Origin of the sequence: Bradyrhizobium sp. 6(2017) (assembly GCF_011058295.2) — a bacterium.
GTDB classification, from domain to species: Bacteria; Pseudomonadota; Alphaproteobacteria; order Rhizobiales; family Xanthobacteraceae; genus Bradyrhizobium; species Bradyrhizobium septentrionale.
On the sequence record NZ_CP049289.2, the window covers coordinates 6,312,867 to 6,368,376 of the forward strand.

Consider the following 55,510-nt stretch of genomic DNA (forward strand, 5'->3'; position numbering starts at 1 on the left):
TTTTTGCCCGGACCTTCCTTTGTGAACAGTTCCGACGAGAGCGGCATGATGCTGTCCTCCGGCGTCGCGAGCGGATGCAAGGTCGCCGATCGTCGCCTGTAACACACCTCTGGCTTCCTGTCCTTGCGGTATGGTTGCGCACGGCGCCGCCATCGAGTTCGGCTGGCAGGGAAACGACGAAATGGAGCCCGCCGAAGGTGACGGTTGGGCCGAACTAAAGGATGACGGCTCACTCGAACGGGAGATCTGCCTCCTCAACGGCGACGACATCGCACTCATCGCACGTCGAGCAAAGACTTCTTCACCAGCCTGCCAAGCGCGCAACAGCATTGCGCTGCGCGAGGCCCCTGCCATAATCCCGCGCGGGTTCCTGGGGGCATGATGCTGCAGTTGCAATCGGCGTTCGGCGTGGTGGCGTTGCTGGCGGTCGCCTGGGCGTTGAGCGAGAATCGGAGCGTCGTGTCGCTGCGGCAGGCAGCGATCGGGCTCGTCGTCACGGTCGCAACCGCGCTGGTGCTGATCAAGGTGCCGCTGGTGACGCAGGCCTTCGGCGCGATCAACGATGCCGTCGGCATCATCGCGGCGGCGACGCGCGCCGGCACCGCCTTCGTGTTCGGCTATGTCGGCGGCGGCCCGGCGCCGTTCGATCCCAAGGCACCGGGTTCGGATTTCATCCTCGCGTTCCAGGCGCTGCCGATCGTGCTCGTCATGAGCGTGTTGACGACGCTGCTGTTCTATTGGCGCGTGCTGCCGCCGGTGGTGCGCGGCATGGCCTGGCTGCTCGAGCGTACGCTCGGCGTCGGCGGCGCGGTCGGGCTCTCGACCGCCGCCAATATCTTCCTCGGCATGGTGGAAGCGCCGCTCTTCATCCGCCCCTATCTGGCGCAGCTCAGCCGCAGCGAATTGTTTCTGGTGATGACCGGCGGCATGGCCGGGATCGCCGGCACGGTGCTGGTGCTGTATGCGACGCTGCTCGCACCGCTGATCCCTGACGCCGCCGCGCATTTCGTCATCGCTTCGGTGCTGGGCGCGCCGGCCGCAATTTTAGTCAGCCTGATCATGGTGCCGGAAACGTCTGACAGACACACCGGCGGATCGCTCGATGATCCCGATGTTCAGGTGTCGTCGACGATGGACGCCATCGTGAAGGGCACCGCCGCCGGCCTCGAGCTCCTGATGAACATCATCGCGATGCTGCTGGTGCTGATCGCGCTGGTCTATCTCGCGAACGCGATCATCGGCCTGCTGCCCGAGATCGGCGGCGCGAAGATTTCGCTGCAACGCTTGCTCGGTTACGTCATGGCGCCGGTGTGCTGGCTGATGGGCCTGCCGTGGCCGCAGGCGATCACGGCAGGAAGCCTGATGGGCACCAAGACCGTGCTGAACGAACTGATCGCCTATGTCGACCTGTCGAAGCTCGGTCCCGACGCGCTCGACCCGCGCTCGCGGCTGATCATGCTCTACGCGATGTGCGGTTTTGCGAACTTCGCGAGCCTCGGCATCATGATCGGCGGCCTCGGCATCATGGCACCCGAGCGGCGCGACGAGATCAATGCGCTCGGGCTGAAGTCGATCGTATCGGGCACGCTGACGACATGCCTGATGGGGGCGATCGTCGGGATGATGACACAGCCGTAGTCCGGATGGAGCGAAGCGAAATCCGGGGCCATGCTGATCGTGTGCGCGATTTCCGGATTTCGCTTCGCTCCATCCGGGCTACGAAACCGATGGCCGCCACTTACAAAATCGTCATGCCCGGGCACAGCCGTCCGAAGGACGGCGTCGCTTCCGCTCGCCTATGACCCGGGCATCCATCAACCTGGAAAGAGTCTTGCGAAGCAGGATGGATGGCCGGGTCAAGCCCGGCCATGACAGTGCGAGGCTTACGCCTTCAACTCCACCGTCTTGAACTCGGCCGGCAGGATCACCTCCAGCAGTTCGACGTCGTCGGAGTAGTCCAAAATCATGTGCCGGATGCGCGGCGGCTGGGTCCAGGCGCTACCCTGCTGCATCAGCGTCTCGCCCTCGCCTTCCATGTAGGTCTTCACCCAGCCCTTCAGCACATAGACCATCTGGAAGTCGACGTCGTGGAAGTGCAGCTTCGACACTTCATCGGGATTGCACGGCCCCTGCAGCCGGATGACGTGCGCCTGAGCGAGGCCATGCGAGGCCGCGGCGATGCCGAGGTCGCGGTATTTGGCGTAGGTGCGCAGCCCGTCGGCCTTGAAATCCTCTTCGCGGTGATGGCTGATGGCGACGCGCTGCTTCGGCCGTGCCTTGCTCGCCGCCTTTGTTGCAGTCTTTGTCGCGGTCTTGGGCGCGTTCTTCTTCGCCGCCGGCACGCGGCCCTTGGACTTGATGGTCTTGCGCGCGGACGACTTGGCGCCGGCTCCTAGCCCCGTCCATTTCTTCTTTACCGCGGTCTTGGCTGCGGATCGTGATGCCGTCTTCTTGGCCATTGTTCGCCTCCCGTCTTTTTTCTGACGGTGAGAGGCTAACACAAGTCGCGCAGCGCTGGTGAGCAAAGGCGCAAGCTGCGCCCTGCCCGCAAGGTCCAAGTCCAAGGCCTATGTCAATGCAGCCGGAACACGCCGTCGACGGCGCGCAGTTCAGCCGGCTTGACCAGCTTGGAATGCGCCACCGTCACCGAAAACAGCGGGCCCTCGAGCTTCTCCTGCCAGAAGGCGAGGAAATCCTGCAGCACCGGAAATTTCGGAAACAGATCGTAGTTCTGCCAGACATAGGTTTGCAGCAACGAGCGATGATCCGGCATCCGATAGAGGATTTGCGCCGTCGTCAGCCCGTACCCCAGCAACTGCTTCCGGAAATCGTCGGAAGCAACCCCACCAACTCGCGAGACCATGCCAACCTCCTGTGACGGAGCGCATTCACCTGGCGGCCGGACCCAGCCGGACCACCGGCAATGGATGCGCTCACATGAGAGAAATGTGACGCACGCGACTAACCAATCTCAAGCCCAAATGTTTAATAGGTTGTTGAAATTTCTTGCGTTGGCAGCAGCTTACCGCATCTGCTAATAGCCTCGGCGACCCCGCGGGCCGGCATTAAGGATGCCGAAATGATCGTGGCAGCCGTCATTCGCGAGTGCCAATTTTTCTGCTAGAGGCACTTGCCCGCCGCCCAGGCTTGGCCTATCTCCTGCGCAGCTGGCTTGGCACTCGCCGGGCTGGACTGCTAACACTCCAAAAATCTACAGCATCCACAAAAGTTTAGGAGGACTGCATGAAATTCCGTCCGCTTCACGACCGCGTCGTGGTCAAGCGTATCGACGCCGAAGAGAAGACTGCTGGCGGCATCATCATTCCGGACAGTGCCAAGGAAAAGCCCTCCCAGGGCGAAATCATCGCCGTTGGCCCGGGTGGCCGCGACGAGGCTGGCAAGCTGATCCCGATCGACATCAAGGTCGGCGACCGCGTCCTGTTCGGCAAGTGGTCCGGCACCGAGGTCAAGATCGACGGTGAAGACCTGCTGATCATGAAGGAAAGCGACATCATGGGCGTCCTCGACGTCCCCGCTTCCAAGAAGAAGGCGGCCTAAGCGCCTCCTCTCTCCCCAAGATTCCTCCAGGGTAAAACCATTCCAAGGAAAAATTCAGATGGCAGCTAAAGAAGTCAAATTCGGCGTCGATGCGCGTGACAAGATGCTGCGCGGCGTCGACATCCTCGCCAACGCCGTCAAGGTGACGCTCGGCCCCAAGGGCCGCAACGTCGTGCTCGAGAAGTCGTTCGGCGCTCCCCGCATCACCAAGGACGGCGTCACCGTCGCCAAGGAGATCGAGCTCGAGGACAAGTTCGAGAACATGGGCGCCCAGATGGTGCGCGAAGTCGCCTCCAAGTCCGCTGACGCGGCCGGCGACGGCACCACCACCGCAACCGTGCTCGCGGCTGCGATCGTTCGTGAAGGCGCCAAGTCGGTTGCCGCCGGCATGAACCCGATGGACCTGAAGCGCGGCATCGACCTGGCTGTGGAAGCCGTTGTCGCCGACCTCGTCAAGAACTCCAAGAAGGTCACCTCCAACGAGGAGATCGCTCAGGTCGGCACCATCTCGGCCAACGGCGATGCCGAGATCGGCAAGTTCCTCTCCGACGCCATGAAGAAGGTCGGCAACGAGGGCGTGATCACGGTCGAGGAAGCCAAGTCGCTCGAGACCGAGCTCGACGTCGTCGAGGGCATGCAGTTCGACCGCGGTTACATCTCGCCCTACTTCGTCACCAACGCAGACAAGATGCGCGTTGAGATGGACGATGCCTACATCCTCATCAACGAGAAGAAGCTCTCCTCGCTGAACGAGCTGCTGCCGCTGCTCGAGGCCGTGGTGCAGACCGGCAAGCCGCTGATCATCGTCGCTGAAGACGTCGAAGGCGAAGCGCTCGCCACGCTCGTCGTCAACCGCCTGCGCGGCGGCCTGAAGGTCGCGGCCGTCAAGGCTCCGGGCTTCGGCGATCGCCGCAAGGCCATGCTGCAGGACATCGCGATCCTGACCGGCGGCCAGGCCATCTCGGAAGACCTCGGCATCAAGCTCGAGAACGTCACGCTCGCCATGCTCGGTCGCGCCAAGAAGGTGATGATCGACAAGGAGAACACCACGATCGTCAACGGCGCCGGCAAGAAGGCCGACATCGACGCCCGCGTTGCCCAGATCAAGGCGCAGATCGAGGAGACCACCTCGGACTACGACCGTGAGAAGCTGCAGGAGCGTCTCGCCAAGCTCGCAGGCGGCGTCGCGGTGATCCGCGTCGGCGGCGCGACCGAGGTCGAGGTGAAGGAGCGCAAGGATCGCGTTGATGACGCGATGCATGCGACCCGCGCGGCTGTCGAGGAAGGCATCGTCCCGGGCGGCGGCGTCGCCCTGCTCCGTGCTTCCGAGCAGCTCAAGGGCCTGCGCACCAAGAACGACGACCAGAAGACCGGCGTCGAGATCGTGCGCAAGGCGCTGTCGGCTCCGGCTCGCCAGATCGCGATCAACGCGGGTGAAGACGGTTCGGTCATCGTCGGCAAGATCCTGGAGAACAAGGCCTACAATTACGGCTTCGACTCCCAGACCGGCGACTATGCCGACCTGGTCAAGAAGGGCATCATCGACCCGACCAAGGTCGTCCGTACCGCGATCCAGAACGCTGCCTCGGTTGCGGCGCTGCTGATCACCACGGAAGCAATGGTTGCCGAGCTGCCGAAGAAGAACGCCGGCGGCCCCGCGATGCCTCCGGGCGGCGGCATGGGCGGCATGGACTTCTAAGTCCAGCCTCTCAGGGCACTGCAAGACATGCGAAACCCCGGCAGCGATGCCGGGGTTTTGTTTTATCTCCACCGACGTCCGTCAGGATGCACGAGGACGACGGACCAGCCAATCCGTCTGGTTGAGCACTTCGTCGGCATCCTTGATCTCGGCGAGATCCTGCCCCGCATCGAAGCGGGCGCGCACCGGCGCAAGCACCTCCGGCCCCGCATCCACCCGGCCATTGCCGGCGTACAGGCGTGCAAGTCCCAGCGCGCTGCGCAGCTCGAAGGTCTTGGTCTGCTGCCTTCGGGCAATCTGGAGGGCGCGGTGGTAGGCATCCTCGGCGCCGGAAATGTCAGGGGTTTCGCGACGCGACAGCAGCTCACCCTGCACGCGGTATAGCTCGGCATCCAGCCAGTGCTGCCCGGACTGCTCCGTCGCGTCGATCAGCTCATTGATGATGTCGAGCCCCGCCTTGACATGCCCGGCCTCTGCACTCGCCACCGCAATTTGCAATCCCCAGAACGGCTCACAGAGGTAGCAGTCGTTCTCGTGAAGCAACGTCCAGCCACGCTGCATCTCCGCGAGACCTGCCGCCCGGTCGCCGGCGCGCCACTTGGCCAGACCATTGAGGTAGGTGCCGGCGGCAACATACAGCGGCATCGTGTGGTCTTGCGCCAGGCCCAGGGCAAGGATCGTCTCGGTCTGCCGCAACCTGCTGCCGCACAGCCCGTCGAAAACGGCCTTGTGAACCAGAGCATTGGCACGCGCGAGCGCGCGTTGCTCCCCGGCGACGCTCACCGCTGCGCCCGCGAGCTCTCGGGCTCGATCGATCTCGCCAAGCGGCCAAAGCACCAAGGCCAGAAATCTCATGATGACGAACGGCAGGTCGAGCGTCGATGCCTTGAAGGTTGCCGGATCCGGCTCGGTCGTATAGGCCGCGAACGCCTGCTCGAGGTGGATGCGCGCGGTGAGGTAATCGCCCGCGAACCAGGCGGTCACCCCGCTGCTCCAGCGTGCGACGATCGTCGCCACCGGCGATTCCGGATGCCGTTCCGCCGCGCCCATGATCGCCTCCTCCAACTCCCGCATCGGCGCGAGCTCGCCGTGGGTCAAGCAGGCGTTGAAAAGGCCCGACTGGATCGGCGCCAGTTCGATTGGATCGTCGATATCAGAGGCGAAATGCCGGGCTCGTGTCCAGGCGGCCACCGTCTCGGGGGCGCTGTGCCCAAGACTGCCTCGCAGCGCGCGGCCGTACGCGATTTGCAGATGGAGCCGGCCGATCATCCGACCCGGCTCGTCGGGCAGTTCATCGGCGATTGCGACCGCCTTGCCGAGATGTGCAATCGCCTCGCAATAGGCCGAGCGCTTCAGCGCCTGCTGACCGGCCTTGCGCCACCACGCCAGCGCGGTGTCGCCGAGCCCTGCCTCGGTGAAATGGTACGCAACGACTTCCGGCTCGATCTCGGCGATCTCGGCAAACTTGTCGCGCAGCACGTCGCCAATGTGCTTGTGGAGCAATTGCCGCCGGCTCTTGAGCAAGCTCTCGTAAGCCGCTTCCTGAACCAACGCATGCTTGAAGCTGTAGCTTGCATCCGGCGGCGTGCCCCGGCGCAACAGCAACTCGGCCTCTTCGAGCTGGGCAAGCGCCGCGCCAAGGGTCAGATCATCGCGCCCGGCCACGCTGCGCAGCAGCGCATATGAGAACTCGCGGCCGATCGCTGCACCGATCTGCGCCACCTCCTTGACCGGCGCCAGCCGGTCGAGCCGGGCCATCAGCGAGTCCTGCAGCGTCGCCGGGATCGCAAGCGGCGGCAGTGGATAGCGCCCGGCATTCTCGACGAGCAGCCCCGACTCCATGATCATCTTGGTCAGTTCCTCGACGAACAGCGGGACGCCATCCGTCCGCTCGATGATCTGCGTCATCATTTCGCCGGGTAGCAACCGACCGACGGTCACCTGCTCGATCAGCGCGCGCGTGTCCTGCCGGTCGAGGCGATCGAGCCGCAGCAGGCTGACATTTGCGAGCCCAGCCCACGGCGGCTCGAACTCGGGCCTGAACGTCATGAGCATGAGGATCGGCAGCCCCCTGATCCGGTCGACCGCGAGGTCGAGCAGTTCGAGCGATGTGGCGTCGGCCCAATGCATGTCTTCGCAGACCACAAGCACCGGCTGCTGCCTGGCGAGGCCCTCGAGCTGGTCGAGCAGTGCTGCGAATGTCTGCCGCCGCTGCTGCGCCGGGCTCATGCCGAGCGGCGGATAGCGGTCGCCGGTTGGGATCGACAGCAGCGCCGCGATCAGCGGCGTCACGCTGGCCACCTGCTGCGTCCCGAGCGCCAGCATGGCTTCGAGCTTGTCCAGCTTCTGCTCCGGCAGATCTTCCGACCTGATGGCGGCGGCGCGCTCGAGCTGGGCGGCGAAGGGATGCAGCGCGCTGTTGGTGTGATAGGGCGAGCATTGATACCGCACACGGCGATGCGTCCCGGGCGGGAGACTGTCGGAGAGCATCGCCACGATGCGCGACTTGCCGATACCCGCTTCACCCGATATCAGCACGGCCTGCCCTTGGCCCTGCCACGCCAGTTGCTGGCGCGACAGCGCAAATTCGATCTCCGCCTTGCGGCCGACGAAGCCGATCGAGCGCGCGGTGCGCACCGCCTCGAAGCGGCTTTCCGATGCCAGTTCGCCTTCGACAGCCCACACCGCGATCGGCTCGGCGATGCCCTTGACCTCGCGGCGACCGAGGTTGCGAAGCGTGAACAGATTGCCGAGCAGCCGGCGTGTCGAGGCGGCCACGACGACCACACCAGGCTCCGCCAAGCCCTGCAGCCGTGCGGCGATGTTCGGCGCATCGCCGACCAACGCCTGCTCCTCCGACGCGCCGCCGGAGACGAGGTCGCCGACCACGACGAGCCCGCTCGCGATCGCGACCCGTACCGCTACTCCCTCGTTCGCGCGGATCTCGAGCCCGCCGATTGCGGTGATGACGTCGAGGCCGGCGCGCACCGCGCGCTCCGCGTCATCCTCGTGGGCACGGGGATAGCCGAAATAAGCGAGGATCCCATCGCCGATAAATCTGGCAACGACGCCATCGTATGTCGCGATCACCCGCGCACAGGCCGCGCGGTAGGCGCGGATCACCTCCCACATGTCCTCGGGATCGAGACGCGCCGACAAGGCCGTCGAGCCGACCAGGTCGCAGAACATCACGGTAAGGTGGCGGCGCTCGGCATCGTGCGGTGAAACCGGCGCGGCGATCAGTTCGGCTTGAGTGAAATCGGCGATCGCACGCAGCATCTTGCGGCGATGGCCGAGCAAGACGCCGAGCCTGTCAAAGTCTTCATCCGTCAACTCGGGAAAAACATCAACGTCGATCCCGTTCTCGGCAAAACGCAGCGCGTATTGCCCAAGCCCCAGCTTCTCGAGCCATTCCGCAATCTGTTGCATTGGCACCACCGACGGGTTGACGGCTGGCCGAATTCCGGACCACGGAGAGCGTACGTTATCGCAATCTGTCTGGGGTGGCACCTTCTGTTTGCGGAAGTTCGCACGGAGCAGGACATGCGAATTGTGCCATGTTGTGCCTTGGCGGTGCTCCGTTACAGCGGTCCTGCACGCTAACACACATTCTAATGATCCCGGCGGTCCGTGCCGGCGGAAAACAAAGGGCCGCCCGTGGGCGGCCCTTCTTCCTATGCGCTCTCGGGCGCCTTGAGGCGGACCAGCTTGGTCAGCAGCGCATCGAGGCCCTGGCCCTCGCCGGCATGCAGGTCGATGCGGCCGACCTTCTCGACCAGACGCTCGAGCGACTCCAGCTCCTTGAGCCGCAGCAGCAGAGGGTTCTCCTCCATCAGCTTGGCGGTGTTCAGGAGCGAACGCGTCGCCGCGGTCTCCTCCTGGCGGCGGATCAGGTTGGCCTTCGCCACCCGCTCCGCCTCCACCACCTTGTTGACGAGCTCGCGGATCTCGCCGGGCAGGATCACGTCCTTCACGCCGAGCTCGGTGACCTCGACGCCGGACTCCGCGACACGGCCGCGGACATAGTCGCGAAGCTCATCGTCGAGCGCCGCCTTCGCAGACAGCACCTCGTCCAGCGTGCGGCCGGCCACCGCCTCGCGGATCGCGAACTGCACCAAACGATACAGCCACGCATCCACGTCGGGCACCGCTGCCACGACCCGCTCGGGATCGACGATCCGGCGGAACGCGGTCAGCGTCACGCGCAGCGCGATGCGATCCTTGGTCAGCATCTCCTGCGCCGTGATCTCGACCGCCTGGGGACGCAGGTCGAGGCGCTTGACCTCGATCTTGCGGCCCGCGATCCAGAACGCGTGCCGGCCGGGTGCGAGCCGCTCGACCAGCTTGCCCTCGACGTTGAGCAGGCCGGCCTCGTGGTTCTCGACCACGGCCTCGGTGATGACGCCGGCCCGGTTGGGCTGGATCATCGCCAGATGCCGCGTGGTCACCCGGGGATCGTCGGCCACGTCGATGCGCTCGACGTCGACTGTGGTTGCGACCTTCCAGTAGACGCGCGTCTGCCAGGGCGTCATCAGCTGCACAGGACGGCCGTCGAGGCTGACGATCGCGACCTCGTTCGCCTTGGTCTCGACCGCCTCGAACAGCGCTTCGGCGAGATCAGGGCGCGCGGCCTTGATCACCGCGAAGCGATCCGCGGGGAATTCGCTCCGCACGACACTGAACAGCTCAGCCTTGAGCTGATGCAGGGGATCGAACAGGCGGTGACGTCCGGGCGCGAGCACCTGCTCGAGCCGGCCGTCGCGCGTCAGCAACGCACGCTCGCCATCCTTCACCGTCAACTTGGTCGTCAGGAAATGCCAGGTCATGACACGCCTCCATTGTTGCCATCGGGCCCATGGGCCGGAGAGCGGGTTTCGTTTCGCAAAGGACGTGAGGACGCGAACGCGGCTTCCTGTCAGCCAGGCGGGCCGTGGCTTGAGCTCGCGCGATGACGGGCGCACGCGCGCGTTCGCGCGACATTTGTCGCGCGGCCGAGCGGAGCCACCCGGCATCAGCGCAAGCGGTATCCACCGCGGCGCAAAGCCGGTCTCACAGTGTCTAGGTTCGGACGAAGAGCCTTGCGGCAAGACGGCCGGATTGCGACTGAAGCGCGCGTCCGGTCCCCCTTCAGAGGCATCAGCTTTTCAGGCTGAAACGGTGCGCTTGGAGCGGGAATCGAACCCGCGACCCGATGAGTCTCATTCACCTGCTCTAACCAACTGAGCTATCCTTTGTGAGAAGATCGGATTCGAACCGATACCTTCGGGATTTCATCCCCGATGCTCGCCCATGAGCTTCATCTCGTGGCCTTCATTTCAGCGGAACACGACACCGCAGAGCGGCACGCGCCAGTCGGGATCTCAGAGAGCCCGAACCCATGGCCGAAGCGAAGGAGCGGGCTAATAGACGAAGCACGCCCGGGTTGCAAGAGGGCTGGACGAGATTTTTTCAAGACGAAACGACGCGGCAACACGCGTACCGCAACACATCGTATCGTTCCGAGGCCGCCTCAGCCGCTGTGCGCGACATCCTGAAAGCAGGCACGCAGCCAGTCGATGGTGACGCGCGTCGCCGCATCGCGCTTGAGATGGCTCTGCACCAGCAGCCAGACATCGCGCCGCTTCGGCAGCAGCGTGGCGCGCAGCCGGCGGTCGGTCAGCAAGTCCACGCAACTATGTTCCGGCAGCACGCCGACCGCCTGATGCGACTGGATCAGCGAATGGATGATCCGAACATTGTCGGTGACGCAGCGCGCACGAAGCCGCTTCGCGCGCAGGAACTGCATTTCCGGAATTGCTCCGAGCTCATCGGGATAGGCGCACGTCACCGCTTCCCCCGCTGTCGTCGCGACCGGCTCGAAGAAATACAGCCTGACCTCCGCGAGCTTCGAGATCGAAAAATCGCCCTTGTCCGGCTTGCGCAGCCGGATCGCGAGATCGGCCTCCCAGCGCGAGAATTTTACGTTGTCGCTCGAGGTCAGGAATTGCAGGGTGAGGCCGGGATTGGCGCGCAGCAATTTGCTGGTGCGCGGCGCCAGCACCTCCTCCGCGATCGCATTGGTGGAGGCGATGCGCAGCCGGCCGGCCGGGCCAGGCAGGCTTTCGCCGATCCGGCCGATCTCCTCGGCATGCGCCGCCATCGCCTGGACGTGCGCGAGCACCATTTCGCACTGCCGGGTCGGCCTGCGGACGCCGTCGGCGGCCTCGAACAGACGAACGCCGAGCGCCCGCTCGATCCGCGCCAGCCTGCGGCCGACCGTGGTCTCGTCGATGCGCAGCCGCGCGCTGGCGCCGGCATAGGTGCCCTCGTCCCTGACGGCTGCGATGATGCGAAGGTCGTCCCAGTTCATCGCATCAGGCTACAGCGTGAGCCGGCCGCCTGCAATAACGCAGCCACCGGCTGCAATATCCCTGCACTACGGCAGGCAGCTCCACCGCTATATTTTCGGGGAACACATCTCGTGGAGATCTCAGGATCATGACAGCAGCCAAAACCCTGATGCAGCTTGCCGGCATCGACCTCACCCCGCCCCGCCTCGCGGACAGCTGCCTGGTGCTGATCGATATCCAGAACGAATATCTCGCCGGTCCGCTGGCCCTGCCCGGCGCCAACCCGGCGATCGCACGTGCCGCCGCATTGCTCGCGCACGCGCGAGAAAGCGGCGCCGCGATCTTCCACATCGCGCACCGGGGAAAGCCGGGAAGCCTGTTCGACCGCAGCGCGGAGCGTGGCGCCATCGTCGCGCCGCTGGCGCCGCGGCCGGGCGAGGCCGTGATCGAGAAGGAATTGCCGAACGCGTTCGCGGGCACCGACCTCAACGCGCAGCTTGCCGCGACCGGCCGCAAGGAGCTCGTGCTGGCCGGCTTCATGACGCATATGTGCGTGAGCTCGACCGCCCGCGCCGCGCTCGATCTGGGCTTCCGCACCACCATCGATGCCGACAGCTGCGCCACCCGCGACCTGCCCGACGGCGTCGGCGGCACGATTGCGGCAAAGCTCATTCACGACATCGCGCTCGCCGAACTGTCCGACCGCTTCGCCATCATCGCCCGCGGCAACGCCCTCGCCTGAGACATCAGCCATGCTGCAGCTCTATTTCTGGCCGATGGCCTGCTCGCTCGCCAGCCGGATCGCGCTGATGGAGGCCGGCATCGAGGCGCGCTATCACCTGGTCCATCTCTGGACCAAGAAGGTGTTGGAGGATGACGGCGACTTCCGCGCCGTCTCGCCGAAAGGCGCGGTGCCCGTGCTGGTGCTGGAGAACGGCGAGCGGCTCACCGAAAGCGCGGCGGTGCTGCAATATATTGCGGACCTCAGGCCCGAACTCGGCCTCGCGCCGCCGCCGGGCGACCCGGACCGCTATCGCCTGCAGGAATGGCTGAGCTTCATCGGGACCGAGCTCCACAAGGGATTCCTGTTCCCGACCTTCTGGTACAAGGACGATGCGGCCTTGGCCAAACCGCGCGAACGGATCGGACAGAATGTCGCAATCGTAGCCGCGCATCTCGCCGGCCGGGAATACCTCGTCGGCGAACGCTTCACGGTCGCGGACGCGCATCTGGCGTGGGCATTGACGCTGCTCCGCCCTGCCGGCGTCGATGTCGCGCAATGGCCCGATCTCGCCGGCTATCTCGCGCGGATGCAGGCGCGGCCGCAGGTCAAGGCCGCGATCGGCATCGAGACGCAATTGTGGAAGACAGTGACGGCGTGATCGCAGCGGGCAAGAGCCTCCAGACCCTTCGCTGGAGGGGGTGCCGCGAGAACGCGAAAGCCGCAACGCCCGGCGATGCCGGCGTTTTTGTTTTGGGCAAACCACCTGGGACCCTTCCACAGCGCGCTTACGGGGATGCTTTGCGCAACCTCACGCTGAAGCAGGTGTCTTCTGCTGCTCACAATATCCACATTATGCACAGCACCCCGTAAACATACGTTGGTGTGAGTTGACAATCTAAAAAAAATTCTTCGCGAGAGTCGCAAACCGAACCGACAGTCGCGCTTTCGTTCCGCACAGTAGCGTCGGGACACGATCGAAGCTCAACCAAAATCTGAATCGAACACGGAGCGTCAGCTCTCGTGACGCGAGCGAGCGTTGCGAGCAACGCTTTCGCTTGAGAAGGGGACTGGATCTTGAGTGAAGGTGAAATGAAAGTCAAAGTGAACGATACGAATGTCTTCGGAATGCCGTTGTCGAGCTTTCCGAAGATCGGCTTGCCCGGCGTGATCGGCGATCTTGCCGAGCAGGGTTTTGCCCACGCGCGGGCCGCCTCCGGACGGATGACCGAGGTTTTGGGCGAAACGTATTCGTGCAATGCGCGAGGCGCGACCGACTACGCGCTTAAGGTGATCGAAATCTCCCACGCCAATGCCGTCTCCGCGCTTGATTTCTTCGCCCATCTCCTTGGCAGCAAGTCAGCGGCCGATGTCCTGACCTTGTCCACTGAGCAGGCCCGCAAGGCCTTCGACATGGCATCGGACCAGAACAGGGAATTGTGGGCGCTTGGCCAGAAGCTTGCCACGGAGACAAGTGAGCCGGTCACGAAGCATTTCGCCAAGGTTATCCACCAAGCCGGCTAAAAGAGCGGCACTCAATTCACGTCGAGGATTCGTTTGAGGAGGGATCCGGCCGGTTGGAATAAGCCCAGCGACGAGCATGCAGCCCCCACTGCCCGATGCTCTGTCAAACGCCGCAGGTGCGCGATGCCCCCCAAAGTAGTCGCACCGGCAAATGGGCGCAGTCCAACCGGCCGGTGCTTTCCTGCAAAGAGCAAGAAGCAACATCGAGGAGGCTCACATGGGCATGCTCATGGTCAAATGTCCGCAAACCGGAGACGCAATTTCCACCGGCATCCGGACTGATCGCGAGAGCTTTAGGCGCAGCGCGGTGTTCTTCTCGCGCACCAATTGCCCGTTCTGCCGTACCGATCACGCCTGGTTCGCGCGGGACGCCTGGGTCGATGAGCCGAGCATCCGCGTGCGGCGCCGCGGCGCCGGCTCACCGGCCTGAACGACGACACAGACCATTGATGATCGCGATGGAGGGACGCCATGGCGCGCATGCAGATCGCAACGGAAACATCCACCTGGCTGGTGCAGGCCAAGGACTTTCTCAACGAAGCTCGACGGCTGAAGCCGGGACCGGAGCGCAATGAATTGCGCCAGACGGCGAAGGTGCTGCGCGAGATTGCGAAGCTCGAGACGGCATCCGCCCCCGCACAGAAGCTTGATCGGCGGCGGAGAAGCTGATCGCGCCGCACCGCGCTCACAGCGCGTCGTCCGTTTCGATTTCGGAGATCCGCGGATTGTCGGTTAGGGCTGCCGCGCGAGATCGGGCCTTATTGTCCGAGAAGATCTCCTCGGCTTCGAGACGCATGACGCGATGGCACTCGCACGCCGCCGCCGAGAGCCGCGACCTGTCGATCTCGATCCGGCCTCGTTGATCAGACCTGATCGCGCCGCGCGTGCGCAGATTGCGCATCAAGAGGGTCACGGTCGTTCGTCGCACGCCGAGGATTTGCGACAGCGCCTGCTGGGTCAGCGGCAGGACGTCGCTGTCGACGCGATCGCGGAGCTGGAGCAGCCAGCGCGCCATCCGGGCCTCGACCGGGTGCAGCGCATTGCAGGCGGAGCCGAGCTGGAACTGGATCAGCATCGACCTGATGTGCTTTTGCATCGCCTGCCGGATCGCGGCACTGCGTCCGAAAGCGGCATGAAAGCGCGGCGCGGAAATCCGCGAGGCGGTGCCCACCGCACGAACGACTGCGGTAATACCCGACGGGGACGATCCGAGCACCGAAAGACTGCCCACCGCCCCTTCGCGCCCGACCACGCCGGTCGCAACCGTGCTCCCGTCCGCCATGTCGATCATTAGCGTGATCGCCCCGCTATGAGGGAAGAAGACGTAGTCGATCTCGTCACCGGCTCGCGCCAGGACTGCATCCTGATCGAGCGCGACCGTCTCGAGCTCGGGACCCAGCAGATCCAGGTCCGCTGCCGGCAGTGTTGCGAGAAGGCGATTACCATTTCCGCCAAAAGCACTCACTGGCGGGGACCCAAAGTGAAGCGACACCCAACCAACTCACTCAGACAGGCTCTCAAAAATAAACTCCAAACGCTTGACCGCAAGGCGGAATTTTCTGCAGACAGTACACCGAGAAGTTAGATGCAAATGCGCCGCCGGACGCAACAGCAAAATGCGCACGGCCGAACCGTAGAACTGCGGAACCCAAAAGTTCCAATTTCCGGGCGCGGAAAATGCTACCTTCGATTCCGCGGCGTCAGGCAGCCAGCTGGCGAAATAGGTGCAGGAGTCGTTCAACGATCTGGGCCGAGATCGAGCGTAGTCTGGGGCTTGGCGAACGGAACTATTGAAATGCGACCTCGGCAAAGCTGCGCAGCTTGCGCGAATGCAGCCGCTCGGACTCCTGGTCCTTCAACCTTTCGAGCGCCTTGAGGCCGATCTGAAGATGCTGGCCGACACGCTGGCGATAGAACTCGCTGGCCATGCCGGCGAGCTTGATCTCGCCATGCAGCGGCTTGTCCGAGACGCACAGCAGCGTGCCGTAGGGCACGCGGAAACGATAGCCATTGGCGGCGATCGTCGCCGATTCCATATCAAGCGCGATGGAGCGCGATTGCGACATCCGCCGGATCACCTGCGGTCCGCTGATCTCCCAATTGCGATTGTCGACGCTCGCGACCGTGCCGGTGCGCATCAGCCGCTTGAGCTCGAAGCCGGAAAGTCCCGTCACCTCGCCGACCGCCTCCTCGAGCGCTACCTGCATCTCCGCAAGCGCGGGGATCGGGACCCAGAGCGGCAGCTCGTGATCGAGCACGTGATCCTCGCGGACATAGCCGTGGGCCAGCACGTAGTCGCCGAGCCGCTGCGTGTTGCGCAGCCCCGCGCAATGCCCGATCATCAGCCAGGCATGCGGCCGCAGCACCGCGACGTGATCGGTGATGTTGCGCGCATTGGACGGCCCGATCCCGATATTGATCAGGGTGATGCCGCGATACCCGGGCTCGACCAGATGAAACGCCGGCATCTGCGGCACGCGCTCCGAGGCCGTCCCGCTCACTCCGCCGCCTGCCAGCGCGTTGCGCGTGATCACATTACCGGGCGCGACGAAGGCCTCGAGGCCTGCCTCACCCGAGGCGAGACGCTGCAGGCTCGATTGCGCGAAGGCGTCGACATAGAACTGGTAGTTCGTGAAGATCACGAAGTTCTGGAAATGCTCGGGGTCGGTGCCGGTGTAGTGATAGAGCCGGCGCAGCGAGTAATCGACCCGTGCCGCGCGAAACAGCGCCAGCGGCTCCGGCGTGCCCGGCGTCAGTTCGAACGTCCCGTCGGCGATCGCATCGTCCATCGCGGCGAGATCGGGCGTATCGAACACGTCGCGCAGCGACCTTGTGAACGCCGAGCTGTCGGCGATGCTCAGCGCCGCCTCGATATTGATGTCGCGCCGGTAGGCGAAATGGATCGGTATAGGCTCGTTGGACTCGCCGATCTCGACCGCCACGCCGTGGTTCTTGATCAGGAGCCCGATCTGCTCGGTGAGATAGGTCCGGAAAATATCCGGCCGCGTGATGCTGGTCTCGTGAACGCCGGGCCCCGCGACAAAACCGTAGGCGAGCCGGGAATCCAGCCGCGCATGCGACGAGGTCGTGATGCGCACGAAGGGGTAATGCGCGCGCACCCGCGTCGTGAACGGCACGCCGTTGACATAGGCCTCGAAGCGGCTGCGCAGGAACGCAGTGTTCCGCTCGTAGATCTCTTCGAGGCGGGCAACCGCCGCGCCGGCCTCGACGAACGCTTCGGTCGTGATGGACGGCGGGGTTTCGATGGGAGGTGTGGGAGACATGTCGCCTTGCGCCAGATCCGTGGCCGAGCGTGGACTCACTCCGGATCAGCGCAGTATAGCGACTATGGCATCGAGTTCCAGATCGGCGGCGAGCGCGCCTCGGCGCCGGCCCCCTACTCCGGCCCGCGCGGCGGCAGCGCGCAGATCTCGGACCGGGTCAGGAACCTGCGTTCGCGACCGTTGTCGAGCGAGAACATGCCGCCGCGGCCGGGTACGACGTCGATGATCAGGTCGGTGTGCTTCCAGACGTCATATTGCGAGCCGCTGATATAGAACGGCGCGCCGCCGATCTCGCCGAGCTTGACGTCATAATCGCCGATCAGGAAGTCGCCTTGCGGAAAGCACATCGGCGACGAACCGTCGCAGCAGCCGCCGGACTGGTGAAACAGCACCGGCCCATGATCGGCGACGATCTCGGCAATCAGCTCCAGCGCAGCCGGCGTCGCGGTCACCTTGTCTGCCATCTCGACCTCCGTGATGGGAGCTCCGGCGGGAACACCCCGCCGGAGCCAGTCGCTTGGCCCGCCCCCCCAAAACGAAAGGGAGCAGCATTCCGAGTTCTAGAAGAAGCCGAGCTTCTTCGGGCTGTAGCTCACCAGCATGTTCTTGGTCTGCTGGTAGTGGTCGAGCATCATCTTGTGGTTCTCGCGGCCGACGCCGGACTGCTTGTAGCCGCCGAACGCCGCATGCGCGGGATAGGCGTGGTAGCAATTGGTCCAGACCCGTCCAGCCTGGATGGCGCGGCCGAACCGGTAGCAGCGATTGACATCGCGGCTCCAGATGCCCGCACCGAGGCCATAGAGGGTGTCGTTGGCGATCGAGAGCGCGTCCTCGTCGTTCTTGAAGGTGGTCACGGAAACCACTGGCCCGAAGATCTCCTCCTGGAAGACGCGCATCTTGTTGTGGCCCTTGAACACGGTCGGCTTGACATAGTAGCCGCCCGAGAGCCCGCCGCCGAGATTGTTGCGCTCGCCGCCGGTCAGAACCTGCGCACCTTCCTTCTTGCCGATGTCGATATAGGAGAGAATCTTCTCGAGTTGCTCGGAAGACGCCTGTGCGCCGATCATCGTGGACGGATCGAGCGGGCTGCCTTGCGTGATCGCCTCCACGCGCTTGAGCGCGCGTTCCATGAATTTGTCGTAGATCGATTCCTGGATCAGCGCACGGCTCGGACAGGTGCAGACCTCGCCCTGATTAAGCGCGAACATCACGAAGCCTTCGACCGCCTTGTCGAAGAAATCATCATCTTCCTCTAAAACGTCCTTGAAGAAGATGTTGGGCGATTTGCCGCCGAGTTCGAGCGTCACCGGGATCAGGTTCTGCGAGGCATATTGCATGATCAGCCGGCCTGTCGTGGTCTCGCCGGTGAAGGCGATCTTGGCGATCCGGTTCGATGACGCCAGCGGCTTGCCCGCCTCCAGGCCGAAGCCGTTGACGACGTTCAACACGCCCTTGGGCAGCAGATCGGCGATCAGCTCGAGCAACACCAGGATCGATGCCGGCGTCTGCTCGGCCGGCTTGAGGACGACGCAGTTTCCGGCGGCGAGCGCCGGCGCGAGCTTCCAGACCGCCATCAGGATCGGAAAATTCCAGGGAATGATCTGGCCGACGACGCCGAGCGGCTCGTGGAAGTGATAGGCGACCGTGTCATGGTCGATTTCCGAGATCGAGCCTTCCTGCCCACGGATCGCGCTGGCGAAGTAACGGAAGTGATCGATCGCGAGCGGCATGTCGGCGGCCATCGTCTCACGGATCGGCTTGCCATTGTCCCAGGTCTCGGCGGTGGCGAGCTTTTCGAGATTGGCTTCCATCCGGTCGGCAATCCTGTTGAGGATCAGCGACCGCTCGGCAACGCTGGTCCGGCCCCAGGCCTCCTTGGCCGCATGCGCCGCATCGAGCGCGGCTTCGATGTCGGACGCGTCCGAGCGCGCGATCTCGCAGACCGGAAGTCCGGTCATCGGCGAGATGTTTTCAAAATACTTTCCGGACCGGGGCTCGCGCCATTCGCCGCCAATAAAATTGCCGTAGCGCTTGGCAAATGGCGCCTTGAGCACGGACTGCATGTCAACCTTGTTCATGTGTTCCTCCGTTGGCACGCCGATGCACACGGCGTTGGCCGAAACGCTCGGTCAAATCAGGCAGACAGAACAGGGGCCCGCCCCAACGGCCGCAGGGGAACTGTCGCAAATCTGAGACAGGGTGCGCCGCAAACTGTCCCGGCGCGCGACAAAGTCCGGATGGCTGTTTCGGCCTTTCCCGGCCCAGAGCATGATCCGGAAAAGTGTGTAGCGGTTTTCCGAAAAGATCATGCTGAAAATAGAGCTAAGTGGGATGACGATTCGAAGAAGAGTCATCCCTTTCTAGCGGTGCAGGCCGAGCTGCTTCAGCTTGCGGTGCAATGTCGCGCGGGACATGTCGAGGTCCTTGGCCGCCCTGGACACATTGCCGCCGGCTCGCGCCAGCGCGCGCTGTAAGGCGGCGCGCTCGGCGGCGATCAGGCCGCCGTCGCTGTGCGCCTCACCGATCAGATCGGCCGCCGGCAATGGCCGCGCCAGCGACGCCGCGTTGAGGCCGAGCGCACGGCGCGCGGCCCGCGTTGCGCCGATCACCAGGTCGTCGCGATCGACTGCGAGCAGCGAATTGACGGCGCGCTCGCTCCGCGGCGTCAGCAGAATGCGCGCATCGGGAAACGCCCGACGGAAATTCTCGGCCTCGATCGCGCGCGCAGCATCCGTGACGGTGGTCGCGATTAGCCGGGAAAATCCGTCGGTCAGGTCGGCCCGGCAGGACGACACGTCGAGCGCGGCTGCAAGCTCGCCATGCTCGTCGAAGATCGGCGCGGTGGTGCAGAACAGACCGGAGTTGCGCGTGAAGAAGTGCTGTTCGCGGTCGATCGACAGCGGCCGCTTTTCGACGATGCAGGTGCCGATGCCGTTGGTCCCCTCGTATTTCTCGCTCCAGACCGCCCCGGTCCAGAGCCCCCATGCGTTGAACGTGGCGTCATCGGCGCAGGCGCCGCGCCGGTCGACGACGACGCCGTCACGGTCCGCCAGCAGCACCGAACAGCCAACCCCGCCCACGGCAAGGAACAGCCGGTCCAGCGTGTTCTGGGCCACTTTCAGGAATTCGCCGAGCCGCTGCTGCGCGGCGGCGATGTCAGCCTGGTCGAGACGATAGGACGGCAGGCGGCTCGCCGGATCGAGCGCATGCAGATGGCCGGAACGCCGCCACGACGCCGACAGGTCCGAGGGCGCTCCGCCACCGGCCAGCACGCCGAGAACCTTGTCCGTATGCACGACACCTGGCGACCGGCTCATGCCTCCCTCCCTGCTCCCCCGGGTTCTGCGACCCTCGGGAGCGCGGCGCTGTTGGCCCTGGCACCCTTGTATCCCGCAGGATATAGCGCTGCTAGCAGCCTTTCAAGGGACGGTCATTGCGACGTTCGGACAGGAACCGGCGATGCGCCGGTGGCCCCGTTCCAGGCAGCCGACTGCCGGTTCGGCGCGGGCACCGCGGCATCCCTAGTGGACAACCGTGCCCATCCGCTCCGTCCGGATCTCCCCATCGGGCGATCGGGAGAAATAGATCAGCCCGGCCCGGCCGATGATGTTCTCGAGCGGAATTGTGCCCATCGACCGCATGCGGCTATCCGTGGAATTGTCGCGGTTGTCGCCCAGCATGAAGAACTGACCGGCGGGCACGGTGAAGACGTTCGTGTTGTCGAGAAACGAGTTGTCGATGCAATCGAGCGTTTCGTAGCTCGCGCCGTTCGGCAGGGTCTCGCGCCAGCGCCGCGCACCGGCCTCGCCGCTCGATCCGCAGGGGTCGTCGCCGACGAAATCCGGCATCCGCTCGCGCGCCACGGCCGTCTCATTGATGATAAGCTGCCCGTTGCGCATCTGGATACGATCGCCGGGCAGCCCGACGACGCGCTTGATGTAATCGACGCGATCGTCCTTCGGCAGCCGGAACACCACCACGTCGCCGCGCGCCGGGGATGATCCGAAGATGCGCCCCTCGAACAGTTTTGGCGAGAACGGAAAGGAATAGTGGGTGTAGCCATAAGCGAATTTCGAGACGAAGACATAATCGCCGACCAGCACCGTCGGCATCATCGATCTGGCCGGGATATTGAAGGGCTGAAACAGCAAGGTGCGGAACAGCGGCAGCGACACGAACGGAAGCGCGACGATCACGACCAGCGCGATCAGCAGGATCTTGCCCCAGGGTCGCCGCCGGCCGGTTTCCTGCACGAGTGTCATGCGCCTGCCCTGCGCGAGGATTCACGTCGCCCAGGATAGCCGACGACGGCGGGACAGGCCAAGGGGGCAGCGCCCCGCAGTGAACCGCGCCTACTGAACCCTCGCGAGCACCGCGAGGCGGCGGATGCCCTTGTTGCGATAGGCGTCGAGGAACGCGTAATAGTCCTTGAACGAGACGCAGCCGTTGGAGTCACCGTTCGGGCCGAGCATGAAGGTGTGCGCGAGCAGGCCGTCGCGGTTGAAGATCTTGCCCTCGCCGCCGATCGGATTGAGCCGCAGCGCCGGCACGCCGTGGAAGAGCGCCTCGCGCGGCTTGAGCTCGTAAATGTGCGGCGGCGTCACGCCGACCATCTTCAGATGCGAGGATCTGGGATCGTCGAGCCTGGAGCCGAGGCCCGAATGCGCCTCGAGGCGCGTGCCGTCCGGCAGATACACGGTCCTGGCCGAGATGTCGTAGACCGCAGTCTGGCGGTCATAGGGCGGCGAGCCGCCGAGCATCGGATTCTGGTCCAGCGTCGAGGGGATGCTGCCGGTCACATTGGCATCGGCGGATGCGAAGGAGAGCAGACCGCCGCTCGCCTCGCGCTTGCCCCACAGCTTCTCGACCATGGTCTGCCGCTCGCTCGATGCGATCGACAGCACCGCGGCCTTGGCCCGCGCGGCCATGTCGCGGACGCCGCCGGATTTCGCAGCCTGCCTGGCTTCGGCGGGCTTCGCTTCCTTGGGCTGAACCGTTGCGGAGGGATCGTTGAGCGCCACCTGCAGATTGGCGGCGGCTTCCTTCTTGGCGGTCTCGACCGACTTCGGCGCCGGCAGTGGCTTCGATGTCTCGGCGAGCTTGGCCGAGGCAACGGCCCTCGCCCCTTCGGCGACCTTGGGCGCAGCCGCCTGCTTGATCGGGTCGATCTGCGGCGCGGCGTCGGCCAAGGCGCTGGACGGCACGCTGGAGGCCACGCCCTCGGGCGAGGCGGCCGCAAACCGATCGTTAAACATAAGCGAAGGTGCCGGGGCTTCCGACTTCGCGACCTCGCTCTTGGCGGGAGCCGCCGGTGCCGGCGTCAGGGACGCGAACACCTCGTTGAACGCCGGCGCCGGCCGTGCGGCGACCGCCGCGGGCCGCTTGACCACCGGCGCATCGAACGCCGCATTGTCCACTGATGGGTAGACGCCCGCCGCGAAGATGTTGGCGTAGACGGTCCAGGCGCAGCCAAGCACCAGCCCCGCCACCGCGGCGCTGCCGAGGAAATGCTGTGGGAGGATTTTTCGGGAAGCTTTCTTGCGGCTTGGCGCCCCAAGAACATACGCACTCGCACTCGCACTCGCACTCGTACCCATACGCCCGACGCTCAAAACAGGTCCACCTTTGTCCCTCACTCGACGACAGGTCGAACGGATGTTCGGCTCAACGTCGCGCGGGGGCACAGACGGCCATTAAGGCGACTTTTAGTTAAATGCGACTTAACCGGATGCGATCCCCTGCAACGCGGGAAGTGCCTGTGGCATCGGGCTTTTTTAAGATGGCAATGGACCGCCAAAGCGGCTTTTCTGTCCCATCATGGGACATTCCGGCACGCAGTTCCACCTGCTGCATGCCGCAATCAATGAGGGGAGAATTTCCTTGCCGATCACCCCGGATTCGCGCGGGGATTGAGCAAGAATCTCCTCAGTAGCTGAGCTTCGGATACCAGTCCTTGCCGCGTCCTTCGGGCGTGGTGTCGAGCACGGCCCAGAGCGGATCCAGGTCCGGCGCGCCGCGCGGATCCTGGCCGGGGTCGACGGTGCCGGCCCCCATTTCGCCGGCCCAGAAATGACGGATCGTGCCGTTGTGGCGCGTGAAGACATTGTAGCCGGGCACGTCGCCGTCATCCCTGCTGACATAGTCGCGCGTGTAGTCACCCGACGCATCGGAATAGACCTTGTGGCGCGTCCAGCCACGCGCCCGCTTCGCCTCGATCAGCCGCGCGATCGGCGAGCGCGCCACGAACACGAACGCCACGCGCTGCTCGATATCGAGCAGCTTCTCTTCCCACGTGGCCATGAACGACGTGCACATCGGACACGGCTTCTCGCGCTGCGGGCCGAACATGTAGCTGTAGATGATCAGCGTCTGCTTGCTGCCGAACAGATCGCCGAGCGACGCCACGCCGGCCTCGCCGGTGAACTCGTAGGCCCTTGTCACCTCGCCGCCCGGCGGCAATGCGCGGCGCAGCTCGGCCACGCGCTCGATATGCCGGCGCAGCTCGATCTCTTCGACGAGCAGCTCCTGGCGCGCGCGACGATATTCGGCGCTCTCATTGGGAAAACGCCTGGCATTGGTCTTGGCGAGTTCGGCAGCGGGCTTCAGGACGGAACTGGTCATGTCGGGACCTCGTGTGGTTGACGGGTACCCTGGAAGACGAACCGGAACCGGCCGGTCCGACATTCGACTTCAATGATTTCTACTGCAGTTCCGGCGGCGGCGAGCGGTCGAGCACGTCGCCCTTTGGACCTTCCAGCAGATCGAGCGCATAGGTCTCGACAACCAGCGGCCCGCGCATGCGTTTGGCCTCGGCGATGGTTTCGACACGGGCGAAATTGTCGCGCAGCGAAGCCGGCATCGTCTGTTCGAGCTCATGCACATACAGCAGCTTGCCGGACAGCTGGGCCGGGCTCGGCTCAGGCATGTTGACCCAGCGAATGCGCTGGCCCTGCTGCGCCACGCAGCTGCCCTTGGGGAGATAGAAGGCAAGCCAGCCGACGGTGCCGTAGTCCGGCGCCAGCACGCAGGTCGCACCGCTACGCGCGCGCGCCGCCTCGATCTCGTCGGCGAGCTCCTGCCAGCCGACACCAACGCTGCGCACGGTGGCGTCGCGACGATAGCCGGAAAGCATGCCGGTGTTCGCCTGCACGATCAGCAGCGCGAACAGCACGACGCCGACCGGCGCGGCCCAACAGCGGCAGAAATCGATCGTGCGCTGCTCGCGCGGCGCCCACTGCACCTGGATCGCTGCAACCGCGGCCGCCACCGCAAAGGCGGGATAAACCGGCGCGAACCAGTTGGCCTCGACCCGCGCATGCAGCGCGTGCCAGGTGAAGTAGACGACGATGGTCCAGAACATCGTATTGATCAGCACGCGCGCGCCCATCGCGCCGGCGCGACGCCGAGAGAGCGCGTAGAGGCCCATCACGCCGAGAATGAAGACCAGCGGCGTCGCGAACGCGAACTGCGTCGGGATCAGCTCGGCGATATAGGTCGGCCGGAAATCCTCGATCCGGGCGCGGCCCATTTGCTTGATGAAGGACACCCATTGGTGATCGGCATTCCAGCGGATGACCGGCGCAAACAGGCCGGCCGCGACCAGGCCGCCGAGATAGAGCCAAGGCGAGAGAAACCAGCGCCGCAGCTTCGGCACCGTCGCAAGCCAGATCAGGATCGCGGGACCAAAGAACAGCGCGGTGTATTTCGACAGCAGCGCCACACCGGCGCTGGCGCCGACCGCCAGCCACCAGGCGCCGCGGCCGGTCTCCAGCACCTTGGCGAGCGAGAACAGCAACAGGCTGGCAGCAACGAGCAGCGGCGCATCCGGCGTCACGATCAGCGTGCCGACGGCCGCCATCAGCGTGACGTTGAGCAGGATCGTCGCGCTCGCGGCGATGCGCTGGCCGCCGAACAGCAGCTCGGCCGCCCGGTAGATCGCCCAGCTCATCGGCAGCGCGAGCAGGATCGACACCAGCCGCACCCCGAACGGCGTGTCGCCCGCGATCATGGTGCCGAGCCGGATCACGATCGCCACCATCGGCGGATGGTCGTAATAGCCGCCGGCGAGCGACTTCGACCACATCCAGTAGTAGGCTTCGTCGAAGGTCAGCGGCGTCCATGCGGCGGCGGCCAGCCGCAGCACCACGAGCGCGCACACCGCAACGGCGGTGTTCCGGGCAAGCCGCGCCTCGTTCGCGTTCATGCCACCGTCATCGCTTGCGCCAGACGAACAGCCCGGACATCGCGTAGTTCCACACCACGCCCATCAGCGCGCCGGCTGCGCCCGCAAGCCACCAGATCGGCTCCTGGTCGTAGACCGAGAACGCGACGCCGACATTGGCGAGCAGGCCGACACTGCAGACCAGATAGAACAGCAACAGGCCGCGCAGGATGCCAAACCCCTTCAGCCGCTGGTCGCGGTAGGTCAGGAAGTTGTTGAGGATGAAGTTGCTGGTCATCGCGACGATCGCGCCGGCTGCCTGAGCCTCCGGGAATGGTGCCTTGAACAGTTCCAGCGAGATGAACAGCACGCCGAGATGCACCAGCAGGCCGAGCCCGCCGACGGCTGCGAACAGAATGAAGCGCAGCGAGATCAGGTCATTGGTCAGCTTCGCCAGCACCAGGCCAAGGAAGTCGAGCGCGACCATCGAGTCAAGCTTGCTCTCGCCATGCTGGCGGGCACCGAAGGTGAAGGGTATTTCGACCGTGCGCAGCTTGCCTTCCCCGGTCGCCACCACGTCGAGCAGGATCTTGAAGCCCTGCGTCGACAGCTGCGGCGCCAGCTGCTCGAAACGGTCGCGGCGGATCATGAAGAAGCCGCTCATGGGGTCGGCGATCTCGACCTTCAACGTGCGGCGCGCGATCTCGGTGGCGAAGGCGCTGGCACCGGCGCGCTGCTTGTTGAAGCCGTCGGCCTTGTAGCCCTCGATATAGCGGCTGCCGACCACGAGCTCGGCCTCGCCGCTCTGCAGCAGCGCCACCATCTTCGGCAGCTGGGTCTCGTCATGCTGCAGATCGGCATCCATGACGGCGGCGTAAGGCGCGCTCGATGCCAGGATGCCCTCGATGCAGGCGCCGGACAGGCCACGCCGGCCGATTCGGCGAATGCAGCGCACGCGGGAATCCTTCCGCGCCAGCTCACGCACCACGTCCCAGGTTCCATCGGGCGAATTGTCATCGACGAAGATGACTTCCCACGACACGTCCTTCAGGATCGCATCAAGCCGGCGGTACAGCACCGTGACATTGGCGCGTTCGTTGAAGGTCGGGACGACCACCGAAAGCTGCGGCAGACGTGCTGCCTGCGACAGGGTTTCGGGGCCCGGCTTGATGGCTTCGTTCATGAGCGCCAGCGTATAGCCGCAGCCTCCCCCGCTGCCAAGGCGGGCCGAACCGAACGCTGTCTCGGGAAGCGGGAAAACGGGGCCAAAATACCCCTGAAAATACCAACGACCACGAACAAGGGGGGCGCGCGTACATCCGGCGCAGCCGACATTGCCGTGGTCGTCCCAGCGCCGGAGCCCTTACAAGCTGCAACGTCGCCGTTCCAGGCTAAATGGGAAGCCCCCGAGCGGTCCGCAAGAGGCGCAGGGCGCTAGTTGTTCGGGACGTCCCGGATGACGGGGCCGCGGGGCACCGGGGCCGCCGGCGCAGCTTCCGCGGCAGGAGCAGCCCGCGCCGCCGCGGGCTGGGCGGGATTGCGGATCTGGCTGGGCGACGGCCCATAGATAAACGCCGCCGCCAGCACGATGGCTGCGACCACCGCGCCCAAAAAGCCTGCCGTCGATTGTGAGTTCATGCCGCCGATCCCCTCGCCTGCGGGGATTGATATCAAAAATCGACCGCCCGCAACAGGATTTGGGAACCTATTTGGCTGCGGCCTTGCGCCGGACGAAGGCGGTCACGATGTCCTTCTGCGCAAGCTCGATCGCGCGGTTGGCGGTCGTCAGCTGCGCATCGGCGTCCTGCTTCGGAAATTGCAGCGACAGGAAGTCGATCAGCGACACCCGGAAGTTCTGCCGCTCCGAGGGACAGACACTGGCGATCAGTGAGGTGAATTCCTGGTCGGACATCGTCTTGTTGCTGTCGCGGGGATATTCGCGGGCGAGACAATTCCAGTAGGCGTCGCGGCCGGTGATCGCGAGCTTGTGCGCATCGTCGACCTCGTCGGCCATCGCAGCTGACGACGTGATCAAGAGGACGGCCGCAACCAGTATGCGCATTGTTGTACTCCCGTTTTTCGGCATCCTAGCCAACACCGGCAAGCACGATAAGCACCGCCGCGCAAATCTGGCAAACTGGCCAATCACGATTATTTTGACTACTCTCCATGTTCCCTCCTTCACGATGAGTGCAGTCGTGGCCAAAGCTCCCACCAAGGCGACCAAGACGAACGCAGGCAACATCTATATCGGCATCGGCGGCTGGACCTTCGAGCCGTGGCGCGGGGTGTTCTATCCGGAGAAGCTCACGCAGGCGAAGGAGCTGTCCTACGCGGCGTCGAAGCTGACCTCGATCGAGATCAACGGCACCTATTACGGATCGCAGAAGCCGGAGAGCTTTCGCAAATGGGCCAGCGAGGTGCCCGACGGCTTCATCTTCTCGCTGAAGGGACCGCGCTTTGCCACCAACCGCCGCGTGCTCGCCGAGGCCGGCGATTCGGTGAAGCGGTTTTACGATTCGGGCGTGCTGGAATTGAAGGACCGGCTCGGACCGGTGCTTTGGCAGTTTGCGCCGACCAAGAAGTTCGACGGCGCCGATTTCGGCAAATTCCTCGAATTGTTGCCGCGCAAACTCGACGGCCGCGCGCTGCGCCACGTCGTCGAGGTGCGCCACGACAGCTTTTGCGTTCCTGAATTCATCGCGCTGCTGCGCCAGTTCGAGGTGCCCGTGGTGTTCGCCGAGCACGGCAAATATCCGGCGATTGCCGACCTCGCCAGCGACTTCGTCTATGCCCGGCTGCAGAAAGGCGATGACGAACTGAAGACCTGCTATCCGCCGAAGCAGCTCGACGCCTGGGCCAAGCGGTTCCAGGACTGGGCCGGCGGCGGCGAGCCCGACGACCTGCCGAAGGTCGACAAGACCGCGCCGAAGAAGGCGCCGCGCGACGTGTTCGCTTACGTGATCCACGAGGGCAAGATCCGCGCGCCGGCGGGCGCGATGGAGCTGATCGAACGGGTGAAGTGAGGGAGGTAGCGATGGCGAAGGCATCGAGGCTGTTCACCATCGGCTACGAGCAGACGCCGTCGAAGGCGGTGCTCGACGAGCTCCAGCACGCCGGCGTCAAGCTATTGGTCGACGTCCGCGCGGTTGCCTCCTCGCGCCGCCCCGGCTTCTCCAAGAGCCAACTCGCCGCGGGCCTCAATGAGCGCGGCATCGCCTACGTCCATCTGCGCGGCCTCGGCACGCCGAAGAGCGGCCGGGAGGCCGCGCGCAGCGGGCAATATGCGGTGCTGCACAAGATCTATTCGGCCCACCTGAAGACGGTGCAGGCCAAGGAGGAGCTCGACGAGCTGTCGTCGCTGGTCAAGAAATCCGGCCCGGTCTGCATCCTCTGCTACGAGCGCGACCACGAGCATTGTCACCGCCGCTGGATCGCCGAGATCATCGAGGAGCGCGACGGGGTCAAGATCGAGAACCTGGCCGCGCCGCAGGTCTAGGACGCGGACTCATCATGCCGCAGCCATAGCCTAGTTGACGCGAGTTGAACGAAGCCAAGTGGACATCACCCGTCGAGTCCCCCGCTGAATCCGTCGAAAATCAACCCAAAGCGAACGTGTTTGAGAATGCAGAAGTTGCTAATTCCAGCTCGCGTATGCATTATGTGCAGGGTCGTACTGTGAGCAATTCAAATGGCGATGGAGCTGAAGGGCGCGAGAGGCGAGGGATTTGCGACGATTACCGCTGACGGTTGCGTGTTAGATTCCTGGTTTCTCCAGCTGCGCCTGGTTGTGGAGGCCGACAAGGCGGCAACGGTACGGCTGTCGACGGACGAACTCAAAAGATCGTTGGGTGAATCAGCAGACGGATATGCGCGACACGATGACATCCGCAATGTCGACATCGTTCCAATCCGTGCAGAAATCGACTCCCTTGCATCTGCGCCGACTGATGTGCACGACGCGTATCTTCGACTCCATCTATTGAGCCACCGGCTCGTCCAGCCAAATTGCCTGAACCTTGAAGGAATTTTCAGTCTGTTACCTAACGTTGCCTGGACGACCCTCGGTCCCTGTGAATGCTCTCGTGTACCGGAAGCACGAATGTTAGCACGAAAGCGTGCCCTCGCGTTTGAGGTGACAGGCGTGGATAAGTTTCCGCGCATGACTGACTATGTGACGCCTGCGGACGTGAGAATTGCAGATGCGGATCGCGTAAGGCTCGGAGCCTACCTGGCGCCGGGCACGACCGTTATGCATGAAGGCTTTTGCAATTTTAATGCAGGTACGCTCGGTCCCTGCATGGTCGAAGGCCGGATAAGCGCCGGTGTGGTTGTGGGAAGTGGCAGCGACGTCGGTGGCGGAGCGTCGATCATGGGCACTCTGTCCGGAGGAGGGAAAGAGAGGATTACAGTCGGTGAGCGCTGCCTGATCGGAGCCAACGCCGGTATCGGCATTTCATTGGGTGACGATTGTATCGTCGAAGCGGGCTGTTATGTCACGGCAGGTGCGCGCATCCTTTTGGAAGATGGCCGAGTACTGAAAGCCAAAGAACTCTCAGGCCAGAAGGGCCTTCTTTTTCGTCGTAACTCCCAGAGCGGCGCTCTTGAGGCAACCAGACGCACACCAAATTGGGACGGCCTCAACTCGCAACTTCACAGCTAGGCAGCTCACGCGAAGAAGTCGTCGGCGACATGTGGCGCGTCAGCGATGTCGCCTTCCGGCCCCTCGCGTCATTTTGCTGCGGCTGCACAAAGCGGCCGTTATCGGAGCGAAGCGGACGTCATGAGAACTTTTGAGTACGCGCCCTAGCTTCGGCTCTCACCCTCCTCCCCCGCGACGCTGATCGTCCCCTCCATCATCTTCACGCAGCCGCCGCCGACATGCACGGACGCGATTGCGCCGCCCTGCTTGCGGACCCGCGTCAGCAACAGGCTCGGCCGGCCCATGTCGACACCCTGCCCGATCCGCAGCCGCAACTCGCCGTCACGCGCGGGATCGATATCGGCGAGCAGCGCCGCGCAGGCCGCGGTCGCACTGCCGGTGGCGGGATCCTCGGACAGGCCGCTGGCGCCGGGATGGAACATGCGCGCCTGCAGGTCGAGCGGCTGCTCGCTCGCCGGCACGTCGCGCGTATAGAAATAGATGGCGTCGCTTCCGATATGCGGCAACACCCTGGCGAACGCCGCCGCATCGGGCCGGGCGCGCTTGACTGCCTCGCGCGAAGCGATGTCGACCACCAGGAACGGCAGGCCGACCGAGACGACCTGCGGCGCATGCTGATTGGTCTTCACGTCGTCCGCCGACAGCGACAGGCAGGCGGCGGCATCGGCCGCGCTCACCTCGTTGGTCCGCTGCAATGGTTGCGGCGCCGTCAGCTCGGCGCCGATCACCTTGCCCCCGTCAGACAGGATCTCGACCGGCACGAGACCCGCCCTCTCCTCGAACCGCAATCGCGCCGGCGCCTTCGCTGCCTGGCTCGCCAGCACGAAGGCGGTGCCGACATTGGGATGGCCGGCGAACGGAATTTCCGAGCGCACGGTGAAGATGCGAACCTGGGCGTCGTTGTCCCTGTCCTGCGGCGGCAAGACGAAGGTCGTCTCGGAATAGTTGAACTCGGTCGCGATCGCCTGCATTTGCGCCGTCGACAGCCCGCCGGCGTCGAGCACCACGCCGAGCGGGTTGCCGCCGAAGGCGCGGTCGGTGAAAACGTCGACGGTGATATAGCGCCGCTGCATCTTGCTTGTCCCTGTGCTCCGGTCACTCGCGACCGATGGCGTCATCGTAGCACAGAAGCAACGACGCCCTTCAGAGCACTCGGTGCAATCACGCGCGCCTTGTTTGAGCATGATCTCCGCGCAAACGCGTTCCGCGTTTGTCGCGAGGGAAAACCGCTTCGCACTTTTCCGGATCATGCTTTAGAAGCGAAACAGCTCGCGTGGTGACGCGAGCACGCGCGCGCGCTCATCGGCATCGGTGACGAGCTCGTCCAGGAATTTGCGGTTCTTCGCGTAGCTCTGCGTCGCCTCGAATTGCGTGTGCGGCCAGTCGCTGCCCCACAGCAGCCGGTCGACGCCGTAGGCCCTGCGTAGCAACGGATAGGCCTGTTTCGCAAATGCCTCGCCGGCCGCGCCGTTGCGATAGGGCGCCGAAATCTTGACCCAGACGTTTCGCGTCGCGCCAAGCTTGAGGACCGACTGGAATCCGGGATCGTCGATGCCGAGTTTTGGATCGGGCAAGGCAAAGTGATCGAGCACAACTTTCACGCCCTGGTCGAGCAGCGTTGGCGCGAACATCGCGAGATCGCTCGCGTTGCGCTGGATCTCGATCTGCCAGTCGAGCGTCCTGATCTGTGCCAGCAGCGCCGTCCAGTCCGACGACGTCAGATCGGGAAGCTGCTGGCCGACCAGATTGAGACGGATGCCGACCACGCCGGCGCGGTCGAGCGCGCGAAGCTCATCCGCCGCGACGCCGGGATCGACCACGGCGATGCCGTGCAGCCGGCCGTTGGTCGCCTTCAGGCATTCGACCAGATAGGAATTGTCGGTGCCGAGAAAGCTCGGCTGCACCAGCACGCCATTGGTGATGCCGTTCTGGTCGAGCTGCTGCAGATAGAGATCAAGCGGCGCGTCGTAATCGGGCGCATAGCGCCGGCCCGGTGCGAGCTTCAGGCCGCGATGGAAGACGTGGGCGTGAGTATCGATCGCTGATTGTCGCACCTCAGCCCTCACCCTGCTCGCCAGCCCGCCTGCTGCCACAGCGCCAATCAATCCCGCGGCAAACCGGCGCCGCGTCACCCCATGTTCGCGTGATGTCATGATCGTCCCTCATCATCACGCGCGCGTCGCGGCGGCCTGCTCGAAGACCTTGCCGCGGGTCTCCGGCAACATCAGCACGGCGACCAGCACCAGCGAATAGGCGAAGGCCGCGTCGATCCCGATCGCCGCACCAAGGCCGATGTGATCGCTGAGATAGCCGACCAGGAACGGGAACGCCGCAGAGACGATGCGGCCGAAATTGTAGCAGAAGCCGACGCCGGTGCCGCGCACTCCGGTCGGATAGAGCTCGCTGAACAGCGCCGCCATGCTGGCGGGAATGCCCGCCGAGAAGAAGCCGAGCGGGAAACCGAGCACCAGCATCTGCGAATTGGACAGCGGCGCGAAGATGTAGACCAGCACCGTCACCACGCAGGCCGCGGCGAACAGCGTCACATTGGCGCGCCGGCCGATCCGATCGCTGATGATCCCTGACACCACGCAGCCGCAGAAGAACGCGACGATGATCACGGCAAGATACGCGCTGGAGCCGAGCACCGAGAGGTGCCGCACCTCGCGCAGATAAGTCGGCAGGAATGTGGTCAGCGCCGCATAGCCGCCATGGGCACCGATGCCGAACAGGCCGCCGATCAAGGTCGCACGCAGGACGTCGCGGTGAAAGATTCCGGCGAGTGTGGCGAAGAACGGAGGCTCGGCCTCGCGCGAAGCGGCGCGCGGCGGCTCCTTCAAGCCGCGGCGGATATACAGGATCAAAAGCGCCGGGATCAGGCCGACGGCGAACAGGATGCGCCAGGCGATATCGGCCGGCGCGTAAGTGAAGACCAGCGCCGACAGCAGCACCGCGGCGCCCCAGCCGACCGCCCAGGCGCTCTGCACCGCGCCGAGCGCCTTGCCGCGATGCTCGGCGCGAATGATCTCCGCCATCAGCACCGCGCCGCAGGCCCATTCGGCGCCGAAGCCGATGCCCTGGATCGCCTTCAGCACCAGGAGCTGGGGGTAGCTTGTTGCGAAGGCGCAGGCGAAGGTCGCCAGCGCAAAGGTCGCGACCGTGATCTGCAGCGCCTTCACCCGGCCGAAGCGGTCGCCGAGCGCACCGCCAAGCCAGCCGCCGAACGCGCCGAAGAACAGCGTGACCGAGCCAAGCAGGCCGGCGTCGGCCTTGTTGATCCCGAACGCTGCAATCAGCGCCGGAATGGCGAGGCTGAACATCTGGACGTCGAGCGCATCGAGCCCCCAGCCGCCAAAGCTTGCCCAGAAGGTGCGCCGTTCGAGCGGCGAGCATTCGCTGTACCAGTTTGCCATCATTCCTCCCTGTGATTTTATGTGTTGTTCTGTGTTGATGCCGCGCTCACCTGATCTCGGCGTGGTAGCGGAAGCGATCCGCCGGCCCGCGCGAGCGGCGCCATTCGATCGGCCGCCGCTCCAGATCGAAGGCCAGGCGCTCGATCACGATCAGCGGTGCGTTGGCCTCGAGCCGCAGCAGGCGCGACTGCATCTCGGTCGCGATCTCGACGGTGAGGATTTCATCGGCCGAGACCACGACCTGGCCGCAGCGATCCTCGTAGAGCGGATACAGCAAGTCGCCGAACTCGGAGGTCGCGAGCGCGAGGATCGCCTCGAAGCGCGATCTCTCGAGCCAGATCTCCTCGGCGAGCAGCGGCACGTCGTCGATCAGACGTAGCCGCGACAGGCTGATGACGGGCTCGCCGACGCCAATGCGCAGCGCCGAGGCGACCGCCGTGGTCGCCGGCATCGCCTTCCGCCGCAGGATGCGGCTCTGCGGCACGCGGCGCTCGCCGCTCTCGGACTGGAAGCGGAAGAAGCGGAACAGCGAGGAATTGAACCGCGCGCGGCGCACGAAGGTGCCGCGGCCCTGCTGGCGCTCCAGCACACCGTCTGAGACCAGCTGATCGATCGCCTTGCGCACGGTGCCGATCGCGACGCCGTAATGCGCGCCGAGCTCGGCCTCGGAGGGGATCAGGTCCCCCGGACGCCATTCATTGCGGTTGATGCGCGCCGCGAGATCGTCGCGGAGACGCTGGTAGCGCGGCAGGCGGTCGTCGAGAGCTGAATTCATCTAGTCATCTATATGAATATATGACTGGACGTCAATCACTACCTAAATACCTCAGGCTATTTGAATGCAGCGTCCTAGCCCTACCCCAGCTGCCAGACCGGCACCGGGTGCTCGTACCCCCGCACCGGGATCTCGCCGCGCGAGACGGCGTCCTTGCACTCCTCGCCGAGCGCGTCGCGCACCGCGGACGAGATCAAAAACTGCGAGCCGAGCTCCTTATTGAGCGCCTCGAGCCGCGCGGCGAAATTCACGGTGTCGCCGATCACGGTGTATTCCTTGCGCCGCGGCGAGCCGATATTGCCAGCCACGACCTCGCCGATATGGATGCCGATCCCGATGCGCAGCGGCCAGCTCGACGCTGCGTTGGTGCGTTCATTGGCCGCGAGCATTTCGCGGGCCGCGGCGACCGCCTGATGCGCGGCGTCGCCGGCCTCGAACGGCGCGCCGAACAGCGCGAGAAAGCCGTCGCCCAGAAACTTGTTCACGATGCCGCCATGCCGATCGAGGATCTCGACCAGCACGGCAAAGGCGCCGTCGAGCCTATCAACCACCTCCTGCGGCGAGCGCGTGCGCGCGCCGGCGGTGAAGCTGCGGAAATCGACGAACATCACGGCGACGCGCCGGATGTCGCTCCCGGTCGAGGCGCCTTCCGTCATCAAACGTTCGACCACCTGCGGCGAGACGTGCTGGCCGAACAGGTTGGTAATGCGGTCGCGCGCGGTGGCAGCCATGATGCTGGCGCCAAACTGAAGCCGCAGTTGCCGGCCGACGGCGCCGGCAAGGATGCCCGAGACCAGAATCACGACGCTGCGCGCGGCGTGGTAGAAGAAATCCGGCGCGGGATCGAGCGTCCCCTCGGGGCGATAATACATCGCCATCCAGAACAGCTGCGAGGCCGCGACGAAGCCGGTGAACGCCGACAGCCAGAAATCGAGCCGCAAGGTCGAGGCGATGATAAAAATGAAATAGACCAGCGGTGCGACCCAGCCGAGCGCCGCGACAGGGCCCATGCTGTCGATGTGCAGCGCAAGCGCGACGGTGGGCATCGACGTCTCGATCAGGGCGCCGACATAGCGCCTGAACACCGGCAGGTCGCGATCCTGCTTCATGTGCCTGGTGATCGCGCCATGCACCCACAATTCGAACAGGATGAACGGCGCGATGACGGAATAGAGATAAGACGGCTTGAAATTGCCGTGCCACACCCGGACCAGCGCTTCGGGGGCAATGAAGTAGATCGTGCAGGTGATCACCGAGAATCCTGCGGCGATGGCGATCAGCACCTTGATGCGGAGCAGCTCGGTGGTCATCACCTCGCGCATCAGGGCGTGATGGAAGTCCGTTGCGACGGTTCCCGCGCTGTCGTTACTACCCCAGAACCCGGCCATTTCCCCTCGCCCGTCATTCCGGGGCGCGAAGCGAACCCGGAATCTCGAGATTCCCCGATGCGCAATTGCGCATCTGCGGTTCGCCTCTTCGAGGCGCCCCGGAATGAATTGTCACGTCCATTCTGCCTCAATCAAGCGTGCGGCGGAAGCGCGTCACGGCCACCGTCATGGCGAACAGCATCAGGGCGGCCAGCGCGATGGTGTCGTATTGCAGGTTCTGCATGGCGGCGCCCTTCAGCATGATGGCGCGGACGATGCGGACGAAATGGGTCAGCGGCAGCCCCTCGCCGATATATTGCGCCCAGACCGGCATGCCCGCGAACGGAAACATGAAACCGGACAGCAGGATGCTCGGAAGGAAGAACATCATCGAGAGCTGCATCGCCTGCAGCTGGTTCTGCACGATGGTCGAGAAAGTGTAGCCGATCGATAGATTGGTGGTGATGAACAGCGTGGTGAGCAGCGCCAGCAGCGTGAGGCTGCCGAGGATCGGCACGCCGAACAGCACGATGCCGATGGCGATGATCAGCGTGGCCTGGATGAAGCCGACCAGCACATAGGGGATGATCTTGCCGAACATCACCTCGACCGGCTTGATCGGCATTGACAGCAGGCTCTCCATGGTGCCGCGCTCGATCTCGCGCGTCACCGACAGCGCTGTGAAGATCAGCATGGTCATGGTCAGGATGGTCCCGACCAGGCCGGGCACGATGTTGAGGCGCGAGTCCGCCGCCGGGTTGTAGCGGGCATGGGCGCGGATCTCGAACGGCATCTCCGGCGGATCGCCGATGTGCAGGTCATGCGCCAGCGCCGACTGCACCAGCGGCCCGAGCGCGCCGAGCGCCGAGCCCGACGCCACCGGGTCGGTGGCGTCGGCCGCGACCAGCAGCGCCGGCTTGTCGCCGCGCCGTACCGCGCGCTCGAAGCCGCGCGGGATCTCGACCCCGAACAGCACCTTGCCGGATTGCAGGAGATCGTCGAACTCCGCGACGGTGTGGACCTCGCGGGTGAAATGGAAATAGGCGGTGTTCTGCATCGCCTTCAGGATCGAACGCCCGAGATCGCTGTCCTCCTGGGTCAGCACCGCGGTCGGCAGATTGCGCGGCGTGGTGTTGATGGCGTAGCCGAACAGCGTCAGCTGCATCACCGGCAGCATGATGATCATGGCGAACGAGACGCGATCGCGGCGAAGCTGGATGAATTCCTTGACCAGCATCGCGTAGCTGCGCCGCCAGAAGCCGAATGCCGGCTCCCTGGTCTCGTCATTGTGGATCGTATCCGCTGCGCTCATCGGAACCTATCCTTGAAAATTGTCCTTGGAGCGCCCCATCAGGTCGATGAAGACGTCTTCGAGCGACGGCTCGCTCGGCTGCCAGCGCCACTTCGGATTGTCGCGATAGGGCGCGATGGCGGCCTCGAGCGCGGCCTTGTCGCGGCCGGAGACGTGCAGGCTGGTGCCGAACGGCGCCACCATGTCGACGCCGGGCTTGCCGGTGAGCTCGGTCATCAGCCCGTTGAAATCCTCGCCCGTTACCGTCCAGGTCGACAGCGCGGAGGCTGCGATCACCTCGTCCACCGTGCCGTGCGCGAGCAGGTGACCGTAGGCGATATAGGCGATCTCGTGACAGCGCTCGGCCTCGTCCATGTAATGGGTCGAGACCAGCACGGTGAGGCCGTCGGCGGCGAGCGCGTGGATCTCGTTCCAGAAGTCGCGCCGCGCCTTGGGATCGACGCCCGCGGTCGGCTCGTCCAGCAGCAGCAATTGCGGATTGGGCAGCGTGCAGGCGCCGAGCGCCAGCCGCTGCTTCCAGCCGCCGGACAGATTGGCGGCGAGCTGGTCCTCGCGGCCCTTGAGGCCGATGCGTGCGATCATGTCGCGCGCGGCGCCACGCGCATCCGGCATGCCGTAGAGCCGCGCCACGAATTCCAGGTTCTCGCGCACCGACAGATCCTGGTAGAGGCTGAAGCGCTGCGTCATGTAGCCGACCTTGCGCTTGATCTTGTCGGCATCGCGCCGGATATCGTAGCCGAGGCAGGTGCCCTCGCCGCTGTCGGGCGTCAACAGGCCGCACAGGATGCGGATGGTCGTGGTCTTGCCGCTGCCGTTCGGACCGAGGAAGCCGTAGATCGAGCCGCGCTTGACCTGCATCGAGAGGTCATGGACGACCTCTCGCCCGCCGAACGATTTGCTGAGGCCCTTCACATCGATGGCGATGCCGGATGCGTTGGGCCGCGCGCTGGTCGGGCCGCTGTTCATCTGCGGTCCGCCAACGGCGTCTTGGGATTGTTCTTGGGGTTGAGGTAGATGCTGATCGGCTGGCCGACGCGCAGCACATCGGGCCGGCTCGGCCGCGCCTGGATCAGATAGACCAGCTTGTTGCGCTCATCGAGGCTGTAGATCACCGGCGGCGTGTACTCCGCCGTGGTGGCGATGAAATAGATTTTTGCGGTGAGATCGGCGGCGCAATTGTCGCAGGTCACCCTCACCTCGTCGCCGAGCGCGAGCTTCGGCAACTCGGCCTCCGGCACGAAGAAGCGCAGCTTCATGTTGCCGGGCGGCATGATCGACAGCACCGGCCGCTGCGCCTGCACCATCTCGCCCTCACGGAAATAGATCTGCTGGATCGCGCCTGCGATCGGCGCAAAGCCCTTGCGGCGATCGAGCCGGGTCTGCGAGCTCACGACGCGGGCCTCGGCGACGCGCAGCGCCGAGAGCGTGGCATCCAGATTGGCCTGGGTGCCGGCACCGGTGCCGCGCAGCGAGGCCGCGCGGTCGTAGCTCTGCTGGGCGTTCGCCAGTGTCGCGTTGTTCTGGTTGAGATCGGCGCGCTGCAAATCGTCATCGACCGAATAGAGCTGATCGCCGGGCTTGACCTCGTCGCCCTCGCGCACATTGAGCTTGATCACGCGGCCGGATTCATCGGGGCTGACGAAGATCATGTCGGCTTCGACCCAGCCCTGGAAGCCGGGATCCCGCTTTTCCTGGCAACCGGCGAGCGCCGCCGCCAGCGCGACCACGGTCACCAGCTTCATCATGCGCGGCGAGGTCATGTTGTCCTCCGTTCGCCGAAGATCAGATCGAGATGCACCTTGAACATCGCGAGCCCGTCGAGCGGTGCATGCCGGGCAAACAGGCTCTGCCAGATCACTGCGACGATCGCGGGCGCGACGACCAGCTGCGGAAATTGCCCGAGCTCCCGGTGCTTGATCTCGCCGCGCGTGATCGCGAGCTGGACCAGCGCCCGCATGCCGGCGAGGCCCTTCGACACCACCTCGCGGAAATAGAAATCGGCGATCGCCGGAAAGCGCGGCCCTTCCGAAACAATCAGGCGGATGATGTCGCCGCGGCGGGTCGCCACGACCTCGCGGATGAAGGTCTCGGCAAATCCCTCCACCGCGTCGCGCACGGGACCCTTGATGGTCGGAAGCGCGGTCATGCGGCTGATCAGCGGCACCAGCGCGGTGCGGATCAGCTCCTCGAACATCGATTCCTTGTCCTTGAAGTAGAGGTAGAGCGTGCCCTTGGCGACGCCCGCCCGTTTGGCGACGTCGTCGAGCCGGGTCGCGGCAAAGCCGCGGGCAATGAACTCGTCCATCGCCGCCTCGACGATCGCCGCCCGCCGCTCCGCCGATTTCTCGGCACGGTTCGCGACTGGCTTCGGCTCGGACAGTTTGGCCGAGGCCACCTTCGGGACCCTCGCCGCGGCGGCCCGGATCGTGGTCCGGCGCCTGGCAGACGGGGTGCGGGTCGATGTTTTCATGCGCTTGGTCATGCTCATATTATGACTGACTGGTCAGTCATTGTCAATATGATGGAAGAAGGCGTCCCGTGACGTTAAGTGTTCCTATCCGGCGGCAGGTCGTCAGGACGCGCCTGAACCCCATCTCTCGCCGTCATTGTTCGGCGTCATCACCCGCGCATGCGGGTGATCCAGTATTCCAGAGACGCCAGTGCTTGAGTCCAGAAGCCGCGGCGTACTGGATCGCCCGGTCAAGCCGGGCGATGACAGTTGTGGATGAGAATGCAGCTTCGCATTCGTCGCCCGACTTTCTCCGCACACGCCACCGTCGTCCCGGCCTAGTGCGCAATTGCGCACGGGGGGCCGGGACCCATAACCACAGGGTTGTGTTGTTGGAAACAGGCTGTTGCCCCAGCGTCACCCAACAATTCGCATTTATGGTAATGGGTCCCAGCCCCCCGTGCGCAATTGCGCACAAGGCCGGGACGACACCGAATATGCGGCGCGGCTTGTGCGAAGCGATACCCATCATCTGCGCCGCGGACATGAATCGATGGGTTTCGCTTCCGCCTTCGCTCTCCGAGCTACGGCGGACAAGTCGCTCCACCTGTCCTACGTGCGCTGTCCGCTACGTGTGAAACTTCAGCCCGTCGAGGATCTTGTCGACCACCTTGCGCTCGGCGCGAAAAGCGAGACCGACCAGGTTGAGCTCGGTGCGTGCGACCGCCTTCACTACCTCGCGGTTGGCGGCGTCATGCGTGGTCCTGAACATGTCCTCGGTGTAGAGCGCCGGCCGCACGTCGCGCGCCAGCGCGCGTTCCAGCGCCCGTGACAGCTGCGCGCGGTCGGCGCCGTAGATCAGGATCGGCTGGCCGATCAGGGAGAGATATCTGGTCCCCGAGCCGTCCTCGTAATTGTCGCCGATACATTCAGGGAAGGAAGCTGCGATGCCGCCGGCAAGAAAGGACGCCACGTTGAGCTTCTGCCAGACTTCCAGGTCGGTGCGGATCACGACCGCGATCTTGGTGTCGAACTGCATCGCGGGAGTTTAGCGGCAACGCGCCGCTTCAGGCCAGTCCCGTCGATGCAAACCTTGCCTTCATATTCGCACCAGCCGGACGCTCCTTTCTGCTCGCTGCATCGCGCGGCTCCATGATAAGGCTCGCTCGCGGCCCCTGCCCTGAGGGTTTGACATGCGAATTTTGCTCGCGCTGCTGCTGTCGTTCGTCACCGTCGCGCATGCCGAGGACCGCGGCCTGCTGCCCGGCCTGATCCCCGCGCCGCTGCTGTTGCCCGTCAACATCTCCGGCAAGGACCTGACGCTCGACGCCTACGTCATTCGCCCGGATCGGCCCGGCCGGTTTCCGCTGGTGATCATGACGCATGGCACGCCGAGCGGTGGCGAGGGCTTCTTCGACAAGATCACTCGGCGCACGCCGATCAGCTTCAACCTCGCCGCTATCGCACTGGCGCGGCGCGGCTACGCGACGCTCTCCATCATGCGCCGCGGCTTCGGACGATCGGGCGGCGGCTATTCGGAGGGACTGCCTGCGCCCTGCGACTACACTTCAGGGGTGCGCATCGGCGCCGACGATGTCATCGAGGCGATGTCAGCCGTGCGCAACGAGCCCTGGGTCAACGGCGATCACATCCTGCTGCTCGGACACTCCACCGGCGGGCTGACCATGCTCGCCGCGGCGGAGCGCAATCCGGCCGGGGTCGTGGGTATCCTGAACTTCGACGGCGGTTACCAGTCAACGGTCAAGCCAGACGAACCTTGTGCGCCTGAGCGTCTCGTCGAAACCGTGGCGGCGCTAAGCCGAGCTGTGCGCGTGCCCGCGCTGTGGCTCTACGCCGAAAACGACCAATTCTACGGCCCTGATCTGGTGCACCAGATGTTCGCCGCCTACACCGCGGGCGGGGCGCCGGCGCGATTGCAGATCCTGCCGCCGTTCGGCAAAAACGGCCACGACCTCGTGACCGAGGGCGCGGCCAGCAGATGGCTGCCGATCGTCGAACCGTTCCTGGCCGAGCTGAAGCTGCCAAGCGCGGCTGCGATCGATCTGCCGGAGCCCACCGCGCTTCCTGCACCGCCCGGTCTTTCGCCGGGCTGCCAGAAGATGTTTGCCCGCTACACAAGCTATCGCAGCGATGCCAAGGCCTTTGCCGTCGACGACAAGGGCGGCTGCGGCTCCAGCAACGGCAGGACGGTCGCCGAAGCGCGCGACAATGCCATCGCGGAGTGCTCCAACAAGGACAGCGCGTGCCATGTCTATGCCGCTGGCCAGCACGTTGGCGAGAACTGAACAGCGCAGTTGTGGATGCTCCAGCACCAATTCCCTGAACCCGCCATTCCGCGTCCGCGACAAAGGGGTGGGCATGCGGCTTCGCGATGCCCGAACCTTGTCATTCGGACCTCATCGATGGCGAAACGCCGTTCGTCAAAGTCTTCCGCCTGGATGATCTGCACCGTCCTCGCGCTCGCGTGGCCCGCGATCTCCGTGCGCGCCGAGGCCGTGCTGAATGACAAATGCACCGGAAAGCCCGATATCGCGTGGGAGGCGCAGATCGCAGGATGCAGCGCTGTGATCGCGTCAGGCAAGCTGGCTGGAAAGGATTTTGCAAAAGCCCTCACCTACCGCGCCCAGGCCTATGCGCAGACCGGCGATCTCGACCGCAGCCTTGCCGATATCGAGCAGGTGATCCGGCTCGAGCCCGACGATGCCTTTGCGGTCGGCGCGCGCGGCGACATCTTTCTGGTGCGGAAGGATTACGACCATGCGCTCGCCGACTACAGCAAGGCGGCCGCGCTGGCGCCCGACTTCGATCTCGCGTTGATCGGCCGCGGCATCGTGTTTCTGGCGACCGGCAAATACGACAATGCGGTCGCCGAATTCGATTCAGCGCTCCGGCTGCAACCGGCCTCCGCCGCGGCGCTGTACTGGCGTGGCATCACCAAACGCCAGCAGGGCGATGTTGCGGCGGGCGAGGCAGACATCGCTGCGGCGAAGAAGATCTATGCGCATGTCGACCGCTAGCCATGCGGCTAGCCTGGCGTCGCAGGCCCGGACGCGCCGGCCAGGAAAGCAATAGGCAGTTCCTGCGCCGCGTAGTAAGCTCCGCGGGTTTGATGACCACAGCATATTTCGGGGCATTGCATCATGATCAGCAAGGCCGATGTTGTTGTTATTGGTTCGGGCGGATTGGGCGCGGCCACGGCGTATTACTTGAGCAAGCGTGGAGGTCTCAGCGTCGCTCTCGTCGACAAGCATGAGATCGGATCGCAAACCTCGCCCCGTGCAGCGGGCATGGTGAGCTGCGTTCGCAAGAGCGACCTGATGATTGGCCTCATCAAGGACGCCTGCCGCAAGATCGAGGCGTTCACCGAAGAAACCGGCCAGCCGCTCGACTGGGTGCATTCGGGCAGCTTGAAGATCGCACGCCGGCCACAGGACGCCGAAGTGATCGAGGACGACCTTGAGCGCGGGCGCCGCACCGGCCTCGACGTCGAGCTGATCTCTCCGGAAGAGGCGAGCCGTCTCAATCCGCTTTTGTATCCGACGGGTGTCGTCGCAGCGATGCGGATCGGCGACGACCGGTATTTCGACCCGGCGCAGGTTGCTGTCGGTTTCGCCAGAGCCGCGGCGGCCCAAGGCGTGACCTTGCTGCCGAAGACCGACGTACGCGCCGTGAACATCGTCGGCGGCAACGTGATCGGCGTGACCACGGCGAACGGCGTCATTGAAAGTCCTGTTGTCGTCGATGCCGCCGGTGCGTGGACGCGGCAGGTCGCGGAGGCAAGCGGGATCCGCGTGCCGCTGGTGCCGACCCGGCAGCAATTGATCGTCACCGAGCCCCTGGATGGCGCACGTGCCGACTTGCCGATGATCCGCATCATGGATGCCGCCGTGTATACGCGCCCGTGTCAGGGCGGTTTCCTCTGGGGTGTCTACGAGGAAACGCCGCGCTTCTTCGACATGCAATCGCTCGGGGCCGGCTTCGACGTCAAGGACATGCCGCTCGACATCGAGGTGCTTCATGCAGCCGCCGATGAGGTGAAGGATCAGCTGCCGTTCCTGCAAACCGCCAAGGTGCGGGAATTTCGCGGCGGCATTCCGACGATGACCGCTGATGGCCATCATATTCTTGGCCCGGCCACTGGTGCGACCGGCTTCTATTTTGCAAGCGGGTGCAACGTCGCCGGCCTCTCGATCTCGCCGACCGTCGGTGAGGCGCTTGCGGCCTGGATCGTGGACGGCAAGCCGACTGTCGATCTATCGCCGATGTCGGTCGCGCGGTTCAAAGACCAATCGTGGTCTGAAGACCAACTGCAGCACGACGCCGCCTGGCAATATCGACACTTCTACGGCGCCGTCTGAGCGTCTGCCGGCGCTAGCCCTTGGCGTCGCACGCCCAGGCGCGGATCACGCATTCCTTGCCGCCATAGTCGTAGCACTTCTTGGTCGCGGCATTCAGCGAGCTCGAGATCTTCGGCGCCACCGCGTAGCCGTGCGCACCGCAGGGATTTTTCATGTCGATCGCGAGCGCGGCACAGGCGCGCTTCATGGTCACGGTGGTGCAGTCGCCCTTGCACTGCTTCAGCGCCGCGGCACGCGCCGCGCCCTCCGCCGGATAGTCATAGGCCTGGCCGTAGGCACCGCATTTGCCGACCGCGAACGCACCGGCTCCCCACGCCTTGGTGACGAAGTTGTCCACGGTGAAACGCGTGGCGCCAACCAGCAATGTCAGGACAAGAATCGTCAACGCGCGACGCCGCGCGGCGGCAGTCGAAATGATCAAGCGGAAATCCCCCAGAACCCGGCGCGGACTGTACGCGGGGGTCGTTTCCAGATGGTGAATGATGGGTTGATGGCGAGTCCTATCCACTCGTCGTCCCGGCCTAGTGCGCAATTGCGCACGGGGGCCGGGACCCATAACCACAAATGCAGATTGTCTTGCGAGGCTGGGGCCGCTTCCCCGGCGACAACAACGTTCGGTGGTAATGGGTCCCGGCCCCCGTGCGCAATTGCGCACTAGGCCGGGACGACGGCGGATGGAGCTATCCCCGCCGTGCCGCTTCCAGCGCCTGCGGCGTATCGATGTCGAGGAAGGCGCTGTTGCCTTCGACCGGGACCTCGGCGACCACCTCGGCATGCTTGGCGATCAAATGACGGGCGCCGATGTCGCCGTCGAGCGTCATCAATTCCCTGAAGAAGCGCCGCGACCACAGCACCGGATTGCCGCGGCGGCCTTCGCTGACGGGGACCGCGATCAGGTGACCGCGGTCGGGCTCGAAGGTCTCGATCAGGCGGTCGATCAGCTGCGCGTCGATCAGCGGCATGTCGCCGAGGCAGACGATCGCGCCGTCAGCGGCGTCGGAGACCGCCGCGATGCCCGCCTTCACCGAACTTGCGAGGCCACCGGCGAAATCGGGATTGCGGACGAACTTCACCTTGAGGTCCGCCAGCGCCTGCTCGACCAGATCGGCCTGATGCCCGGTGACGACGATCACCTCCGAGGCCTTCGAGGCCAGCGCCTGCTCGGCGACGATGCGCACGAGCTTCTTGCCGTCGAGTTCGGCGAGCAGCTTGTTCGGGCCGCCCATCCGGGTCGAGCGTCCCGCCGCGAGCACGATCGCCGCGACGTTGCGGTTGCCTTCGGTGTCCGGCACGGTGCGCGGCTGCGGCCGCGTCACGATTTCCATCAACAGGCCGCCGACGCCCATGCCGGTGAGATCCGATCGCGTCACCTTGATGCCGGCGAGCAGCCGCATCAGCACCCAGTCAAACCCGTTCTCGACCGGCGAGCGCGCGCAGCCCGGCGCGCCGAGCACCGGCACGCCGCCGGCGCTGCCGATCAACAGCAGATTGCCGGGATCGACCGGCATGCCGAAATGCTCGATCGCGCCGCCGATCTCGGTAATCGCGGCCGGGATGACGTCGCGGCGGTCGGCGATCGCCGATGCCCCGAACACGATGACGAGCTCGGCCCCCAGGCCAAGCAATTCCTTGATCGCGGTCGCGAGCACGGTCTCGTCATGCGGCACGCGGCGCTCGGCAATGATCGTCGCACCGGCGGGCGCGAGCCGCTCGGCGGTGACGCGCAGCGTCTTGTCGATCACCTTCGGCGCCAGGCCCGGCAGCAGCGTCGAGACCACGCCGACTTTTTTGATCACATAAGGTGCGATCCGCAGCGTGTCGCGGCCTGCGACCGCGACGGCGGCATCGCGCAGCCGGCCCTCGACGCCGAACGGGATCAGCTTGACGGTCGCGATCATCTCGCCTTCGACCACCGGCTTGTACGCCGCGAGCGTGGCAAAGGTGATGGCCTCGTCGACGCCGTTGATGCGGTCGACCGCGGCGCGATCGACCACCAGCACGCCGGGGCGCGCCGCGAATAGATTGGCGCGGCCGGTGAAAGCGCGCTCGACATTGACGCCCTCGCCCGCCACCGCCTGCGCGATGCTGGCGGCCGCAACGTCCTCGGAGACGTCGCCCTTCTCCAGACGCACCACGACGACGTCCTTGACACCGGCTTTGGTCAGCGCCTCGACTTCCGCCTCGCCGATCGTGGTGCCCTTCTTGAGCACCAGCGCACCCTGGCGGAGCGTATGCACGGTGACGCCGCCAATCGCGTCGGCCGGACTGGCGGGACCGAACTTCATGCCGCTTCTTCTTTTTCTTTTGGAGGCAGACGCAGCTGCGCGGTGATCTCGGCCATGATCGCAACCGCGATCTCGGACGGCGACACCGCGCCGATGTCGAGGCCGATCGGCGCATGGATGCGCGCGATGTCGCTGTCCTTGGCGCCCTGCGCCCGCAGCCGCTCGGCGCGCTTGGCGTGCGTTTTCCGCGAGCCGAGCGCGCCGATATAGAAGCAGTCGCGGTCGAAGGCGTGCAGCAGCGCCGGATCGTCGATCTTCGGATCGTGCGTCACCGCGACGAACGCCGTGTAGTGATCGACATTGAGCGGCGGCAGCGCGACGTCGGGCCATTCGGCGACCAGCGGCACGTCGGGGAAACGCTCCGGGCTCGCAAACGCGGTGCGCGGATCGACCACCGTCACGTCATAGTCGAGCGAGCGCGCCAGCGGCGCCAGGGCCTGGCTGATATGGACCGCGCCGATGATCACGAGCTTTGCCGTCGGCGCGTAGACGTTGAGGAACAGTTTTTTGCCTGATACCTCGACATTGCCGCTCTTGCCCATCCGCAGCTGTTTTGCCAGTTCGGCGCGCAGCGGATCGGCGGTGATATCCTCGGCCTTCACCAGGCGCTGCTCGCCATTGGCGGTGTCGGTGACGACGATGACCGGGCGGCGCGCGGCGCGCTCGGCGTTCAGCTCTTTCAGGACCTCGAGTTTCACGGCTAACCGACCTTCTCGACGAACACGCGGATGGTGCCGCCGCAGGACAGGCCGACATTCCAGGCCGTCTCGTCGGCGACGCCGAATTCGAGCATCTTGGGCTGGCCGCTCGCGATCACGTCGAGCGCCTCGGTGACCACGGCGCCCTCGACGCAGCCGCCGGAGACGCTGCCCAAGAACGTGCCGTCGTCATTGATGACGAGGCTGGAGCCGGCCGGCCGCGGCGCCGAGCCCCAGGTCTCGACCACGGTGGCGAGCGCCACGCCATGGCCCTGCTTCTGCCAGGTCTCGGCGGCCTGCAGGATGTCTTCGTCGCGGTTCAGCATGGTGGCCTCCTGCTTATGGTCAGGCTTCTTAGGCTACAGAGCGGATCAGGCTGCGGTGGTGCGCCGGCGGCGGCGACGACAGCGCCCCGATCAAGCCCTTGATGGACGTCAAGTTATGCACCGGGCGAAATTCGTCAACGTGGGGCAACATCATTTTGATGCCCTGCGCCTTGGCCTCGAAGCCCGAATAGCGCAGCAGCGGGTTGAGCCAGATCAGGCGGCGGCAGGAGCGGTGCAATCGGTCCATCTCGAAGGCCAGTTTGGCATCGGCCTCCCGTTCTAGTCCATCGGATATAAGGAGGACGATGGCGCCCTGCCCGAGCACCCGGCGGGCCCAGAGCTGGTTGAACGTATGCAGCGAGGTCGCGATCCGGGTGCCGCCGGCCCAGTCCTCGACCGAGGACGAGCAGCTCGCCAGCGCCTCGTCGGGGTCACGCGCCCGTAATGCGCGCGTCACATTGGTCAGGCGGGTGCCGAACAGGAACACCGAGACCCGCTTGCGGGCGTCGGTGATGGCATGCAGGAAGTGCAGGAACAGGCGGGTGTACTCGCTCATCGAGCCGGAGATATCGAGCAGCGCCACGATCGGCGCCGGCTTCTCGATCCGGCCGAGCTTGCGGATATCGATGATCTCGCCGCCGGTGCGCAGCGAGTTGCGCACGGTGCGACGCATGTCGAGCCGCAGTCCCCGCGCGTCCGGCTGGTAGCGGCGGGTGACGAGCTCGGCCTGCGGCAGCCGCATCTTGGCGATCTCTCTGACGACCTCGGCGATCTCGGCCGCGGTCATCTGCGCAAAATCCTTCTTCTGCAGGATCTCCTTGTCGGAGACCGAGAGTTTCAGCTCCTGCTCCTGGGCCTGCGGCCGCTCCTCGCTCCGCGCCGGCCGCGCCATCGCCTCCTGGACGCGGCGCGAGGCCGGCGGCGGCTTCTTTTTGGCGTGATCCGGCAGCGGCACCGAATCCAACATGCTCTTCCACTCCTCGGCGGCGCGGAAGAACAGCGCAAAGGCCTGGCGGAAGATCAGCGCATGCTCATGGCGCTTGACGAAGATCGCTTCCAGCGTGGCGTAGAAATCGCCGCGGTGGCCGACTTCGATCAGCTGCAGCGCGTCGAGCGCATCGATCACCGAGCCCGGCCCGACCGGGAGCCCGGCCGCCCGCAGCGCGCGGGCAAAGCCGATCACGTTGTCGGCCATGTGGCCGGTCGGAGGCGCGAGGTGGTTGATCGGCATCGAACTATCCACTCCCGTCATTGCGGGATGCGCCGTCAGGCGCAGGCCCGGAATCCATAACCACAATCGTAGGTATGGATTCCGGGCTCGCGCTTCGCGCGCCCCGGAATGACGAACGATGTTGCAACACGCGAGCCTTACGTCTCGCTCGTCGCTTCCTTCAATGTCTTCTGCAACGCATCGCCCTGCATCCGCGCGATGTCGTCCTGATACTTCAGCAGCGCGCCCAGCGTGTCGCCGACCACCTGCGGCGTCAGCGAGCGCGCGTCGAGCTCCGACAGCGCGGTGGCCCAGTCGATGGTCTCGGCCACGCCCGGCGACTTGTAGAAATCCTGGTTGCGCAGCGCCTGCACGAAGCGGACGACCTGCTGCGACAGTTTGGCGGAGATACCTGGCACCCGCGACTTGACGATCGCGAGCTCGCGCTCGGCGATGGGATAGTCCACCCAATGATAGAGGCAGCGCCGCTTCAGCGCGTCGTGGATCTCGCGGGTGCGGTTCGAGGTGATGATCACGATCGGCGGCGCAGGCGCCTTCACGGTGCCGAGCTCCGGGATGGTCACCTGGAAGTCGCTGAGGATTTCCAGCAGATACGCCTCGAACGCCTCGTCGGCGCGGTCGAGCTCGTCGATCAGCAGCACCGGGGGACCCGCGACGTCGGGCTCGAGCGCCTGCAACAGCGGCCGCTTGATCAGGAAACGCTCGGCGAAAATATCGCTCGCGAGCTGGTCGCGATCGGTATCGCCGGAGGCCTCCGCCAACCGAATTGCGATCATCTGCGCCGCGCTGCTCCACTCGTAGACGGCGGAGGCGACGTCGAGGCCTTCATAGCATTGCAGGCGGATCAGCTTGCGCCCGAGCGCCGCCGACAACACCTTTGCGATTTCGGTCTTGCCGACGCCGGCCTCGCCTTCGAGGAACAGCGGCCGGCCCATGCGCAGCGCCAGATAGGTCACGGTCGCGAGCGACCGTTCGGCGAGGTAGCCGCGCGACGTCAACAGCTCCTCGAGCGCATCGACGGAAGTGGGTAACGCCGATGCACTCATGGAACAGCCAGTCTTCGAACAGGGGTTAGCAGTGTCACGCCTTGGTACTTAGCCCTTGGCGGTCGCGGCTTCCACCGCCCTGCGCGTCAGGACGCCGATCAAATGCGCGCGGTATTCCGCACTGCCGTGCAGGTCGCTGTTGAGCCCATCGGCCGGAACCGAGATGCCGTCGAGCACCTTGTGCGAGAACCGCTTCTTCAAGGCGTCCTCGAAGACGGTAACGCGGAACACGCCGTCGGAGCCTGCGCCGGTGACCGCGACGCGGACATCGGACGGACGCTTGGCGACGAACACACCGACCAGCGCGTAGCGCGAGGCCTGGTTGCGGAATTTCACATAGGCCGCCTTCTTCGGCAGCGGGAACATCACCTTGGTGATGATCTCGTCAGCCTCGAGCGCGGTCGAGAACAGGCCCTGGAAATACTCCTCGGCCTTGAGGCGGCGCTTGTTGGTGACGATGGTCGCGCCCAGCGCCAGCACCGCAGCCGGATAGTCGGCGGTCGGGTCGTTGTTGGCGAGCGAGCCGCCGATGGTGCCGCGGTGGCGCACGGCGGGATCGCCGATCATGCCGGCGAGCTCGGCCAGCGCCGGGATCGCCTCGCCCACGATCGCGGAGTTCGCGACCTCGGCGTGCTTTGCGGTGGCGCCGATCACCAGCGAGCGGCCCTTCATCTCGATGGTGTCGAGACCTTCGATATGGGAGAGGTCGACCAGATGCGGCGGGCTGGCGAGCCGCTGCTTCATCACCGGCACCAGCGTGTGACCGCCGGCGATCAGCTTGGCGTCCTCGTTCTTCACCAGCAGATTGGCGGCCTGCCGTACGGTGCCGGGGCGATGATATTTGAATTCGTACATTGGAATGTCCTGATCGCTTGTCGCGACGAATTGCTGATTAGGCGAGGTCCGACTTCGCCATCGCCTTGGCGCCGGCGGCGATCGAAGCGACGATGTTCTGGTAGCCGGTGCAGCGGCACAGATTGCCTTCCAGCTCCTCGCGGATCACCTCGTCGGAGAGGTCGTGGCCCCTGCGATGGACCAGGTCGACGGCGGTCATGATCATGCCCGGCGTGCAGAAGCCGCACTGCAGGCCGTGATGCTCGCGGAAGGCCTCCTGCATCGGATGCAGCGGTGCGCCATCGGCCGCCAGCCCCTCGATGGTCTTGACTTCATGACCGTCGGCCATCACCGCAAGCGTCGTGCAGGACTTCACCGCCTTGCCGTCCAGATGCACGACACAGGCGCCGCACTGCGAGGTGTCGCAGCCGACATGCGTGCCTGTCAGCCGCAGATTTTCGCGCAGAAACTGGACCAGAAGGGTACGGGGGTCGACATTCGCGTTCACGGGATTGCCGTTCACGATCATTGAAATCTTGGCCATCAGCACTCTCTTATCTGCCCCACCGCATATCGGCGAAGCAGGCGGTTTATAATCATTCCAGACGGCATAATATGGGCGCGTCCCGCGATGGGCAACCGTTCGAGCCACCCATCCAGGACATAGCGGGAAGGCATGGCCGGACCCTAATTATCCAGCCGAAAGGCGGGGCTAACCCTGCACGGCTTTGGCGAAATTTGCAAAGAATTCGTCCGCCAGCTTCTTGGCGGCGCCGTTGATCAGGCGTTGGCCGAGCTGGGCGAGCTTGCCGCCGATCTGCGCCTCCACGTTGTAGCTCAGAAGCGTGCCGCCATCCTTGTCGGCAAGGCCGACGGTGGCGCCGCCCTTGGCGAAGCCCGCGACCCCGCCCTCGCCTTCGCCTGATATCTTGTAGCCGTTCGGCGGATCGAGATCGCTCAAGGTGACCTTGCCCTTGAAGCGGGCGGAGACCGGGCCGACCTTCATCTTGGCGGTGGCGCGGAAGCCGCCCTCGTCGGTCTTCTCCAGCTCTTCGCAGCCGGGAATGCAGGCCTTCAACACGTCGGGATCGTTGAGCTTGTCCCACACAGCCTGGCGCGCCGCCGCGAGCTGAACTTCGCCGGTCATTGTCATGGCCATGGGGGACCTCCTCGATCGCTAGAACCTTTTCCCCCAAGTAAAGCAGCCGGGGCGCAAAGGAAAGGGCACCTTCGGAGGATGAGCGATGCATATTCGCACCGCAGCAAGACCCGTCCGCCGTTCACAAAATCGCGCGATCGGCGCTGTCGAAAATGGCGGCAGCGGCGGGGCATTGGCAGGAGCGCGCGACAGTGGTTAGGTCGCGCGCCATGAGCACAGCCCTCTCCCCCCTGCTTGCGCCGATGCTGTCGAGCGCCGCGATGCGCGCGGTGTGCGACGATGCCGCCACCCTGCAAAACATGCTGGATTTCGAGGCCGCGCTGGCCCGCGCCGAGGTGGCCTGCGGCGTGATTCCTGCCGCTGCGGCCGGCCCGATCGCCGCCGCCTGCAAGGCCGAATCATTCGACCTCGCCGAGCTGGCCGACGCCGCGACGCGGTCGGGCAATCTCGCGATCCCGCTGGTGAAGGCCCTGACCGCCAATGTCGCCAGGACGGATGCCGAGGCTGGGCGCTATGTGCATTGGGGCGCGACCAGCCAGGACGTCATCGACACCGCGACGATGCTGAGCTTGCGTGCCGGCATCGATGCGCTGCTGGCCGACCTCGACCGCGCCGTTGCCGGTTTTGCCACCCTGGCGCGCGCCCATCGCAACACCGCGGTGGTGGCGCGGACCTGGTTGCAGCACGCGCTGCCGATGCCGTTCGGACTCAAACTCGCCGAATATTCCGCGGCCCTGCATCGCTCCCGCAAGCGGCTGCAACGGCTGCGCCACGAGACGCTGGCGCTGCAATTCGGCGGTGCCGCCGGCACACTCGCCGCACTCGGCGACAAGGGCCTCGCAGTCGCGACAGGCCTTGCGAAAGAGCTGGACCTGCCCTTGCCGGATGCACCCTGGCACACTCATCGCGACCGCATCGCGGAGGCCGCGTCGGTGTTCGCCATCCTCGCCGGAAGCTGCGGCAAGATCGCGCGCGACGTCTCGCTGATGATGCAGACCGATGTCGGCGAGGCGTTCGAGCCGGCCGGCGCTGGCCGCGGCGGCTCTTCCACCATGCCGCACAAGCGCAATCCGGTCGCCGCCGCGAGCGCGCTGGGCGCCGCGACCATGGCGCCGAACTTCGCCGCCACGATCTTTGCCGCGCAGGTACAGGATCACGAGCGCAGCGCCGGCCCGTGGCATGCGGAATGGCCGACATTGCCTAGCCTGATGCTGGTGACGTCAGGCGCGCTCGCCGCGATCGTCGATCTCGCCGAGGGCCTCGAGGTCGATGCGGCGCGCATGCGGAGCAATCTGGAGACGACCGGCGGGCTGATCATGGCGGAGGCGGTCGCGATGGCGCTGGCCGAGACAATCGGCAAGAGCGATGCCCATCATCTGGTCGAGGCCGCCAGCAAGCAAGCGGTCGCGGATAACAAGCATCTGCGCGACGTGCTGTCGTCAGATGCAAAGGTCACCGCGCATCTCGACACCAAGCGAATCGCAGAACTGTTCGAGCCGATGGCCTATCAGGGCGCCTCGCAAGCGTTGATCGACCGGTTGCTGGCTTCGCTCGACGATAAGTAGCGATGACGTCATTGCCGGGCTTGACCCGGCAATCCATCATCGCAGAAGACTCTTTCTTGATGGATGCGCGGGTCAAGCCCGCGCATGACAAGGGGATGAAATAATGCCGATGATCAACGCCGACGGGTGCCTGCTCAATGTCCAGGTGGACGGCCGCGACGGCGGACCGACCCTGATGCTGTCGAACTCGCTCGGCTGCACGCTGCAGATGTGGGAGCCGCAGATGCCGGCGCTGACGCAGATGTTCCGCGTCATCCGCTACGACCGCCGGGGCCACGGCAAGTCCGGCGTGCCGGCGGGCCCCTACTCCATGGAGCGGTTCGGCCGCGACGTGCTGGCGATTCTCGACGATCTCAACATCGAGAAGGTGCATTGGTGCGGGCTGTCGATGGGCGGCATGGTCGGGCAATGGCTCGGCGCCAACGCGCCTGAAAGATTCGGCAAGATCATCCTCGCCAACACCGCCTGCTACTATCCCGATCCGACCAACTGGCTGAACCGCATCAAGGCGGTGAAGGAAGGCGGCATCGCCGCGGTCGCCGACACCGTGATCGCGGGCTGGCTGACCGCCGATTTCCGCGAGCGCGAGCTCGAGACCACCGCACGGATGAAGGCGATGCTGATAGCCTCGCCGGTCGAAGGCTATCTCGCCTGCTGCGAGGCGCTGTCGACGCTCGACCAGCGCGCACTCTTGCCCAGGATCAAGGGCCCGACGCTCGTGATCGCAGGAAAGCAGGACATGGCGACGCCGGTGTCGGCGGGCGAAATGATCCGCAGCGGCATTCCCGGCGCCAGCATGACGCTGCTCGATGCCGCGCACATCTCCAATGTCGAGCAGTCGCACGCCTTCACCGAAGCCGTGGTCGGCTTCCTGACGCAACGGTAACGACCATCGTCATTCCGGGGCGATGCGAAGCATCGAACCCGGAATCTCGAGATTCCGGGTTCGGTCATACGGACCGCCCCGGAATGACATAGGCTGAGGAGACATCAATGGACGACAATCAACGCCGCGACGACGGCATGGCGCAGCGCCGCAAGGTGCTGGGCAATGAATGGGTCGACAAGTCGATCACAAACCGCAACGCGTTCAACACCGACTTCCAGGACCTGATCACCCGCTATGCGTGGGGCGACATCTGGACCCGCCCGCATTTCGATCACCGCACGCGGCGCGTGCTTGTGATCGGCACCATGGTCGCGCTCGGCCAATGGGATGAATTCCGCCTGCATGTGCGCGCGGCGCTGAGCGAAGGCGGCTTCACCCCCGATGACATCAAGGAGATCCTGCTGCAGCAGGCGATCTATTGCGGCGTGCCCGCGGCCAATCACGCCGTCAAGGAAGCCGGCGCGATCATTGCCGAACTAGGGCTGCTGAAGGGATAGCTCGGTCGCCGGCGCGCCCGCCTCGGCGGCAGGAGCCTCGGCAGTTCGCTTCGGCGAGGTCTCGAACAGCATCACGATCGCGGTGCCGAGCAGCATCAGAAGCTCGGCGGCATGCATGCGCAGCGCTTCGATCTCGCCGACCTTGGATGCCATCATCATGCTGGCGAAGCTCAGCACGCTGCCGAGGCAGAGTGCCACCGCAAGCGCCTCGTCGATGCCGCTGCCGCGGCTCTTGCGGAAGGGTGCAAAGGCGGCCATCGCAAGGAACACCGCGAAGAACGCCACCACGGTGATCCGCGCCAGCGCCAACAGCCATGCGAGCCGCACCGTCGCCATCTTGGCAAGGTGCAGATGGTCGCTCGCATACAGCGCGATCGACACGCTCGGCCGCTCATAGAGGCCGTGGATCGGCGACACCATGATGCTGAAGGCGATGATGGTCCAGACCGGAATGAAATAGGCCGCAAGCAGCGCGCCGTTGAAGGAGCTGATCCGCCAGTTACTCGACATTGCCGCTTCCCGTGGTTCCGACGCCTTATCGGATTGGCGACGGTTCAGCCTGCGAGGTAACGCCGATCAATTGCCGGCGGCAATTTAAACCCTTTGTTTACCTTAACTGGGCTGGGGATTGTCTGGGGACGGCCAAGCCCGTGCCAAAACGGCGCAGAAAGAAGGGCCCCGCCTTCGGCGAGACCGTCAGTGACGCAGTTGCGCGGGGAACACGGGTTCCGGCGTGATCATTGCAAGGCAACGGCGTGTCGGCCCTGTGACATCGGAACCGCCCCCGCCGAAGTAGTTATGTACAAGCCCTTTCGGCGGCAGCCAGCACTGTTGCCGCCGCCGGGGTTCCACTGTTAGAAAATGACACGATGCGACGGATCAGGCTGCCGGGGGCCCTCGCCGCGTCACCCTCGACGTAGCGTTTTCGAGCGAAGTGGGAACCGGTTCGCGTGAAGAAAACGCGTCCAAATCAAAACGAGAGCCCGTTCGGTTCTCAACCGAACAGGCTCTAACGGCAGCGCATGGATTATTTCGCCCAGCAACTGATCAACGGCCTCGTGCTCGGTTCGATCTACGGCCTGATCGCCATCGGCTACACGATGGTCTACGGCATCGTCGGCATGATCAACTTCGCCCATGGCGACATCTTCATGATCGGCGGTTTCATCGCCCTGATCTCCTTCCTGGTGCTGGTGTCGCTCGGCCTCACTGCGATCCCCGTGATCCTGCTGATCGTGCTGCTGGTCTCGATGGCGATCACCGCGCTCTATGGCTGGACCATCGAGCGCATCGCCTATCGTCCCTTGAGGCATTCGTTCCGCCTGGCGCCGATGCTGTCGGCGATC

General features: G+C 64.9%; 57 protein-coding genes and 2 tRNA genes (2 of these 59 only partly in view). 19 read left to right on the forward strand and 40 right to left on the reverse strand.

Annotated elements, in window-relative coordinates:
• Nucleotides 1-80: the start of a peptidoglycan-binding domain-containing protein gene (locus G6P99_RS29830; RefSeq protein WP_165124412.1), read on the reverse strand. 808 nt of this gene lie to the left of the window's left edge; the window shows 80 of its 888 coding nt (coding positions 1-80); it begins with the start codon at nt 78-80; the stop codon falls past the left edge of the window.
• A gap of 50 nt (nt 81-130) precedes the next feature.
• On the opposite strand from G6P99_RS29830, the gene G6P99_RS29835 reads away from it, so the two are divergent.
• Together G6P99_RS29835 and G6P99_RS29840 are read left to right on the forward strand one after the other, a co-directional pair.
• Nucleotides 131-382, forward strand: coding sequence for a hypothetical protein (locus G6P99_RS29835; RefSeq protein ID WP_035976963.1), 252 nt, complete (start codon nt 131-133; stop codon nt 380-382).
• On the forward strand, nt 382-1,638 hold the full coding sequence (locus tag G6P99_RS29840) for a NupC/NupG family nucleoside CNT transporter (RefSeq protein ID WP_165129033.1): 1,257 nt from the start codon (nt 382-384) through the stop codon (nt 1,636-1,638). Before G6P99_RS29835 ends, G6P99_RS29840 begins: the two co-directional genes overlap by 1 nt.
• Nucleotides 1,639-1,883: 245 nt before the next feature.
• Here the strand turns inward: G6P99_RS29840 and G6P99_RS29845 are convergent, their stop codons facing one another.
• Both G6P99_RS29845 and G6P99_RS29850 read right to left on the reverse strand, forming a co-directional pair.
• Nucleotides 1,884-2,459 carry a cupin domain-containing protein gene (locus G6P99_RS29845; RefSeq protein WP_029081566.1) on the reverse strand — a complete coding sequence of 192 codons (576 nt, stop codon included), beginning with the start codon at nt 2,457-2,459 and terminating at the stop codon, nt 1,884-1,886.
• A gap of 113 nt (nt 2,460-2,572) precedes the next feature.
• Entirely contained in the window at nt 2,573-2,863 is a 291-nt protein-coding gene (locus tag G6P99_RS29850) for an usg protein (protein ID WP_029081567.1), read from the reverse strand.
• Nucleotides 2,864-3,243: 380 nt separating this feature from the next.
• On the opposite strand from G6P99_RS29850, the gene groES reads away from it, so the two are divergent.
• Both groES and groL read left to right on the forward strand, forming a co-directional pair.
• Nucleotides 3,244-3,558 (forward strand): co-chaperone GroES, encoded by a 315-nt coding sequence (groES, locus tag G6P99_RS29855; protein WP_029081568.1) that lies wholly within the window; start codon nt 3,244-3,246, stop codon nt 3,556-3,558.
• A gap of 58 nt (nt 3,559-3,616) precedes the next feature.
• Nucleotides 3,617-5,257, forward strand: coding sequence for a chaperonin GroEL (gene groL / locus G6P99_RS29860; protein ID WP_029081569.1), 1,641 nt, complete (start codon nt 3,617-3,619; stop codon nt 5,255-5,257).
• Between the two features lie 81 nt (nt 5,258-5,338).
• Here groL and G6P99_RS29865 read toward each other — a convergent pair whose 3' ends face one another.
• The 5 genes from G6P99_RS29865 to G6P99_RS29885 form a co-directional block, all read right to left on the reverse strand.
• The gene (locus tag G6P99_RS29865; protein WP_035976965.1) at nt 5,339-8,686 is read right to left on the reverse strand and encodes an adenylate/guanylate cyclase domain-containing protein; all 3,348 of its coding nucleotides are present in this window, start codon (nt 8,684-8,686) and stop codon (nt 5,339-5,341) included.
• A 245-nt stretch (nt 8,687-8,931) separates the two neighbouring features.
• Nucleotides 8,932-10,083, reverse strand: coding sequence for an SPFH domain-containing protein (locus tag G6P99_RS29870; protein ID WP_029081571.1), 1,152 nt, complete (start codon nt 10,081-10,083; stop codon nt 8,932-8,934).
• A 337-nt stretch (nt 10,084-10,420) separates the two neighbouring features.
• Nucleotides 10,421-10,487, reverse strand: a tRNA-Leu gene (locus tag G6P99_RS29875).
• A 3-nt stretch (nt 10,488-10,490) separates the two neighbouring features.
• A tRNA-Phe gene (locus G6P99_RS29880) sits at nt 10,491-10,561 on the reverse strand.
• 205 nt (nt 10,562-10,766) lie between these two features.
• The gene (locus G6P99_RS29885; RefSeq protein ID WP_029081572.1) at nt 10,767-11,606 is read right to left on the reverse strand and encodes a LysR family transcriptional regulator; all 840 of its coding nucleotides are present in this window, start codon (nt 11,604-11,606) and stop codon (nt 10,767-10,769) included.
• 128 nt (nt 11,607-11,734) lie between these two features.
• Here G6P99_RS29885 and G6P99_RS29890 point away from each other — a divergent pair, with 128 nt between their 5' ends.
• From G6P99_RS29890 to G6P99_RS29910, 5 genes are all read left to right on the forward strand, one after another.
• Nucleotides 11,735-12,328 (forward strand): cysteine hydrolase family protein, encoded by a 594-nt coding sequence (locus tag G6P99_RS29890; protein WP_029081573.1) that lies wholly within the window; start codon nt 11,735-11,737, stop codon nt 12,326-12,328.
• A 10-nt stretch (nt 12,329-12,338) separates the two neighbouring features.
• Nucleotides 12,339-12,968, forward strand: a complete 630-nt coding sequence (locus G6P99_RS29895; protein ID WP_029081574.1) for a glutathione binding-like protein — start codon at nt 12,339-12,341, stop codon at nt 12,966-12,968.
• Nucleotides 12,969-13,384: 416 nt separating this feature from the next.
• The gene (locus tag G6P99_RS29900) at nt 13,385-13,831 is read left to right on the forward strand and encodes a phasin family protein (RefSeq protein ID WP_245284704.1); all 447 of its coding nucleotides are present in this window, start codon (nt 13,385-13,387) and stop codon (nt 13,829-13,831) included.
• Nucleotides 13,832-14,048: 217 nt separating this feature from the next.
• Nucleotides 14,049-14,261: a hypothetical protein gene (locus G6P99_RS29905; protein WP_029081577.1), complete on the forward strand. Its 213-nt coding sequence runs from the start codon at nt 14,049-14,051 to the stop codon at nt 14,259-14,261.
• A gap of 41 nt (nt 14,262-14,302) precedes the next feature.
• Nucleotides 14,303-14,500: a hypothetical protein gene (locus tag G6P99_RS29910; RefSeq protein ID WP_029081578.1), complete on the forward strand. Its 198-nt coding sequence runs from the start codon at nt 14,303-14,305 to the stop codon at nt 14,498-14,500.
• A gap of 16 nt (nt 14,501-14,516) precedes the next feature.
• On the opposite strand, the gene G6P99_RS29915 is transcribed toward G6P99_RS29910, so the two are convergent.
• The 12 genes from G6P99_RS29915 to G6P99_RS29970 form a co-directional block, all read right to left on the reverse strand.
• Complete coding sequence (locus tag G6P99_RS29915; RefSeq protein WP_051346329.1) at nt 14,517-15,296, reverse strand: Crp/Fnr family transcriptional regulator; 780 nt, start codon at nt 15,294-15,296, stop codon at nt 14,517-14,519.
• Nucleotides 15,297-15,618: 322 nt separating this feature from the next.
• Nucleotides 15,619-17,115: an AMP nucleosidase gene (locus G6P99_RS29920; protein ID WP_165124415.1), complete on the reverse strand. Its 1,497-nt coding sequence runs from the start codon at nt 17,113-17,115 to the stop codon at nt 15,619-15,621.
• 113 nt (nt 17,116-17,228) lie between these two features.
• Nucleotides 17,229-17,579 carry a DUF779 domain-containing protein gene (locus G6P99_RS29925; RefSeq protein WP_035976969.1) on the reverse strand — a complete coding sequence of 117 codons (351 nt, stop codon included), beginning with the start codon at nt 17,577-17,579 and terminating at the stop codon, nt 17,229-17,231.
• A 96-nt stretch (nt 17,580-17,675) separates the two neighbouring features.
• On the reverse strand, nt 17,676-19,193 hold the full coding sequence (gene adh / locus G6P99_RS29930; RefSeq protein ID WP_029081582.1) for an aldehyde dehydrogenase: 1,518 nt from the start codon (nt 19,191-19,193) through the stop codon (nt 17,676-17,678).
• 282 nt (nt 19,194-19,475) lie between these two features.
• Nucleotides 19,476-20,432, reverse strand: coding sequence for a GAF domain-containing protein (locus tag G6P99_RS29935; RefSeq protein WP_029081583.1), 957 nt, complete (start codon nt 20,430-20,432; stop codon nt 19,476-19,478).
• A 204-nt stretch (nt 20,433-20,636) separates the two neighbouring features.
• Nucleotides 20,637-21,377, reverse strand: a complete 741-nt coding sequence (gene lepB, locus G6P99_RS29940; RefSeq protein WP_051346331.1) for a signal peptidase I — start codon at nt 21,375-21,377, stop codon at nt 20,637-20,639.
• A 90-nt stretch (nt 21,378-21,467) separates the two neighbouring features.
• Nucleotides 21,468-22,604, reverse strand: coding sequence for a tlde1 domain-containing protein (locus G6P99_RS29945; RefSeq protein WP_029081584.1), 1,137 nt, complete (start codon nt 22,602-22,604; stop codon nt 21,468-21,470).
• A 436-nt stretch (nt 22,605-23,040) separates the two neighbouring features.
• Complete coding sequence (locus G6P99_RS29950) at nt 23,041-23,736, reverse strand: DUF899 family protein (protein WP_165124418.1); 696 nt, start codon at nt 23,734-23,736, stop codon at nt 23,041-23,043.
• 79 nt (nt 23,737-23,815) lie between these two features.
• Nucleotides 23,816-25,318 (reverse strand): glycosyltransferase family 39 protein, encoded by a 1,503-nt coding sequence (locus tag G6P99_RS29955; protein ID WP_029081586.1) that lies wholly within the window; start codon nt 25,316-25,318, stop codon nt 23,816-23,818.
• A gap of 7 nt (nt 25,319-25,325) precedes the next feature.
• Complete coding sequence (locus G6P99_RS29960; protein ID WP_029081587.1) at nt 25,326-26,459, reverse strand: glycosyltransferase family 2 protein; 1,134 nt, start codon at nt 26,457-26,459, stop codon at nt 25,326-25,328.
• A gap of 251 nt (nt 26,460-26,710) precedes the next feature.
• Complete coding sequence (locus G6P99_RS29965) at nt 26,711-26,914, reverse strand: hypothetical protein (protein WP_029081588.1); 204 nt, start codon at nt 26,912-26,914, stop codon at nt 26,711-26,713.
• 67 nt (nt 26,915-26,981) lie between these two features.
• Nucleotides 26,982-27,338, reverse strand: coding sequence for a hypothetical protein (locus G6P99_RS29970; RefSeq protein ID WP_029081589.1), 357 nt, complete (start codon nt 27,336-27,338; stop codon nt 26,982-26,984).
• 136 nt (nt 27,339-27,474) lie between these two features.
• On the opposite strand from G6P99_RS29970, the gene G6P99_RS29975 reads away from it, so the two are divergent.
• The 3 genes from G6P99_RS29975 (at nt 27,475) to dapD (ending at nt 29,939) form a co-directional block, all read left to right on the forward strand.
• Entirely contained in the window at nt 27,475-28,302 is an 828-nt protein-coding gene (locus G6P99_RS29975; protein WP_029081590.1) for a DUF72 domain-containing protein, read from the forward strand.
• A gap of 11 nt (nt 28,303-28,313) precedes the next feature.
• Nucleotides 28,314-28,775 (forward strand): DUF488 family protein, encoded by a 462-nt coding sequence (locus G6P99_RS29980; protein ID WP_029081591.1) that lies wholly within the window; start codon nt 28,314-28,316, stop codon nt 28,773-28,775.
• Between the two features lie 192 nt (nt 28,776-28,967).
• Complete coding sequence (gene dapD, locus G6P99_RS29985; RefSeq protein ID WP_029081592.1) at nt 28,968-29,939, forward strand: 2,3,4,5-tetrahydropyridine-2,6-dicarboxylate N-succinyltransferase; 972 nt, start codon at nt 28,968-28,970, stop codon at nt 29,937-29,939.
• Nucleotides 29,940-30,082: 143 nt separating this feature from the next.
• On the opposite strand, the gene G6P99_RS29990 is transcribed toward dapD, so the two are convergent.
• From G6P99_RS29990 to G6P99_RS30035, 10 genes are all read right to left on the reverse strand, one after another.
• Nucleotides 30,083-31,012, reverse strand: a complete 930-nt coding sequence (locus G6P99_RS29990) for a PhzF family phenazine biosynthesis protein (RefSeq protein WP_029081593.1) — start codon at nt 31,010-31,012, stop codon at nt 30,083-30,085.
• 180 nt (nt 31,013-31,192) lie between these two features.
• A complete protein-coding gene (locus tag G6P99_RS29995) occupies nt 31,193-32,092 on the reverse strand; it encodes an amidohydrolase family protein (protein WP_029081594.1) in 900 nt (299 codons plus the stop codon).
• A gap of 15 nt (nt 32,093-32,107) precedes the next feature.
• Nucleotides 32,108-33,352, reverse strand: coding sequence for an MFS transporter (locus tag G6P99_RS30000; RefSeq protein WP_029081595.1), 1,245 nt, complete (start codon nt 33,350-33,352; stop codon nt 32,108-32,110).
• 46 nt (nt 33,353-33,398) lie between these two features.
• Nucleotides 33,399-34,127 (reverse strand): GntR family transcriptional regulator, encoded by a 729-nt coding sequence (locus G6P99_RS30005; protein WP_029081596.1) that lies wholly within the window; start codon nt 34,125-34,127, stop codon nt 33,399-33,401.
• Nucleotides 34,128-34,207: 80 nt separating this feature from the next.
• Nucleotides 34,208-35,515, reverse strand: a complete 1,308-nt coding sequence (locus tag G6P99_RS30010; protein ID WP_165124421.1) for an adenylate/guanylate cyclase domain-containing protein — start codon at nt 35,513-35,515, stop codon at nt 34,208-34,210.
• Nucleotides 35,516-35,642: 127 nt separating this feature from the next.
• Nucleotides 35,643-36,806 (reverse strand): ABC transporter permease, encoded by a 1,164-nt coding sequence (locus G6P99_RS30015; RefSeq protein ID WP_029081598.1) that lies wholly within the window; start codon nt 36,804-36,806, stop codon nt 35,643-35,645.
• A 6-nt stretch (nt 36,807-36,812) separates the two neighbouring features.
• Nucleotides 36,813-37,772, reverse strand: coding sequence for an ABC transporter ATP-binding protein (locus G6P99_RS30020; protein ID WP_029081599.1), 960 nt, complete (start codon nt 37,770-37,772; stop codon nt 36,813-36,815).
• The gene (locus G6P99_RS30025; RefSeq protein ID WP_051346332.1) at nt 37,769-38,566 is read right to left on the reverse strand and encodes an HlyD family secretion protein; all 798 of its coding nucleotides are present in this window, start codon (nt 38,564-38,566) and stop codon (nt 37,769-37,771) included. Before G6P99_RS30025 ends, G6P99_RS30020 begins: the two co-directional genes overlap by 4 nt.
• Nucleotides 38,563-39,276 carry a TetR/AcrR family transcriptional regulator gene (locus G6P99_RS30030; RefSeq protein ID WP_245284705.1) on the reverse strand — a complete coding sequence of 238 codons (714 nt, stop codon included), beginning with the start codon at nt 39,274-39,276 and terminating at the stop codon, nt 38,563-38,565. The genes G6P99_RS30025 and G6P99_RS30030 overlap by 4 nt, the downstream gene beginning before the upstream one ends.
• Nucleotides 39,277-39,883: 607 nt before the next feature.
• Entirely contained in the window at nt 39,884-40,294 is a 411-nt protein-coding gene (locus G6P99_RS30035) for a DUF2000 family protein (protein ID WP_029081602.1), read from the reverse strand.
• 154 nt (nt 40,295-40,448) lie between these two features.
• Between G6P99_RS30035 and G6P99_RS30040 the strand changes: the two genes are divergently transcribed.
• The 3 genes from G6P99_RS30040 (at nt 40,449) to G6P99_RS30050 (ending at nt 43,634) form a co-directional block, all read left to right on the forward strand.
• Nucleotides 40,449-41,561: an alpha/beta hydrolase family protein gene (locus G6P99_RS30040; RefSeq protein ID WP_165124424.1), complete on the forward strand. Its 1,113-nt coding sequence runs from the start codon at nt 40,449-40,451 to the stop codon at nt 41,559-41,561.
• Nucleotides 41,562-41,678: 117 nt separating this feature from the next.
• The gene (locus G6P99_RS30045; RefSeq protein ID WP_165124427.1) at nt 41,679-42,293 is read left to right on the forward strand and encodes a tetratricopeptide repeat protein; all 615 of its coding nucleotides are present in this window, start codon (nt 41,679-41,681) and stop codon (nt 42,291-42,293) included.
• A 123-nt stretch (nt 42,294-42,416) separates the two neighbouring features.
• Nucleotides 42,417-43,634, forward strand: coding sequence for an NAD(P)/FAD-dependent oxidoreductase (locus G6P99_RS30050; protein ID WP_029081605.1), 1,218 nt, complete (start codon nt 42,417-42,419; stop codon nt 43,632-43,634).
• Nucleotides 43,635-43,647: 13 nt separating this feature from the next.
• Here the strand turns inward: G6P99_RS30050 and G6P99_RS30055 are convergent, their stop codons facing one another.
• The 9 genes from G6P99_RS30055 to G6P99_RS30095 all read right to left on the reverse strand — a co-directional run bounded on the left by G6P99_RS30055 (nt 43,648) and on the right by G6P99_RS30095 (nt 51,213).
• Entirely contained in the window at nt 43,648-44,052 is a 405-nt protein-coding gene (locus G6P99_RS30055; protein ID WP_371261179.1) for a DUF4189 domain-containing protein, read from the reverse strand.
• A 262-nt stretch (nt 44,053-44,314) separates the two neighbouring features.
• Nucleotides 44,315-45,919: an NTP transferase domain-containing protein gene (locus G6P99_RS30060; RefSeq protein ID WP_029081607.1), complete on the reverse strand. Its 1,605-nt coding sequence runs from the start codon at nt 45,917-45,919 to the stop codon at nt 44,315-44,317.
• Nucleotides 45,916-46,617 carry an XdhC family protein gene (locus G6P99_RS30065; protein ID WP_029081608.1) on the reverse strand — a complete coding sequence of 234 codons (702 nt, stop codon included), beginning with the start codon at nt 46,615-46,617 and terminating at the stop codon, nt 45,916-45,918. The genes G6P99_RS30060 and G6P99_RS30065 overlap by 4 nt, the downstream gene beginning before the upstream one ends.
• A gap of 2 nt (nt 46,618-46,619) precedes the next feature.
• A complete protein-coding gene (locus G6P99_RS30070; RefSeq protein ID WP_021077800.1) occupies nt 46,620-46,943 on the reverse strand; it encodes an XdhC family protein in 324 nt (107 codons plus the stop codon).
• A 28-nt stretch (nt 46,944-46,971) separates the two neighbouring features.
• Nucleotides 46,972-48,174, reverse strand: a complete 1,203-nt coding sequence (locus G6P99_RS30075) for a vWA domain-containing protein (RefSeq protein WP_029081609.1) — start codon at nt 48,172-48,174, stop codon at nt 46,972-46,974.
• Between the two features lie 137 nt (nt 48,175-48,311).
• A complete protein-coding gene (locus G6P99_RS30080; protein WP_029081610.1) occupies nt 48,312-49,220 on the reverse strand; it encodes an AAA family ATPase in 909 nt (302 codons plus the stop codon).
• Nucleotides 49,221-49,268: 48 nt separating this feature from the next.
• Nucleotides 49,269-50,075: an FAD binding domain-containing protein gene (locus G6P99_RS30085; protein WP_029081611.1), complete on the reverse strand. Its 807-nt coding sequence runs from the start codon at nt 50,073-50,075 to the stop codon at nt 49,269-49,271.
• Between the two features lie 37 nt (nt 50,076-50,112).
• Nucleotides 50,113-50,598, reverse strand: a complete 486-nt coding sequence (locus tag G6P99_RS30090) for a (2Fe-2S)-binding protein (RefSeq protein ID WP_029081612.1) — start codon at nt 50,596-50,598, stop codon at nt 50,113-50,115.
• 168 nt (nt 50,599-50,766) lie between these two features.
• The gene (locus G6P99_RS30095; RefSeq protein ID WP_029081613.1) at nt 50,767-51,213 is read right to left on the reverse strand and encodes an SRPBCC family protein; all 447 of its coding nucleotides are present in this window, start codon (nt 51,211-51,213) and stop codon (nt 50,767-50,769) included.
• A 209-nt stretch (nt 51,214-51,422) separates the two neighbouring features.
• Here G6P99_RS30095 and G6P99_RS30100 point away from each other — a divergent pair, with 209 nt between their 5' ends.
• The 3 genes from G6P99_RS30100 (at nt 51,423) to G6P99_RS30110 (ending at nt 54,164) form a co-directional block, all read left to right on the forward strand.
• Nucleotides 51,423-52,778: a 3-carboxy-cis,cis-muconate cycloisomerase gene (locus G6P99_RS30100; RefSeq protein WP_029081614.1), complete on the forward strand. Its 1,356-nt coding sequence runs from the start codon at nt 51,423-51,425 to the stop codon at nt 52,776-52,778.
• Between the two features lie 103 nt (nt 52,779-52,881).
• Nucleotides 52,882-53,664 carry a 3-oxoadipate enol-lactonase gene (gene pcaD, locus G6P99_RS30105; RefSeq protein WP_029081615.1) on the forward strand — a complete coding sequence of 261 codons (783 nt, stop codon included), beginning with the start codon at nt 52,882-52,884 and terminating at the stop codon, nt 53,662-53,664.
• A 107-nt stretch (nt 53,665-53,771) separates the two neighbouring features.
• Nucleotides 53,772-54,164 (forward strand): carboxymuconolactone decarboxylase family protein, encoded by a 393-nt coding sequence (locus tag G6P99_RS30110; protein ID WP_029081616.1) that lies wholly within the window; start codon nt 53,772-53,774, stop codon nt 54,162-54,164.
• On the opposite strand, the gene G6P99_RS30115 is transcribed toward G6P99_RS30110, so the two are convergent.
• Nucleotides 54,144-54,674, reverse strand: a complete 531-nt coding sequence (locus G6P99_RS30115) for a hypothetical protein (RefSeq protein WP_029081617.1) — start codon at nt 54,672-54,674, stop codon at nt 54,144-54,146. The two genes, G6P99_RS30110 and G6P99_RS30115, sit on opposite strands and share 21 nt — an antisense overlap.
• A gap of 512 nt (nt 54,675-55,186) precedes the next feature.
• Here G6P99_RS30115 and G6P99_RS30120 point away from each other — a divergent pair.
• Nucleotides 55,187-55,510: the 5' end (the start) of an ABC transporter permease subunit gene (locus G6P99_RS30120; protein WP_029081618.1), read on the forward strand. Its footprint extends 594 nt past the window's final position; the window shows 324 of its 918 coding nt (coding positions 1-324); it begins with the start codon at nt 55,187-55,189; its stop codon lies off the right edge, out of view.

Bases quoted from the DNA above. Each gene is read 5' to 3' on its own strand.
- G6P99_RS29835 (WP_035976963.1), top strand. From the start codon at position 131: ATGGTTGCGCACGGCGCCGCCATCGAGTTCGGCTGGCAGGGAAACGAC.
- G6P99_RS29840 (WP_165129033.1), top strand. From the start codon at position 382: ATGCTGCAGTTGCAATCGGCGTTCGGCGTGGTGGCGTTGCTGGCGGTC.
- G6P99_RS29845 (WP_029081566.1), bottom strand. From the start codon at position 2,459: ATGGCCAAGAAGACGGCATCACGATCCGCAGCCAAGACCGCGGTAAAG.
- G6P99_RS29850 (WP_029081567.1), bottom strand. From the start codon at position 2,863: ATGGTCTCGCGAGTTGGTGGGGTTGCTTCCGACGATTTCCGGAAGCAG.
- groES (WP_029081568.1), top strand. From the start codon at position 3,244: ATGAAATTCCGTCCGCTTCACGACCGCGTCGTGGTCAAGCGTATCGAC.
- groL (WP_029081569.1), top strand. From the start codon at position 3,617: ATGGCAGCTAAAGAAGTCAAATTCGGCGTCGATGCGCGTGACAAGATG.
- G6P99_RS29865 (WP_035976965.1), bottom strand. From the start codon at position 8,686: ATGCAACAGATTGCGGAATGGCTCGAGAAGCTGGGGCTTGGGCAATAC.
- G6P99_RS29870 (WP_029081571.1), bottom strand. From the start codon at position 10,083: ATGACCTGGCATTTCCTGACGACCAAGTTGACGGTGAAGGATGGCGAG.
- G6P99_RS29885 (WP_029081572.1), bottom strand. From the start codon at position 11,606: ATGAACTGGGACGACCTTCGCATCATCGCAGCCGTCAGGGACGAGGGC.
- G6P99_RS29890 (WP_029081573.1), top strand. From the start codon at position 11,735: ATGACAGCAGCCAAAACCCTGATGCAGCTTGCCGGCATCGACCTCACC.
- G6P99_RS29895 (WP_029081574.1), top strand. From the start codon at position 12,339: ATGCTGCAGCTCTATTTCTGGCCGATGGCCTGCTCGCTCGCCAGCCGG.
- G6P99_RS29905 (WP_029081577.1), top strand. From the start codon at position 14,049: ATGGGCATGCTCATGGTCAAATGTCCGCAAACCGGAGACGCAATTTCC.
- G6P99_RS29910 (WP_029081578.1), top strand. From the start codon at position 14,303: ATGGCGCGCATGCAGATCGCAACGGAAACATCCACCTGGCTGGTGCAG.
- G6P99_RS29920 (WP_165124415.1), bottom strand. From the start codon at position 17,115: ATGTCTCCCACACCTCCCATCGAAACCCCGCCGTCCATCACGACCGAA.
- G6P99_RS29925 (WP_035976969.1), bottom strand. From the start codon at position 17,579: ATGGCAGACAAGGTGACCGCGACGCCGGCTGCGCTGGAGCTGATTGCC.
- adh (WP_029081582.1), bottom strand. From the start codon at position 19,193: ATGAACAAGGTTGACATGCAGTCCGTGCTCAAGGCGCCATTTGCCAAG.
- G6P99_RS29935 (WP_029081583.1), bottom strand. From the start codon at position 20,432: ATGAGCCGGTCGCCAGGTGTCGTGCATACGGACAAGGTTCTCGGCGTG.
- lepB (WP_051346331.1), bottom strand. From the start codon at position 21,377: ATGACACTCGTGCAGGAAACCGGCCGGCGGCGACCCTGGGGCAAGATC.
- G6P99_RS29950 (WP_165124418.1), bottom strand. From the start codon at position 23,736: ATGACCAGTTCCGTCCTGAAGCCCGCTGCCGAACTCGCCAAGACCAAT.
- G6P99_RS29955 (WP_029081586.1), bottom strand. From the start codon at position 25,318: ATGAACGCGAACGAGGCGCGGCTTGCCCGGAACACCGCCGTTGCGGTG.
- G6P99_RS29960 (WP_029081587.1), bottom strand. From the start codon at position 26,459: ATGAACGAAGCCATCAAGCCGGGCCCCGAAACCCTGTCGCAGGCAGCA.
- G6P99_RS29965 (WP_029081588.1), bottom strand. From the start codon at position 26,914: ATGAACTCACAATCGACGGCAGGCTTTTTGGGCGCGGTGGTCGCAGCC.
- G6P99_RS29970 (WP_029081589.1), bottom strand. From the start codon at position 27,338: ATGCGCATACTGGTTGCGGCCGTCCTCTTGATCACGTCGTCAGCTGCG.
- G6P99_RS29980 (WP_029081591.1), top strand. From the start codon at position 28,314: ATGGCGAAGGCATCGAGGCTGTTCACCATCGGCTACGAGCAGACGCCG.
- dapD (WP_029081592.1), top strand. From the start codon at position 28,968: ATGGCGATGGAGCTGAAGGGCGCGAGAGGCGAGGGATTTGCGACGATT.
- G6P99_RS29990 (WP_029081593.1), bottom strand. From the start codon at position 31,012: ATGCAGCGGCGCTATATCACCGTCGACGTTTTCACCGACCGCGCCTTC.
- G6P99_RS29995 (WP_029081594.1), bottom strand. From the start codon at position 32,092: ATGACATCACGCGAACATGGGGTGACGCGGCGCCGGTTTGCCGCGGGA.
- G6P99_RS30000 (WP_029081595.1), bottom strand. From the start codon at position 33,352: ATGGCAAACTGGTACAGCGAATGCTCGCCGCTCGAACGGCGCACCTTC.
- G6P99_RS30005 (WP_029081596.1), bottom strand. From the start codon at position 34,127: ATGAATTCAGCTCTCGACGACCGCCTGCCGCGCTACCAGCGTCTCCGC.
- G6P99_RS30010 (WP_165124421.1), bottom strand. From the start codon at position 35,515: ATGGCCGGGTTCTGGGGTAGTAACGACAGCGCGGGAACCGTCGCAACG.
- G6P99_RS30015 (WP_029081598.1), bottom strand. From the start codon at position 36,806: ATGAGCGCAGCGGATACGATCCACAATGACGAGACCAGGGAGCCGGCA.
- G6P99_RS30020 (WP_029081599.1), bottom strand. From the start codon at position 37,772: ATGAACAGCGGCCCGACCAGCGCGCGGCCCAACGCATCCGGCATCGCC.
- G6P99_RS30025 (WP_051346332.1), bottom strand. From the start codon at position 38,566: ATGACCTCGCCGCGCATGATGAAGCTGGTGACCGTGGTCGCGCTGGCG.
- G6P99_RS30030 (WP_245284705.1), bottom strand. From the start codon at position 39,276: ATGAAAACATCGACCCGCACCCCGTCTGCCAGGCGCCGGACCACGATC.
- G6P99_RS30035 (WP_029081602.1), bottom strand. From the start codon at position 40,294: ATGCAGTTCGACACCAAGATCGCGGTCGTGATCCGCACCGACCTGGAA.
- G6P99_RS30040 (WP_165124424.1), top strand. From the start codon at position 40,449: ATGCGAATTTTGCTCGCGCTGCTGCTGTCGTTCGTCACCGTCGCGCAT.
- G6P99_RS30045 (WP_165124427.1), top strand. From the start codon at position 41,679: ATGGCGAAACGCCGTTCGTCAAAGTCTTCCGCCTGGATGATCTGCACC.
- G6P99_RS30050 (WP_029081605.1), top strand. From the start codon at position 42,417: ATGATCAGCAAGGCCGATGTTGTTGTTATTGGTTCGGGCGGATTGGGC.
- G6P99_RS30060 (WP_029081607.1), bottom strand. From the start codon at position 45,919: ATGAAGTTCGGTCCCGCCAGTCCGGCCGACGCGATTGGCGGCGTCACC.
- G6P99_RS30070 (WP_021077800.1), bottom strand. From the start codon at position 46,943: ATGCTGAACCGCGACGAAGACATCCTGCAGGCCGCCGAGACCTGGCAG.
- G6P99_RS30075 (WP_029081609.1), bottom strand. From the start codon at position 48,174: ATGCCGATCAACCACCTCGCGCCTCCGACCGGCCACATGGCCGACAAC.
- G6P99_RS30080 (WP_029081610.1), bottom strand. From the start codon at position 49,220: ATGAGTGCATCGGCGTTACCCACTTCCGTCGATGCGCTCGAGGAGCTG.
- G6P99_RS30085 (WP_029081611.1), bottom strand. From the start codon at position 50,075: ATGTACGAATTCAAATATCATCGCCCCGGCACCGTACGGCAGGCCGCC.
- G6P99_RS30090 (WP_029081612.1), bottom strand. From the start codon at position 50,598: ATGGCCAAGATTTCAATGATCGTGAACGGCAATCCCGTGAACGCGAAT.
- G6P99_RS30095 (WP_029081613.1), bottom strand. From the start codon at position 51,213: ATGGCCATGACAATGACCGGCGAAGTTCAGCTCGCGGCGGCGCGCCAG.
- G6P99_RS30100 (WP_029081614.1), top strand. From the start codon at position 51,423: ATGAGCACAGCCCTCTCCCCCCTGCTTGCGCCGATGCTGTCGAGCGCC.
- pcaD (WP_029081615.1), top strand. From the start codon at position 52,882: ATGCCGATGATCAACGCCGACGGGTGCCTGCTCAATGTCCAGGTGGAC.
- G6P99_RS30110 (WP_029081616.1), top strand. From the start codon at position 53,772: ATGGACGACAATCAACGCCGCGACGACGGCATGGCGCAGCGCCGCAAG.
- G6P99_RS30115 (WP_029081617.1), bottom strand. From the start codon at position 54,674: ATGTCGAGTAACTGGCGGATCAGCTCCTTCAACGGCGCGCTGCTTGCG.